Here is a 56,649-nt window from a genome sequence, read left to right as displayed (position 1 = left end):
TGTCAGCGTGCCCAGAACCTCAACGAGCTGTTCCCGAAGCAGCGTAAAGGATGCCGCTTCCGCCGGTACCGGAACGTTGTCGTCCTGAATGAAGTCGCCCAGATGGCTGTCTTCCTCTTCGCCGATGGGAGTTTCCAGAGATACCGGCTCCTGAGAAATCTTTAAGATCTCTCTGACACGATCCACCGGCATGCCCATCTCCTCGGAAATTTCTTCCGGAGTAGGTTCGCGGCCTAACTCCTGAAGCAGCTGACGGCTCACGCGGATCAGCTTGTTGATGGTCTCTACCATATGGACAGGGATACGGATCGTTCTCGCCTGATCCGCAATCGCTCTCGTAATCGCCTGACGAATCCACCAGGTCGCGTAGGTAGAAAACTTGTAGCCCTTGCGGTAATCGAACTTTTCAACCGCTTTGATCAGACCCAGGTTGCCTTCCTGAATCAGATCCAGGAACAGCATACCACGTCCCACATAACGCTTTGCAATGCTGACAACCAGACGCAGGTTGGCCTCCGCCAGACGCTTTTTGGCTTCCTGATCGCCGTTTTCCATTCTTTTTGCAAGCTCGATTTCCTCTTCTGCAGACAGAAGCGGGACCTTACCGATTTCCTTTAAGTACATGCGCACCGGATCCTCTATGCTGATGCCGTCCGGAATACTTAAATCAAGGTTTTCCATGTCCACTTCGTCTTCATCCGACAAAAGCAGTTCTTCATCCGGGATATCATCATCATCGGTAATGCGCAGCACGTCGATACCGCTCTTTTCCAGCGCATCCAGAATCTCATCCATCTGTTCTTCTTCCAGATGTAAATCTGCGAAATGGTCGCTGATCTCCTGGTATTCCAGCACATTCTTTTTCTTTTTTGCCATAGCGAGAAGCGTTTTTATTTTCTCCTCATACTTTGCCCGTGTGTTTTCATCCATTGTCATGTCTGTCTACATCCTTCCTGTATCTGTATTACCTGTTGTTGCCTTATTCGAGGGAAATATGCGTTTTTGCAAGCTCTTCCAGCTGTTTTTTGCCCGCGATCACGCGGTTTAGTGCAGCTACGTCCGTCCCGAGCTGCGCGCTGTCTCTTTCATAACTGTTTCGCTTGACCGCACAGACGATGTCGTGCAGCGCCTTTTCCTGTTCTGCGGTGCTTTCCAGACGCTCCAGCTTCGTATGGAACAAAGAAGCCGCCTCGCGCTGATCCTCTTCCTCCTCAAACATGCTGATAATGGAAGCCGGATTGATGTTGCCCTGCTCCAGCTCCTCAAACAGCCTGTCCGCCACCTTTTCATATAAGCCTTCCGTAAAATCCTTCGGAGAAATATATTTTGAAATCTGGTGATAAAGCTGCGGCTGTTCGACCAGCCAGGTCAATAATAATTTCTGGCTGTTTTTGATACCCTCCGCCGCTGTGTTCTTTTTCTGAACACCGGATTTGGGGCGGATCACAGGCTGTGCAAGCCCGGTCTGGGCGGCATAGGTTCCCACCAGCCTGCGGAGGTTTTCAAAGCTGATGTGGTACTTCTGCGCCACCGCTTCGATGTAATTTTCCCGCTCCACCTCTTCCGAAAAAGTGCAGAGCTTTCTGGCGATTTCCCGATGAAATGCAGTTTTCTGTTCCGGGTCTGATAAATCATAATTTTTCTGCAGCTGGCGCAGCTCAAAGAAAAAGCTGTTCTCCGCATGATCCAGCCGTTTCTGGAACTCTTCTCCGCCCAGCGCCTTAATGAATTCATCCGGGTCCTTGTAAGGCTCCAGGTTGATGACCCGTCCGGTCATTCCCGCTTCCTTCAAAATTCCGATCGCCCGAAGTGCCGCGTTGACGCCTGCGCCGTCGCTGTCATAGGACAGCAGGATTTCATTTGCGTAACGCCGAAGCAGACTCGCCTGCCCCGATGTAAACGCAGTTCCCAGTGACGCAACCGCCTGGGTAAAGCCCGCCTGGTGCATCGCGATAACGTCCATATATCCTTCACAGAGAATCACATTTCCTTTCCGGCTCGTCCGGGCAAAATTTAACCCGTACAGGTTCCGGCTCTTATCAAAAATCTCTGTTTCCGGTGAGTTTAAGTACTTGGGCTTCCCATCGCCCATCACGCGTCCGCCAAACCCGATGACGCGGTGGTTGATATCCTGGATCGGAAACATGACGCGGTTCCAGAACTTGTCATACATACCATGTTTTTCATCCACGTTGCAAAGTCCTGCATCCCGGATCAGGTCTTCGGAATAGCCTTTTGATTTCAGATACTGAATCAGGTCGTTGCTGTATTTGTTCGCATAACCCAGCCCGAAATGATTCATCGTCTCGTCGCTTAATTCTCTTTTGCGCAGATATTCCATCCCGACACTGCCCCGTTCGGTGCGCAGCTGGTAATAGAAATATTTCGCCGCTTCCTTATTGATTTCCAAAAGCTTTGCGCGGCGGCTGTCCGCCTGCCTCGCTTCTTTGGAGTCGTCTGCCTCCGGCAGGGCGATTCCGGCACGCTGCGCCAGCGTCCTGACCGCTTCCGGGAACGTCTGGTTTTCGTACTCCATCAAAAAGGTGATCACATTGCCGCCCGCACCGCAGCCGAAGCAATAATACATCTGCTTTCCGGGGGATACGGAAAAGGAAGGCGACTTTTCGTTATGGAACGGACACAGCCCGAAATAGTTGCTTCCTTTTTTCTGCAGCCGCACATAACCGGAGATCACCTCTACTATATCGTTTCTGGTTCTGACCTCTTCGATCAGCTCTTCCGGATAATACATGCTTTTTGCTCCTTTGGTTCTGCTCTTTTGCAGTCCTACTTTTTATTTATTCTGTAAAAATTTCGGATTTCCTTTTTTTATCGGCAAATATCGAAAATAAATTCGGCAATTTTGTTCATCGCGTCATAGGCGTTCTTGAGGGGCGACATCTGGAACACATGCCACATGCCCTTATAAATGTCGATTCGGGCAGAAACATCTGCCTTGACGAGATTTTTGTGCAGCTGCGTCGAATCCGAAAGCAAAAGCTCGTTATCCCCGACCTGAATGTATACAGGCGGCAGCCCTTCCAGCTTTCCAAACAGCGGCGAAATATACGGATTCGTCAACTCCATTCCGCCCGCATAATTTTGGATCATCCGATCCAGGTATTCCTGATCCAGAACCGGATCTACGCTGCTTCTTGTCTGATAACTTTTCCCTGATTTGGTCAGGTCTGTCCACGGAGACATCAGTGCAAGTCCTCTTGGCAGCATTCTTCCTTCGTCTTTTAATTTCAGCGTCAGCGACAACGCAAGATTTCCGCCTGCGGAATCTCCCGCCACAATCACGTCCCGCGCGCCGTATCCCAAATACATCAGATAGTTCCAGGCCTTCATGGCATCTTCCGCAGCCGCCGGGAATTTACATTCCGGCGCGAGCCGGTAATTAAAGCAAAACACATCCATCCCTGTGGATTCTGCCAGCTTTGTCGTCAGCGTCCTGGCATATACCGTACTGCCGGTTGAATAGCCACCGCCATGACAATACAAAATCACATATCGCTTTAGATGCGCGCGTTCCACCTTCACCCATTCGCAGCTCATGCCGTCTACCTCTGTCTCTTCATAGGCAATTCCCTTTTCCGTACCGAGGATCGCGCCGATTCTGTCCTGGGACTGCCTGTGTTTCGTCAGATCCGGGCGCTCCACCAGCCCGTGCACCTTCCGGATCAGATTCATCATATTCTGGTTCTGCCTGCTGCTTACCGCCATATCTCCTCCGTATCTGCCGCAGCCGCGGCATGCTTTGTAAAAATAGGTTTTTCCGCCATTTCCGTTCTTTTTTACAGCTTCTATTTCTTCCTCACAAAAAAGAAGATATCATTTTAATTATAGCATATTTTCCTCTATTCTTACAAGATTTAACTTTTTCCTGTTCCTTTTGCCCGTGCTGGTGTATACTGTTCTTACAGTTCACTCATGCGTTTCTGGAAGCAGATTTGTGCTCGCACAAAAATCTGCTTCCAGAAATGCACGAAGGGAGCACCACTCCATGCGCAAAAATGAGCTGCGAAGCAGCGGAAAGCAGCGTTTTTGCAAATGGCGCGGTGAACTGCAATATGCTGTGTGTTGACGAACTCATGCCAACAGCAGCGAAAGGATGAACCCGATATGTCAAAATCAAACTCAAAACATGCTCCGAAAACCTGGTATCGGCTGGATCTGTCCGCGATTGTATATCCGACGTTGCAGCGCCGGGACTTTTCCTCCGTGTACAGGCTTTCCGTCCTGTTAAAAGACCCGGTGCAGCCGGATATTTTGCAGCAGGCTGTCGATATTGCCATGAAACGCTTTCCTACCTATCATTCCGCAATGCGGAAAGGATTTTTCTGGCGCTATCTCGAGCCGAATACCCGTCCCGGTCCGTTTGTAAAACCCGATATCCGCAATTTCTGCATGCCGATGCCGTTTAAATCCAACAACCGCTATCTTGTACGTTTTTACTGGTATGACCGGCGGATTTCCCTGGAAGCCCATCACAGCCTCGGGGACGGTACCGGCGGCATGTATCTGCTCCAGACAGTTACTGCCGTTTATCTGCGGCTCCTGGGACACGAAATTTCCAACGGCGGCTTCGTTTTAGATGTCAACGAAACACCGGATCCGGAAGAATTTGAAGACGCCTATATGCGCTATGCAAACGCCCGCGTCTGCCCGCCCAGACCCGCCGAAAAAACTTACCGTGTGCGCGGCACGAAAGAACCTTTCTATACCCTCAACGTGATTGACGGCATCATGAGCGTCAGCGCTGTCCAGAAGGTTGCCAAACAATATCAGGCTTCGATTACGGAATACCTAAACGCCGTGCTTTTATATTCTCTTTTGCAAAAGCAGGAGCACGATTTTCATCTGCGTCTGCGCCCTGTGCGGATCGCCATGCCCGTCAACCTGCGCCGTTTTTTTCCATCCAAAACTCTGCGCAACTTTATCACGATGGTTTATCCGTCTATCGATCCAAGACTTGGTGACTACACCTTTGAAGAAATTGTCACTCAGGTGCACCACTATATGCGCTACTATATCAACAGCAAGTTCCTGCGCGGCGACATCACAACGAATGCCTCCACACAGCGTAATCCCCTGATCCGTATTGTCCCGCTGTTTTTAAAGGATTTTGTCGTCCGGCAGTTTTACCAGCGGGTACAGGACAAAAATTCCTCTGCCGGCCTAACCAACATGGGTGCAATCCGCGTTCCGGACGATATGAAGCCCTATCTGGAGCGCTTCGATATTTATATGGGAATCCCATATTCCCAGCGCACCAACTGCGCCATTGTCAGCTTTGAGGACACGCTGACCGTCAATTTTGCCAGCTGTATCATCGAAGCGGATGTGGAACGGCGATTTTTTCAAAAGCTCGTCGAGGACGGCATCCCCGTCACGATCGAAAGTAACCGGGAACTGTAATAGAACGCGCGCCCATTTTATTGTCATGAATCAAAAAGGAGTGAAATCATATGTCATACTGTGTCAACTGTGGGGTAAAGCTGGACCCGTCCTTAAAATACTGTCCGCTCTGCAATACCCCTGTTATCAATCCACATGATCTTTCCAAAATGCAGCCTGTCTCCCCGTTTCCGAAAGAAAAGGGACAGGTTGAGGTTGTACGCCGAAAAGACCTCGCCATTTTGCTTTCCGTCTCTCTCACTGCGGCCGGTCTGTGCAGTCTTTTGTTAAATCTGCTGGTATTCAGGCAGCATCTTTGGTCGCTTTACGTAATTGGAGCCTGTGTCCTGATCTGGGTAATGTCAATCCCTGCAGTGATATATACCAAGCTTCCTATCTACCTTTCCCTGCTCTTCGATGGTCTTGCCGTAATGTTATATCAGTTTCTGATCGGCTTTAATACCACGGATCACAGCTGGTTCTTCGGACTGTCCCTGCCGATCACCGCGCTCTGCACGCTGGCCACGATCCTCTTTGCTTTCTGTCTGCGCAAAATTTCTTCTGCCTTTTTGATGAAAGCGCTTTATTTTTTCGCGGAAGCCGCTCTGCTGTGCGCCGGTATCGAGCTGCTCATCCGCCGATACCTTTTACTTCCGCTGCGACTGACCTGGTCGGCGGTCGTATGCTCCGTCTGTGGCGTTATTGTAATCTCGCTGATCACGATTCTCTCCCGTGCAAGGCTCAGGAACGCAGTACGAAGGCGCATGCATTTTTAAGTCTATTTCTTCTTTTCTGTATAGTCGCCGCCACCCCTTCAAGGGGTGGCTCGGCTCGCTGGGTATAACCCCTTGACACCGGACAGCGTCTCAAGGCGCCCAGACTTTCTCTTCGTTCAAGTCACTATTGCACTTGACGCGTTGCTTATGCCCCTTGAAGGGGCGTTTGTACTACTTCGACTTAACCCTTAAAAGGGTTTTCATATTCTTTTACACCTAATTTATCTTGCATGATATCGTTCTTTTCCTGATCTTGGATATACTTTTTGATCGTCGCTTCATTTAACCCTACTGTGCTGACATAATATCCTTCTGACCAAAAATGTCGATTTCCAAACTTGTACTTTAGATTTGCATGTCTATCGAATATCATAAGTGCGGACTTGCCCTTCAAATATCCCATAAAACTTGACACACTCATCTTCGGCGGAATGCTTACCAGCATATGAATGTGATCTGGCATTAAATGCCCTTCGATGATTTCTACTCCTTTGTATGAACATAACTGTTTCAAAATATCTCTTATATCAACTTTTAATTGATTATAAATAACTTTTCGTCTATACTTTGGAGTGAATACGATGTGATACTTACACATCCATTTTGTGTGAGCTAAATCATAATTCTTATTCGCCATAAAATCACCTTTCCTTTCTTACAATAGTGCCTGAACAACTCTATTGTAACGGAAAGGTGATTTTTTTGTACAACGCTTTGTCTCCACCCGCAAAGCAGGTGGTTTTTTGTTTCGGGCATCTCCATTTTTCGGAACACGAAAAACTCCAATACCCTCAACAGGATAAATCCCATAATAAAAAAGAATGTGCCTTGGCACATTCTCGCGCACTCGGCGCGGAGCGTTTATTATCGTATGGAAACGAAGTTTCCATACGATAATAAAGCCTGAGACTTTTTCCATCATCTCAGGCTTTTTTCATATTTCTGTCTGATTTTTATTCTTCGAACATCTTTTTCACATTGAAGTGATTCACAACTTCCTTTGCATTATAATAAATTCTGTCATCCCCGACCAGTTTTGCATTTCCGTCTTTGACCTCTACGACACTGACCGCGCAGTTGACCGGTACAAATCCATGCCAGAAATCCGCTTTATCTTCATAAATATTGTGCAGAATTGCTCTCAGCGCACAGCCGTGCGTTGCAATCAGAATCGTTTTATCTTCATATTCCGGCTTTGCCGTTACTTCATCCCAGAACTCTTTTGTACGCATACAGAGCTGCAGAATCGTCTCCCCGCCTTCTCCCGGCACAAACGCAAACGGCTCGGTATAAAACTTCTGAAATTCCTCAATCGGCGTCGGAACCGCATAATTTTCCGGACGGCATCCGATTCCTTCCCAGTTTCCAAAAGACAATTCTTCAATTCTGGCATCCTCAATTATCGGAACCTTTCTGCCGCCAAGCACGATCTCTGCCGTCTGTCTCGCCCGTGAAAGCGGACTCGTGATACATAAATCAAAGGGAATCTCTTTCATTCCTTCCGCTGTTTCTTCTGCCAGCCGGATTCCATTTTCATTTAATGGAATATCGGTCTGTCCCTGCATTTTCCCTTCTACGTTCCATGACGTCTCACCATGTCTGATAAAATATAAAACCATGTGCTGTAATCCTCTCTGCCTATACGGCTTATCTGCACTGTTGCGCATCCTGACAGAAAAAGCGCTTCGATTTCTCGAAGCGCTTTTTGTTCCTGCAGGAAAAGAGACTTGAACTCTCATGGTATTGCTACCATACGGACCTGAACCGTACGCGTCTGCCAATTCCGCCATTCCTGCATTTGTCTTTCAGTGTTCAGCACTGTATCAGTGTTGTTCGCTGCTGACAAAGGATATATTATCACAACTTTGACAGCAGCGCAAGTCTTTTTTTTATTTTTTTACAGTTCTCTCGTGGCTGCTTCTTTGCAACTGGCGCGGACGGACTGTAACCCTTACTGAATCTTCTGTACCAGATCTTCTACCAGACGCGCAGAATGCTTTGCCGCCTCATGTTCGAAGGCCGTGTAATCCATTTCTGCAGAGCCATCTGCCTTATCGGAAATCGCCCGGATTACGATAAACGGAATTTTATTTAAGTATGCGCCATGTGCGATAGACGCGCCTTCCATTTCCGCGCAATCGCCGTGGAACACTTCGATCAGGCGTTTTTTCACATCATCAGAGGAAATAAACTGATCGCCGCTCACAACGCGTCCGGTGCGGACTGTCAGGTCGGGATTGACTTTTTTACAGGATTCCACTGCCAGATTTACCAGCTTTTCATCTGCGATAAATTCCCGGATTCCCATCTGCGGAAGCTCTCCCAGAGGATACCCGAATACGGTAGCATCCACATCATGATGAATCGCATCTTTGGAAATCAGGATATCCCCAATATCCAGATCTGCATTCAGGGAACCTGCCACACCGGTGTTAATCACATGGGTGATCTGAAATAAATCCACCAGAATCTGTACACAGAGCGCAGCATTTACCTTTCCGATTCCGGAGCGCACAACAACGACGTCAGCGCCGTTTAAAGTTCCCTCTTTAAACTCCATTCCTGCTCTTGTTACGGTGTTTTTTACCTCCATGGCTGCCTTTAACGCATCAACTTCCAGCTCCATGGCGCCGATAATACCAATTTTTGCCATTTTCTTTTTCCTTTCTTATCTTACTCCGGATAAACCAGACGGTCTTCTTTAATATTGTATAAAACCTGCTCCAGATATCTCTTTCCAAGATAATTTGCCATCGGCAGGTTCATATCCAGATAGTTTCCGCAGTCTTTTGCAGCAGCCCCGGGGACTTCTCCTTTAAAGTCGCGTACGAACTCAAACAGCTCGGTTACCAGCCCTACGACATCCTTCGATGTATAATCACCTGCCAACAGCATATAAAAGCCGGTTCTGCAGCCCATCGGTCCAAAATAGATCGTCTTATCCTTATACACCGGATGATTTCTTAAAAAGGTCGCGCCAAGATGCTCGATCGTGTGCATTTCCGCTGTATTCATGACAGGCTCCTCGTTCGGACTTGTCATCCGCAGATCGAAGGTCGTGATCACTTCCTGTCCTACGGTATCTTTTCTGGAAACATAAATTCCAGGCTGTAATTTAATATGATCAACGGTAAAGCTTGCTATTTTTTCCATCTGTCTTACCCATCCTTTCCTGATGAATTATACAATATCGTTTTTTAAGATGCAACCGAAACCACCTTTTCATAGGCAATCCGTTCCGAACCGTCCGCGATATGGATGATTCCGCACTGTTCGAACCCGTTTTTCAGGATCAGATGCTGCATAATGTGATTGTCCGCGTGTGTATCAATCCGCAGATGTCCAATTTTTTCTTCTGAAAAAAGGACGATTCTCCGAAACAGACCATGCACCGTTCCGTCGCCTGCAACCCGATGCAGTGTTCCATATTCACTCTCTGAAATCCAAGCGCCCTGCTCAATTTGCGCATAGGTCGGATCTTTTCCCATCACAAGGGCGAATACGCCAGTCATTCGATTTTTCTGTCGGACGACATATAGCTGTCCTGCCCGGATATCCGCTTCCAGCACCTCTTTTTGCGGCGCGTTCTCTTTCCACTGATTCGGATTTCCCGTTCGCTTCATAAATTCCCGCGCGTAAGCATAGATTTCCAGAATCCGCGGCAAGTCGCCTGCCTGCGCCTTTTTGATCACTACTTCCGATATCTGACTATCCTGCAGCTCTTCTGCACTGGTTCCCTGCCCATGACAGCTTCGCAGCTGTTCCATTCCGACTTTCTGCACGCTTTTTTTTCATCCTTCCGATTCCCGTTTTCTATCTGCTTCTGTTCTTTACCAGGACTGTGACAGCAGTGGAATCACCTCCTGCAGATCCTGTATTTGGGCATCTATCCGATATGTGCTGTCCGCCTTCTGTCCGTTCGGATTATACCAACACGTCACAATTTGCGCAAGGTTGCCGCCGCGAATATCGCTCGTCAAAGAATCCCCGACAATCAAAATCTTTTTCCGGTCGGTTTCTTCAATTGCTTCAAATACCTGGTCAAAAAACGCTGCATTCGGCTTTTCCGCACCAAGCTCTTCGGACAGAAAAATCCCGTCCATCAGCTCCCCCAGTCCGGAAAGGCGGAGCTTTTTCGTCTGTGCCAGCACTGTTCCGTTGGAAACGACATACTGTTTTACCCTGCCGCGCAAAGATTTTACGATTTCATAGCTGTCATCCCGAAACACGATCGTATCCCCAAGGCACACCTGATAACGCTCATTAAATGCCGGTGCCGCCGTTACGTCCAGCCCTTCCGTTTCAAAAAATTCCCGGAATCTGCCGACCAGGATTTCCGGCTTTGTCAGCTCGCCGTTTTCCAGCTTTTCCCAGTATCTGCGGTTGATTTTGGAATACCGGGCGATCGCCTCATCCGTGCATTCCCCGAACCCGAATTCTGCAAAAAGTGTCCGGATCGCCGCTTTTTCCGCCGCCAGAAAATCTAACAGCGTGCCATCCACATCCCAAAGAATTGTTGTAATCACACTTTCTCCTCCAGCTTTAATACCTCTCCAAGTGTGAGCACGGCATTGCGTACACATTCCGGGCAGGAACAGAGCACCCGTCCGGTCTCGATGCCTTTCAAATCCTTACAGATTGTCGCACCGCATTTTTCCTGAAAACCTGCCACCAGCTGTCTGGAAACCGCCGGCGTCCCTTTTCCGTCCGTCAAAATACCGGCAGCCATGACTGCGCCGATCAATGCGCCGCAGGTGCTTTCCATACAGCCCATGCCCGCCGCATAACCCGCGCCAAGCTTTTTTAGCGTCTCAGCCTCCACCGGAATCTGATCTGCAAATGCCTGCGTTACCGCCTGCGCGCAGTTGTAAATCCCCGTTGCTTTCCATTGTGCCGCCTGATTTGCACGTTCTTCTATCGTCATTCATGTATCCTCGCTTTTTTGTTTTTTTCCAACAGACACACCGCTTCTACCGCCCCCGACCAGGGGAACATGTCCACCGGCCATACTTCTTTTGCACGATAGCCCTGTTTTTCCAGATAGGTACAGTCGCGCTCCAGCGTCGTCGGATTGCAGGATACATATACGACGCGCTTTGGACCGATTTTTGCAACCGCATCCAGAAATTCTTCACTGCTTCCGGCGCGCGGCGGGTCCATCAAAACAACATCGACTGGCATGTTGTCAGCTGCACAGCTCTGCAAAAAATGCCCTGCATCCTCTCTGTAAAACCGGATGTTTTTCACATCGTTTGCTTTCGCATTGCCGACCGCGTCCCGCACTGCATCCGGGTTGGATTCCACACCGAATACCTTTCCCGCTTTTTTTGCTGCGATCATGCCGATCGTTCCGGTTCCGCAGTATGCGTCCACAACCGTCTCCTTTCCGGTCAGATCCGCCAGCTCGATCGCTTTTTCATAAAGCTTCTGAGCCTGAATGGGGTTGACCTGATAAAAGGAGCCGGGCGAAATCTTAAAGCTGCAGCCGCAGAGCCTGTCCACAATGTAGCCTTTGCCCCAGAGCACCTGATACTTGCTGCCCAGCACAAGGCTGTCCGTCCGGTCGTTGACATTCTGGACAACCGTTGTGATTTCCGGATGCTCTCTACGCAGGGCTTCCACAAAGTTTCTCTTGGACGGAAAAACAGGGGATGCTGTTACCAGAACAACCATGATTTCATCCGTAAATTCCGCCTTTCGGATCAGAACGTACCGCAGCAGACCATAACCGGTATCTTCATCATAAACCTTGATCTTAAACGATTTGAGCAGGCTGCGCACTGTCGCAATAATTGCATCTGCTTTCTGAGCTTCAATCAGGCAGGTCTCCACCGGCAGGATCCGATGGGTTTTTTCTTCATAAACCCCGGAAATCTGCTGCTTCTTTCGATCCAGCCCGAACACCGCCTGTACCTTATGGCGATAATGCCACGGATTTTCGTCCATTCCAATAATCGGACGCACCTTGCAGTGCTTTTCCATCAGTTCCTTTACCTGATGCTTCTTTGCAGCGAGCTGTTCCTCGTAGGACAGGTGCAGATACTGACAGCCGCCGCACTTGCCAAAGTGGGGACATTTTGCAGTTGAAGCCTGGCGGCTCGGTTTTTGCTTCGCAGCGGCATTTTCGACAGGTGCTTTCGACTTTGCGGCATTCCTGCCCGGTGCAGAATTTCTGTTTCCCGAAAAAGCTCCCGCCTCTCTCGCTTTCTTCGATCCCGGATTTTCTTTCTTCCATCCTGTTGTTTCTTTCATATTTTCCGCTCATTTCTGCGCACGCTTTTTGCGCATGTCGAGTTTGTGTCAAGTGCGCGCAGACACAAATCTCGCGATTGAAAAATTTTATTTTTCAATCTTCCTCACATCCGATCTGAAACGGGCTTATCCCTGGTCACCTTTTCTACAGGATATCCCGATATGTTCTCTCTCATTTTTTCAGTCTTTCTAACAAAAAACCTTCTGAAAGGAATGCTTTCAGAAGGTCTTCGTTTCTTTTATCAAGCCTGTAATTTACGCGATTTTGGACTTAGCCAGCTCAGCCAGGGTAGCAAAGCCTGCCGCATCGTTTACTGCCATCTCTGCCAGCATCTTTCTGTTCATATCTACGCCAGCCTGCTTTAAGCCGAACATAAATTTGGAATAGGATAAGCCGTTCAGTCTTGCAGCTGCATTGATACGAGCGATCCACAGCTGTCTCATCTGACGCTTTCTCTCCTTACGTCCAGCATAGGAAGAGGTCAGAGCTCTCATAACGGACTGTTTTGCAACTCTGTACTGTTTGCTTCTTGCGCCTCTGTATCCTTTTGCAAGCTTCAATACTTTATTATGTTTTCTTCTGGCACTCATGCCGCCTTTTACTCTTGCCATCTTACTGATTCCTCCTTACGATTTATAAATACGGTAAAATCTTCTTCATATTCTTAACATTGGTAGCATCGGTCATTGCTGCCTGACGAAGATTTCTCTTTCTCTTGGTGGACTTCTTTGTTAAGATATGGCTCTTGTAAGCTTTTGCTCTTTTCAGCTTACCGGTTCCTGTTAATTTAAAACGTTTTGCAGCAGCTCTGCTGGTTTTCATTTTAGGCATATCTGATTTCCTCCTGTTACTTCATTTTCCTAAACGTATATTTTAACTGTAGCCGTGCAATCAGCGTTTTACAGTTAAAAACATGATCATGCTTCTGCCTTCCACCTTCGGCATCTTCTCTACAACAGCGATGTCAGAAAGCATCTGTGCAAAGTCATCCAGAATATGTTTGCTGGTAGACATGTGCGCCATTTCCCGGCCGCGGAATCTCAATGTTACCTTTACGCGGTTCCCTTTTTCAAGGAACTTTCTTGCCGCGCCGACCTTGGTATTTAAGTCATTGGTATCGATGTTGGGAGACATTCTGATCTCTTTTACTTCGATGACCTTCTGTTTTCTTTTGGCATCCTTTTCCTTACGGGCAAGCTCATATCTGTACTTACCGTAATCCACGATCTTGCACACTGGTGGCTTTGCCGTAGGGGCGATCTTTACCAGATCCAAACCTGCCTCTTCAGCCAGCTTCAGGGCTTCTCTGGAAGACATGATGCCGAGCTGTTCTCCGCTCTCCCCAATCAGACGGATCTCTTTGTCTCTGATCTGTTCGTTGATAAATAATTCGCTAATGGCTGGTTCCCTCCATAAGAAATAAAATAAAAAAAGTGGATAGCTTCTATCCACTCACAACCTCTGCTCTTCCTCTGAGAAGCAAAGGAAACTGTAAACGCCTATGAGCCCGATCGCTATAGGGTGAGAGTGGATACTCTGCTTGTTTGTTCCTTACGCATCTGCGTACTAATAGAGATTAGCACGACGAACATCATTTGTCAATGCCCGTCGTGCAAATTTTTTAATTTTTTTAATCACAGTTCCCTCGTACTTTTCGTGAGCGGCTTTTGTGCTTGCACAAAAATCTGCTTGCGAAAATGTACGAAGGGAGCGCCGCTCTATGAGCAAAAATGAGCTGCGAAGCAGCGGAGAGCGTCGAAGACGCGGTATTGCGAATGGCGCGGGTGAACTTCCATCACCGTTCCTCAAATGTCGCGCAGGCGGTTTCCCTGCGGTCTCCGGCACGACTTCCGCGCATGTCCACATGCTCTGCCTGACATTTATAATTGGTATTGTAGCGGCATTTTACCGCTTCGCAGTCGATCTGCGTCATCCGGTCAGGATATCCGTCTGCGTTTCTTGTGCTGCCCTCCTTCTGCTGTTCAAAATTCTCACAGCAGGTTTCATCACAGCTGCAGGCCTTTGCGCCGCCTACCATAATGTCGTTTCTGCAGCAGCAGTCTCCGTCATGAAAGCTGCAGGTTTCCACACTACACTTTAAATCTGTCATCGTCCATACCTCCTTTTCTGGAAGAGCTGCGCGATGCGTCCGCATTTTCTCTGCGCACAGGACAGGCTGATCTGTGATGCGCCACCTTACAGCCACATAGCGTAGTGCGTTGCGCATTCTGCGCAGCTCCTGGCAGTCAGTATGCCCGATGACAGGTTATTTTATGCAGTTTTTTTGCCGGATCAGTCTTTCTTTACGCGATTTTCCTTGGTTTCGATCTCTTTTAAGATATCTGCGATGAACGTATCCAGGCTTCTTGCACCTTCATCACCGGCTGCACGGCTTCTGACGGAAACGGTGTTTTCTTCCTCTTCCTTCTGACCAACAACCAGCATGTAAGGGATCTTGGCAGTCTGTGCCTCTCTGATTTTGTAGCCGATCTTTTCTGCTCTGGTATCCACTTCTGCGCGGATGCCTGCTTCTGTCAGCTTGTTCAGGACGCTCTGTGCATAATCCATGTATTTATCGGAAATCGGAAGCACCTTAACCTGTACCGGAGCCAGCCAGGTCGGGAATGCGCCTGCAAAATGCTCGATCAGGATACCGATAAAACGCTCGATAGAACCAAATACTACGCGGTGGATCATGATCGGGCGATGCTTCTCGCCGTCAGCTCCAACGTACTCCAGTTCAAAACGCTGAGGCAGCTGGAAGTCGAGCTGGATCGTACCGCACTGCCAGGTACGTCCGATACAGTCTACCAGATGGAAGTCGATCTTCGGTCCGTAGAACGCACCGTCGCCTTCGTTTACTACATAAGGAAGCTGCAGTTCGTCCAGAGCGCTGCGCAGCGCGTCTGTTGCCATCTCCCAGTCTTCGTCGCTGCCCATGGAATCCTCCGGACGGGTGGACAGCTCTACATGATACTGGAAGCCGAACAGGGAATAAACTTCGTTAATCAGTCCTGCAACGCCTTTGATTTCGTCCTTGATCTGCTCAGGTGTCATGAAGATATGGGCATCATCCTGTGTGAAGCAGCGCACACGCATCAGACCATGCAGCTGACCGGATTTTTCATGACGGTGTACCAGACCAAGCTCGCCCATACGCAGCGGCAGATCTCTGTAAGAACGGGGTTCAGATGCATATACCAAAACGCCGCCGGGGCAGTTCATCGGCTTGATCGCATAATCTTCGCCGTCGATTACAGTGGTGTACATGTTATTTTTATAATGATCCCAGTGACCTGAGGTCTCCCAGAGGCTTCTGTTTAAGATCACAGGAGTGGAGATTTCCACATAACCTGCTTTTCTGTGGATTTCACGCCAGTAGTCCAGCAGGGTGTTCTTTAATACCATACCCTTAGGCAGGAAGAACGAGAAACCAGGACCTGCTTCATGCATCATAAACAGTCCCAGCTCTTTGCCCAGCTTTCTGTGGTCGCGCTTTTTCGCCTCTTCCATCATGGTAATGTAAGCTTCCAGCTCGTCCTTCTTTGCAAAAGCGGTTGCATACAGTCTGGTCAGCATCTGGTTGTGTTCGTCGCCTCTCCAGTATGCACCTGCAAGGCTCATGATCTTGAATGCCTTGCCAACTTCTTTGGTGCTCATCAGGTGAGGACCTGCGCACAGGTCTACAAATTCGCCCTGCTGATAGAAGCTGATTTCTTCGCCCTCCGGCAGATCTTCAATCAGTTCTACTTTATAAGGCTCTTCTTTCTCCTTCATAAATTCGATTGCTTTCTCTCTGGGCAGAGTAAAGCGCTCGATCTTTAAATCCTCTTTGACAATCTTCTTCATCTCTGCTTCGATCTTTTCAAAATCGTCGCTGGTCAGGGGAGTTTCGAACTCCATATCGTAATAGAAGCCGTCTGCGATAGAGGGACCGATCGCCAGCTTTGTGTTGGGATACAGGCGCTTTACAGCCTGCGCCATTACATGGCTGGTGGTGTGGCGCAGTGCAGCCAGACCTTTTTCATCCTTTGCAGTCAGAATGTTGACTGCAGCGTCGTGATCGACAACGGTACGCAGGTCTACAACCTCTCCGTCTACTTCTCCGGCACATGCCGCTCTCGCAAGTCCTTCGCTCAAATCCTTCGCAATATCAATCACAGACATTGCCTGTGCGTACTCTTTTACAGAGCCGTCTTTTAATGTAACCTTCATGGTATCTCCTTCCGGCTTTCGCCTTTTTCTATCTTAAAAATTTTGAAAATAACCTGTTTATTCGATCTTCACATAGTTTTGTGAATCTCGTCCTCTCTATAGATAAAAAAGAATGTGCCAGGGCACATTCTCGCGCCGAGGCGCGGTTGCTTCGGCAACCATCTACCCTTGCGCCGAGTGCGCATCCTCGCGGAGCGTTTTTATCGTATAGAAACGAAGTTTCCTATACGATAAAAAAGTCCCATGCACACCTTACGATGTACATGGGACGCTTCAGCGCGGTTCCACCCATTTTGCAGATCTGCAACAGCAGTCTGCCGCTCTTTTGATGATAACGGAATCACCGTGTCCGATTAAGGACCGCTCCGAGATGGTTTTCATACGAGACCTCTGTCAAAACGCTTCCAGCACAGCTCTGCAATGCAGATACCGGCGTTTCTCTCTGATACAGATTCCGGGATTACTCTTCTCTTCCACGCGTTGTCTTTTTATCAAATGCTGCCCTTATCTTAATCGATCTGTTTCGATTTGTAAAGAGCCTTTGATCATTTATTTTTGCCGCAGCACTTTTTGTACTTCTTGCCGCTGCCGCAGGGACAGGGATCATTGGGATAAATCTTTGCTTCCTTTACGATGGTGGTAGAACTCTTCTGCTCTTTGTAGAGTTTCTTTCTGGTCTCTTCATCGAAGATGTCGTTCCACTCTTCCAGCTCGTACAGCCAGTCTGCGTCTGCAGCTACCATGTTCTTATAAAGCAGTGCTTTATCAAAGCCGAGGTTTACAACGGTATCCTCCTCCATCTCCTCGATCGGGTTGGGAGCCTTTAAGCTGTCGTTGATGCCGTCCAGGAAACCGGTCATGGTCATAATATCCACGCCGAATTTCTCAGCCAGCTCTTTAACCGTGCCTCTTACCAGCTCGTCCGGGTTCTTTAACAGTTCTGCGTAAATATCCTTTTCTTTTGTAAAATAAATTGCCCAGAACTGCTGCAGCTTAGCCTTGTCAGCCTGCTGGTCGTATGCCATATCTCTCCACTGCTGTAATAATGCCATATTTCTTCACCTCAATTAAATTTCTGACGGGATTGCTCCCTTTGCATTTCGCACGCCTATTTTTGCACGGGCATCCATACTTTGCATTATTATAGCCCAGACCCCCGATTTGTGCAAGCAAAAAATCTGTGAACACTTTGCCGCTTAACAGGTCTGCGTTTCTTTTTTTGCAGGCTGATGGTCGTATTCAAAACCGCAGTGGGATAAAAATGCTTTTGCGATTACAGTTGCGCCGATCAGGTTCGGATGCACTCTGTCCCATGCAATATAGGAAGAATGACGATACTCAAAATACCGGTTGAAAACCTCCTGCAGATCAACCAGACAGCAGCCGTGCTTTGCAGCCAGCTTTTTGCAGATCGCACCGTATTCGTCCATTCTCTTGCGCATCCAGTCCTGCGGATTAGGCTCCATATAATAAGGCGTCAAAATAAAGATGCCCTTTACTTTTCCTTTTACCGACAGAATCATTTTTTCCAGATTTGCTTCGTATTCTTCGGGCATCACCTGTCCGTCCGGAATCGCCGGGCTGTCAAACTGTCTCCATACGTCGTTGATGCCGATGCAGATCGAAACCCAATCCGGATTTAAAGCAACAACGTCCGAATCAAAACGCTGCAGCAGATCTCTGCTCGTGTTGCCGGAAACACCGGAATTGGTCACACGCAGATACACTTCCGGATACCAGGTGCTCAGCATGTTTTCGATGATACGCACATAGCTCTGACCTACATTATCAAACAGACCTTCCCCCACAGGCTGTGCACTTCCCATATCTGTTACCGAATCTCCTGCAAATACAATTCTGTCCATTGGTTCAAATATCATCTTTTGTTCCCTCCTGCGCTTGCAAAGCGCTCCTCTTTGATGTATGCTATCAAGCATATTGTAGCATTATCATCGGCAATGTAAAGTACTGAATCGAATTTGTTTCAGCCGTCCTGCGACGGCAGAATGGAGACTCTTATGAAGAAGAAAAAAACGGCAAAGCAAATCGCTGCCATTGTTTGTATCGTCCTTTTAGCAGCGCTCTATCTCATCACGCTCCTCAGCGCAATTTTTGCGTTTCCCGGTTGGCAGCGGCTCTTTTCCGGCTGTCTGATCTGCACGGTTGCAGTCCCGATCCTGCTCTGGATTTTCATCTGGCTTTACGGACAGTTTGAACAAAAGCACACGATCGCATCCTTCGATATCGGACAGACCGACGCAGACCGCACGCAGAACGAGGACGAGGCAAATGCTGCGCAGAACTAAAACGCAAAAAGTGCTGTTGCACCGGCAACTATTTCCCGGGCAGCAGCACTTTTTCAGCTTTCGTACACACTTTTTTACGTATCTACAGCATCTTTCTCTTTTTCAGCACTTTCATCGTAATCACGCATGCAACTAAAATCAGCACGCAGATAATCCCGAAACCGTAAGGCGTATGGGCCAGCGGCATCCATTTTTCGGAAACGTTCATTCCGTAAATGCCGGAAATGATCGTCGGGATCGCCATGACGATCGTGATCGACGCAAGGTATTTCATCGCACTGTTTAAGCGATTATCCATCAGGGAGGAAAGCAGCTCTCTCGTTCCCTGGATAATGTCCCGATAGATCCGCGTCATTTCGATCGCCTGCTGGTTTTCGACCACAACGTCGTCCAAAAGATCCTGATCCTCCGGGTATTTCTTGATGCGGCTATAGCGCATCAGACGATCCAGTACGACCTTGTTGGCACGCAGCGACGTATCAAAGTATACGAGGTTGGATTCCAGCTCATGTAAGTCGATCAGCTCCATTTCCTCCGTATCGTCCCCAATATGCGCCTCGATCTCCTTCCGCTTGCGGTCGATAATACGCAGATAGGACTGATACAGCATGCAGGAACGCAAAAAAATCTGGTAGATAAAGCGCATCTGTTTTTTAGTGCTGAACTCCTTGACCGTATTTTCCAGAAAATTTTTCAGAACCGGCGTTGCTTCCGCACATACAGTCAGCAGCACATCGTTCACCAAGATCAGACCGAGCGGTATGGTCGTATACGCTTCCCGCTGATGACGGTATTCCACAGACGGAACGTCGAATAAAATCAGGGAATATTCGTTGCTGACGTCCACACGGGAGCTTTCCTCATCATCCAGTGCGGCGCGGACATCCGCAAGGTCAATCTGAAATTCCTGTGCAATCTGCACACATTCTTCCAGGGTCGGCGCAACCAGATTCACCCAGCAGCCGCCATCCGCCCGATTGACCTCCATCAGCAGATTTCCCTGAGTTATATATCGTTTCACCATGTTACTCTACTCCAAACGTCCGAAGCATCTGCTTTGCCTGCTCCTGATTTTCAAATACAAAGGCATTGATCCCGGCTCTGCGGGCTGCTTCCACATTTTCCAAAATGTCGTCCATAAAGACGCATTCCTCCGGTTTTAAATGATACCGGCTTAAAATCAGCGAATAAATTTCCGGCATCGGCTTGATTAGCTTATCCTGACACGAAAGGATGCCGCCATCCACATACGGCAGAAAATCCAGCTCGCTCCAGCACTCACGCAGCACCTTTCTGGAAAAATTCGACAGCACCAGGAACTGATAGCCCTTCGCCTTTAACTCTTCAATCCACGGAATCGCATAATCATATCGCTTCATGATGCCGCGGACGTTTGCCAGCGTTTTGTAGAGGTCTTCTTCCAGCTCCGGATCGTTTGCAATAAACCGGTTCAAAATTTCCTCTTCGGAAAGGACGCCGCGGTCATATTCTTTCCAGATGTCACTTTTGACCGTCGCCTTTGCCAGACGCTCCACCATTTCTTCCGAATATCCCTTGCTTTTATAAAAATCGTACCAGGTAAAACCGGATAATACGTTTCCGATATCGCTGATAATTGTTCTGATCATATCCGATCGCCTCCCGCATTTTCTTCTGCTGTTTCTGACAGCATCCGCAAAAGCTCCTGCGCCGCCAGACTGCTGCTGCCCTTTTCCTCCGTCACGACGAAAAACTCCCGCTGCGGCAGCTGCTCTTCCAATTTTAACTCTATCAGCTCTCTGCTGTCCAGCTCCTTTTTGGCAAAATCGCGCACAACGCTTCCGACACCGAGGTTTCTCAAGGCAAACTGCACGATGATATCACTCGTTGCAAGCTCGAACTCCGGGTGGACGAACACCTTTCTCTGCTCCAAAAAACGCTGGACATAACGTCTTGTGCTTGTATCCTGATCCAGCATGATAAGCGGTACTTTTTCCAGGACGGAAAGCGGTTGTTTCTGACGGGTATATTCCAGAAAGTTTCGTCCTGCCACAAAAATATCTTCAATTTTACGCACAGGCATCAAGTGGACGCCCTCCCGCTTTTCCAGAGGACCGGATACGACTCCAAAATCGATCTTTTTCTCTTTTAAAAGTCCCATCGTCGCAGGCGTCGGACCATTCGTAATCTGAAACCGCACCCCCGGATATTTTTCATGGAACCGTTCCAGATACGGTAACAGAAAAAAACGCAGCGTCATATCGGACGCCCCGATCGTAATTTCACCGCATTCCAGGTTCTGCATCTGCAACAGCCGCTTTTCCCCGGCAAGAAATGCGCTATACCCTTTTTCCACATATTCGTACAGGATTTTTCCTTCCGCCGTCAGGCTGATTCCACGCGCACTGCGCACAAACAGGCTGCTGCCGAGCGCCTTTTCCAGCTGCCGGATGCTCTGGCTGACCGCCGGCTGAGACAAGGAAAGCGCTGCCGCCGCCTTTGTCACTGAGCTGCAGCGTGCCACATAATAAAAAACACGATAATATTCCAGATTTGCTGTCATCAAAAAAATCCCCTATCACAGAGTCGATGGCTGCCGCCCGAAAATGAGACAATGAGCCATGACTCTATTATAAGGGATTTTAGAATTTCTGTCACCCGGGAAGTTCACTTGTCGCTTTCGCGCTTGCAGGCAAACCTGCCTGTGGAAAATTATCCAGGGTTCTTGCGAACTGTCTTATGCCAGCGGGCTGTTTCTGTAGATGATGTCATCTCTGCCAGGGCCGTTGGATACCATTGTAATCGGATAGCCGATCTGGTTTTCGATGAACTCAATGTACTTGCGGCAGTTTTCCGGCAGCTCTTCATAGGTCCGGATGCCACGGATATCGCATTTCCAGCCGGGCAGAACCTCGTATACAGGCTTCGCTTTTTCCAGCTTACAGGTAACCGGGAACTCCTTTGTCACCTGACCGTCGATTTCATAGCCGACGCAAACCGGGATTTCATCCAGATAACCCAGAACGTCCAGAACGGTCAGCGCAACGTCGGTCGCGCCCTGCAGTCTACATCCGTAGTGGGAAGCAACGCAGTCGTACCAGCCCATTCTTCTCGGACGACCGGTTGTCGCGCCGAATTCGCCGCCGTCGCCGCCTCTTCTTCTCAGCTCATCCGCTTCGTCACCGAAGATTTCAGAAATAAATGCGCCTGCACCGACTGCGGAGGAATATGCCTTGGTAACAGCGATAATCTTTTTGATTTCATAAGGCGGAATGCCTGCGCCGATTGCGCCGTATGCTGCCAGTGTGGAAGAAGACGTTACCATCGGGTAAATGCCGTGGTCAGGGTCTTTCATCGTACCCAGCTGACCTTCCAGCAGGATGTTTTTGCCTTCTTTGACCGCCTGATATAAGAACTCGGACACGTTGCCCACATAAGGAGCTACCATGTCGCGGTATTCATGCAGGGTATTTAACAGCTCTTTGGGATCGAGCGGTTCCTGATGATACAAATTCACGAACAGGACATTTTTGAGTGCGCATACCTTCTGCACCTTTTCTTCCAGCACCTCGTCGTCAAACAGCTCGCTGACCTGGAAACCGATCTTTGCAAACTTGTCGGAATAAAACGGCGCAATGCCGGACTTGGTGGAGCCATAGGATTTGCCTGCCAGACGTGCTTCTTCATAGGTATCCTGTAAAATATGATAGGGCATTACCACCTGTGCTCTGTCGGAAATCATCAGATGCGGTGCCGGTACGCCCCGCTCTACCAGCTGGTTGACCTCGTTAATTACTTTTGGAATATCCAGTGCAACACCGTTGCCGATAATGTTGGTAATATGGCTGTAGAACACGCCAGACGGCAGTGTATGAAGCGCAAATTTGCCGTAATCGTTGACAATCGTATGTCCGGCATTTGCACCGCCCTGAAAACGGATGACAATATCCGCTTCCTTCGCAAGCATATCTGTAATCTTGCCTTTTCCTTCATCGCCCCAGTTTGCACCTACTACTGCTTTAACCATTTTTCCTCTCATTCTGCCGCCAAAAGCGGCATCCCTTTATGTGCGCTGTTCCATCAGCGCATATGTCATCTTACTGATTTAGTATAGCAGATTTTTTATATAAGTAAAATCAATAAATTTTATATTTCTCATAAGTATAACTTATACGTTAATTTCCGCCTTCATACCAAGGTCCGCTTCATTTTCTTTTAACACCGGACGGATCACGTCGTTCAAGAAGCGCTCTACCTGATGTGCGCTGCAGCCGACATATTTGGAGGGCTCAAGGGATGCTTCCAGGGCAGCCTCGTCGAGATGGAACATTTCGTCCTGTGCGATCAGCGCCATCAGCTGGTTGTCTGCACCCTCTTCCTTTACTCTGCGTCCTGCTTCCATGGAGAGCTCGCGGATTCTCTCATGCAGCTCCTGTCTGTCACCGCCTGCCTTTACTGCGTCCATCATGATATTTTCGGTCGCCATAAACGGCAGCTCGCTGCGCAGGCGCTTCTCAATTACTTTCGGATATACAACCAGACCGTCTACGACGTTCATGCAAAGATCCAGAATGCCGTCAATCGCAAGGAAGCCTTCCGCAATGGAAATTCTCTTGTTCGCGGAATCGTCCAGCGTGCGCTCAAACCACTGGGAAGCAGATGTGATCGCAGGATTTAATGCGTCCACCATCACATATCTGGACAGAGATGCAATTCTTTCGCTGCGCATCGGGTTTCTCTTATATGCCATCGCGGAAGAGCCGATCTGATTTTTCTCGAAGGGTTCTTCCACTTCTTTCAGATGCTGTAACAGACGGATATCGTTGGACATCTTGTGTGCACTGGCTGCAATGCCGGCCAACACATTCATCACTCTGGTATCAACTTTACGGGAATAGGTCTGTCCGGATACCGGATAGCAACCGGGGAAGCCTAATTTTTCAGCGATCATGGGATCGAGGCGGTCCACCTTTTCCTGATCTCCCGCAAACAATTCCAGGAAAGATGCCTGTGTACCGGTCGTACCCTTGGAACCAAGCAGACGCAGGGAATCCTTTACATAGTCCAGATCGCACAGATCCATGTAAAACTCCTGCAGCCACAGAGAGGCGCGTTTACCGACTGTCGTAGGCTGCGCGGGCTGGAAATGGGTAAATGCCAGTGTCGGCAGGTCCTTCTGCTTGTCTGCAAAATCTGCCAGCTCGCGGATGACATTTAACAGCTTTTTGCGAACCAGCTCGAGGGCCTTTGCCATAATAATAATATCGGTATTATCCCCTACATAGCAAGAGGTTGCTCCCAGATGGATAATGCCCTTCGCCTTCGGGCACTGTACACCGTAGGCATACACATGACTCATAACGTCATGGCGCACTTCCTTCTCGCGCGCTTTTGCCACGTCGTAGTTGATATCAGTCGCATGGCTTTTCAGCTCATCGATCTGCTCCTGTGTGATCGGAAGTCCGAGTTCCTTTTCTGTCTCTGCCAGCGCAATCCAGAGTCTTCTCCAGGTCTGGAACTTCATATCCTGAGAAAAAATGAACTGCATTTCGCGGCTTGCATACCGTTCCGATAACGGGCTTGTATATCTGTCTGTGCTCATCAAAAACAACCATCCTCTCCTGTGTATTGGGTTATTGAAAACAATTTCGACACCGAAAGTATACCGTAAAACAACAGGCGGTGCAACTGTTTTATGCATACTGCAGCTTTTCGCACCGACACGCGTGGTGACGCTTTTTTGATCCACACATATGCGGCACTGCAGGGGGCAGTTCTGTCACCTTGTTCCTGCGCGTATACTTTCAGTAAGGATTCCCGGGACGTTTTTTGCCATGTATAAAAATCATCTGTTGAAGGGCGCTCTTTTGCTGACTGCCGCCGGAGTTTTCAGCCGCATCATCGGCTTTTTTTACCGGATTTTCCTCTCCCGCACCTTCGGTGCGGAGCAAATGGGCATCTATGAACTGATCAGTCCGGTGCTCGCTCTTTCCTTCGCACTGTGTACCTCTGCCATCCAGAGTTCGATCTCCAAATTTACCGCCGCAGAACCGGAAGCAGCAATCTACGCCAAACGCAGGATATTGCTTACCGGTCTGTCCGTCTCGTTCGTCCTTTCGTGCCTCTGCACGCTCTTTGTCTGGCGGGAGGCTGATTTTATTTCCGACTTTTTATTAAAAGAAACGCGCTGCGCGCCGCTTTTAAAAATCGCCGCGCTCTCCTTTCCCGCCGCCTGTATCCATTCGTGTATCAACGGCTATTATTATGGCATCCGAAAATCCTTCCTTCCTGCGTTCTGTCAGGTTTTTGAGCAGTGCTTCCGCGTCGGCAGTGTCCTGCTTTTTGGGCAGTATGCGGCGGCCCGCGGACTCTCCTGCACGATTCAGCTCGCTGCAGTCGGACTTGTCATCGGGGAATGCGCTTCCATGGCGGTTTCCGTTTTTGCCGCAAGAATCCATTTTTCCAAAAAACTCCCCGAAAGCCTTCCGCTAAAGCTTTCTCGGCCGGAGCTATTTTCCAGACTGTTTTCCTTTGCTGCACCCCTGTGCGCCACGCGGGTCTGCCTGCATCTGCTCGGAACAATCGAATCCTCCCGCATCCCGGTCAGCCTGCAGCTGTTTGGCTATTCCTCCCATCAGGCGCTTTCTGCTTATGGCGTATACACCGGCATGGCGATGACCTGCATCCTGTTTCCCGGCGCGCTGACCAATTCGATTGCTGTCCTGCTCATGCCGACCATCTCCTGCGCGGACGCTTCGAATAACCAAAGCGCCATCTACAGTGCCATTTTCCAGTGCACCTGCTTCTGTCTTTTCATCGGCGTCGGCTGTACTGCTGTCTTTTCTCTGTGCGGAAACTTCATCGGCTCTGCGCTGTTTGGAAACGTACTTGCCGGGCAGTTGATTCGGATGTTTTGTTTTCTCTGCCCGTTTCTGTACCTGAATACGACGCTGCTTTCGATTTTAAACGGGCTTGGAAAAACAGGCTGTACTTTTCTGTTCCAGATCCTATCCCTCGCCGTGCGTCTGTTCTTCGTTTTTTTCATCCTGCCGCTCTCCGGCATTCCCGGACTGTTCCAGGGCATGCTCTTGGGGCAGATACTCCTGACGATACTCTGCGCAGCAGCGCTGTTTTTTGTTTTGTCGCGGCGGCATGCGTGAATTGACTGTTTTTGCGCGTCAGTAACCAGTTTCCCTCGCCATTTACAATACAATAGAATGCACACTCCCTCTGTAGCTTTCTGTGGGCAGATTTTCATGCAAGCATGAAATCTGCCCATAAAAAGCTACATGGAAACTGGTACGAAATCATAAAATTGGCTTGCGCCTGCGTTTTTCCTATACTATAATGAAAAACGCTTCCGTTCTGCATAAATATGCAGCCGGAAAGAGAATGGTGCTTCATCAGCACCGTCTGCGAAGGAGAAAAGTCATGAGTTTCGATTATATCAGAAAACTTCCTACTCCCGATGAAATCCGGGAGCAGTATCCGGTTCCGGATTCTCTGGTTCCGATCAAGCAGAAACGCGATGCCGAGATCCGCGATGTCCTCACCGGCAAAAGCGACAAGCTGCTGGTTATCATCGGTCCCTGCTCTGCAGATAACGAAGATGCGGTCTGCGATTATATCAACCGTCTTGCAAAGGTCAACGACAAGGTATCCGACCGCCTGATCCTGATTCCGAGAATCTACACCAATAAGCCCCGCACCACCGGCGACGGCTACAAGGGTATTGTCCATCAGCCCGATCCCGAAAAAAAAGAGGATTTCCTGCACGGTCTGATCGCAATGCGCCATATGCACATCCGCGCGCTGTCCGAAACCGGCCTCAGCGCTGCCGATGAAATGCTCTATCCCGAAAACTGGGGCTATGTATCCGATATCCTGTCCTATGTGGCAATCGGTGCCCGCAGCGTAGAGGATCAGCAGCACCGTCTGACGGTTAGCGGCTTTGATCTTCCGTCTGGCATGAAGAACCCCACCAGCGGTGACTTCTCCGTTATGCTGAACTCCGTTTATGCCGCACAGCATCCGCACAGATTCATCTACCGCGGCTATGAAGTGCAGACAAACGGCAACGACCTCGCCCACACCGTCCTGCGCGGCGCGACGAGCAAGCACGGACGCAACATTCCCAACTATCATTACGAGGATCTGCAGATCCTGCTCGGTCTTTACAACGAGCGTGATTTAAAAAACCCCGCCTGCATTATCGATTCCAACCACTCCAACTCCAACAAGCAGTTTGACCAGCAGGTTCGAATCGTCAAAGAGGTGATGCACAGCCGTCATTTAAGCCCCGACATCCACAACTTCGTCAAGGGCGTTATGATCGAGAGCTATATTGAAGAAGGCAACCAGAAGGTTGGCGGCGGCGTTTATGGAAAGTCCATCACGGATGCCTGCCTCGGCTGGGAAGCTTCCGAGCGCCTCATCTACGATCTGGCGGAGCTGAATTACTAAATATCACCTGTCTTCAAAACGGCAGCTTGCAGGCTCAACAGGTATTCTGTCCGCAGAAATAAAATTACGTATTCATCTAAAAAGGCTCACCCTAACGGATGAGCCTTTTTTCTTCCCGGATTTGTTCCTGATTCACATTGATATAAATCTGCGTTGTGGAGATGTCGGCATGTCCGAGCATTTCCTGCACGCTCTGCAGGTCTGTGCCGTTTGCAACCAGATGTGCCGCAAAGCAGTGGCGCAGAGTATGCGGCGTGATCTCTTCTGTGATTCCCGCGCGCTGCACATAGCCTTTTAGCAGCTTCCAGAAGCCCTGACGGCTCATCGGCTTTCCTGCGCAGTTGACAAACAGCGCCTGCTGCGTTTCCTCTGCTACCAGAGCCTGTCTGCCATGCTGCAGATACGCTTCCAGCGCTGCTTTTGCTTTATTTCCAAACGAAACCGTACGCTGACGGTTTTGTTCCGTACAGAACAAAAAGGACAGTTTTAAATTTACATCCGAAAGCTTCAGACCGATCAGCTCCGATACCCGGATACCGGTTGCATACAAAAGCTCCAGCATCGCTTTGTCCCGAAGCTCCTTCGGACTCGTTCCCTGCACCGCATCCATCAGTCGTTCCACCTCTACCGGACTCAGCACGCCTGGCAGCTTCTTTTCCACCCGAGGGGCTTTGAGCGTCTCCGACACATCCATCATCAGCACGCCCTCCCGCACCAGATAATGGCAAAATGCCCGAATCGATGCGATATTACGGGAAATCGTCGCAGCTTTTCTCTGCTTTTTTTCCAGAAAACGGATATAACCATACAATGCCGTCGCAGTCAGATCCTCTACCCTGGTCATCTGATATTGGGCACGCAGAAAATCTGCCAGCTGATACAGATCTCGCCGATAGGAAAGCTCCGTATTCCGGGAGGTTCCTTTTACATTATGGCAATATTCAATAAATGACTCAATCTGTGCTTCCATCCCTCTGCGTTCCCTTCTTTTGACCGTATCGGTCGTGTGGAATCATTATATACAATGAAATTCAGAAAAGCAATGTTGAAACTTCCGCATTTTCAGGCGATTTTTCGGCATGTTTTCAGGTAATACCAGATAGTGGTACGGGAAATACCAGTTCCACCATATCTTGATTTGGCATTCCGCATCTTCCTATCCCCAAAACAGACGCATCACGGCTTTTAAAATAAATGGATTGACATACCCTTCTACCGCACAGCCGATTCCAATCACCGCCAGGGAAATCCACACGCCCGACGCAGCTTTTTTGTGCAGGCACCATTCCAGCAGCATACAGTAGCCCGGAACCAGCACCGCCTGTTGTGGAACCAGCGCCGCCAGGAAAAAGAAGCTCCCCCGGATTCCATAGCGCAGCGACAGCGCCGTCAGGATCATCCCTGCCGCCAGTCCGCTCCCCGCTGCAAACACAATCAGACAGATCATCCCTGCCCCTGAAAGTGCAAGCAGCACGAGCAGCAGCGCCGTTCCAAGCCTTTTTTGCAGGCAGTATAAAAACAATCCCGTCCGGTTCATGTTCCATTCTGAAATTCCCGACAGCGTATCCGTATCCAGAAAGCCCGGATTTTGCACAAACAGCCCCGGAAAAAAGCACACGCAGGCGATTCCCGCCAGAAATCCCGCCAGAAGAAGCACCGCCCCCAATCTCTTTTCCTGCTGCCCGAACCGTTTCCAAAAAGACATCGCATTCCCCGTTTTTATATTTTTAACAGCGCCGGCATAAGCCGACAGATAACAACAGCGTCACGGCATGAACTGCTGCACCTACCGTGACGCTGTCTGCGCATCCGCTCGTTGTAATCTATGCGGCTGCTGGGGGAATTTTGCATTTTTTTCAATTGGTACTGTGAAAGGTATCACGCACCCCTTGGCGCTTCTATGCAGTACCGTGCTGCGCTATTTTTCGTATTTCGCCTTATAGCTCATGATCGCCGCGATTGTCTTGCCGTCCTCGATTTTTCCGGAATAGATCATTTCACACAGCTCATCGACCGAATACGCATAGACATCGATAAATTCATCCTCGTCCAAATGCTGATGGGTCGGCTTTAAATCCTGCGCAACATAGATTTCGATCTTTTCATTGCAGAACGCAACGGTCGTCCGCAGACTTAAAAGATGCGTCAGATTTTCAGAATGATATCCCGTCTCCTCTTCCAGCTCACGCGCGGCAGCCAGCATCGGCGGCTCGTCTGCGCCGTTTAATCCGCCCGCCGGGATTTCCAGCGTATAACGGTCGAGAGCATTGCGCCACTGACGCACCATCAGAAGCTTTCCATCCTCCCGCACCGGAACGACCGCAGCCGCACCCTTATGCCCGATAAAATCCCATTCTGCGATGTTCCCGTTCGGAACCTGAATGGTGTCCCTGTAATAATCGATGATCGTTCCGTGATAGACCAGCTTTCGATCCAGCCGTTTAAATTCCTCTGCCATGTTGACTTCTCCTCTGCATAGAAATAAGCATCCCACCCGTCCAAGGTACAAGATGCTCATTTCTTAAAATACTTTCTACCGGGGCAAATCAGCCTTTACATCTGATTTCCTGATGCTTTGATTATACGCCGTGATATTTTAGAAATCAACCTTCATAGCTTCCCGATCGTATTGTCCCAGATCGCGTCGAATACCTTATCATAGGTGGTATTTCCAACACCGCCCTTGGGTGCCAGCTTACGCTTTTCTGTGCTCTCCCCGTAACAGATAAAGTTTTCCAACAGACGTTTTCCCAGCATCGCCGTGACATCCCCATTCTTTGGAGCAAATGCGTAATAATAGTTGGATTTCTTTTTTCGTCCCCACAGGATTTTTCCTTCGTGCTGCCCGTTTTTCAACAGCTCCTCCACCCTGTCATACTGACCAGCCGACGTCTCGCAGTCCCTGTCGCACGGGGCAAGCTCCGGGGTAGAAAACTGTACATAGTACGAATACTCGCTCTTACCTTCGTCATCGTCGGAACGGTCAAATTCTTCCTCATATACCGCGTCAAAATGAATATCTGCGATAAAAAGATCCCCGTTTATGATCATTTCCTTTACGGTGTACAAAGGATTCCCGAACAGCTGTTTTTTCTGCTCCCCGAGGGCGTCTGCCACTTCCATCGGCACCTTCTGCCAGTTCAGAGAAGAAAGTGAAACCACCTCTTTTGCTTCCCGCCCACAGGCTGTGCATTTTCCATCCGACAGCTCCTTTCCACAAAACACGCAATACCCTTTTTTGTTGTCCATGTTTGAAAAAATTCCCATGATAGCTCCTCCTTTTTATTTTTTACTGTTTATTCTTTTAGCATGCAATCTGCTTTCTCATGCAATCTGACCTGCCGTTTCCAAACTCTGCCCAGGACTGATCGCTTCCCCATTCGTCCCAGCTGTCATCCTCCCAATAGTCGTCATCCTCAAAGAACAGCCAGTCGATCCAATCCCAGTCGTCTTCATAGTCGTCCCAGCCTTCCCAGTCGTCCTCATACCAGGATTCATAATCATAGTAATCGTTATAGCCCTCGGCATAAACGAATTTTTCCAGCCAACCGACATAGTCGGCGTCCATCCCCACGCCGGTAAAAACCGGATAGAGATATCCATAAAACTCAGAATCCCCATAAGGCAGCGTGACGGACAGTCCTGTCATTCCAACCTCGTCGTCCGTACAATTAAAATAGCGGATGGAAAGGTTTACCGCAGCCGCCAATGCCTCTGTCTCTTTGGATTCGATATTCTGCGCCACTGCCATGATATCCGTTATATAATAGTCTGACATGGAATAATCTCCATCCTCGTCAAACAGAAAATCAAACAGCCCTTTTTCCCGCAAAATAGGATGAGTGCGCCTGCCGCCCCGGACGTGCATACTGTAATTTTCCCCCAGCAGCGCAGGCTCGTTTGCATAGGCAAAATCAGCCCACGCGGTATAGAGCACCTTCATGTAGGATTCGTCGATCAGCGCCAGCGTGGAAGCCCCCTCGCCGTTTTCTTCATTATCTGCGATCATGTCATCCACGATGATTTTCCCAAGCTCCTCAGAGGAAATGCTGGTGTTGTCCGACAGGGCGTTCAGCCATCCCGTGTACGACCAGCCGTAGCCGGATTCAAAATCCTCCGACAGAATCATGTAATCGCAATAATTGTACATGGCACAGCAAAGCTCTAACGAAGACATAATGCAGCTGTCCATGCCGATGATATCAAAGTAAATCCCGCTCTGGCGGATTGCCGTCTGGATCTCATCGATCGTAAGCACCGAATCCTCCGACTGGTGTTCGTCATATCCAAAGCCGTATACCGGTCCTGCACCGTGATCCCAGAAAATCAGGATATAACGGTTTGCCGGATAATTTTCTGCGCCCCAGGAAATAAAATCAGCAAGCGTATCCGGCGATGTACAATCCAGCTGTCCGAGGCTGTCATCCACAAGCACCAGGTTCCCGGCTTCCGCCTTATAACGCTGCGTGTGATCGGAGGCAATTCCAAGCCTTTTTGACCAGCTTTTTGTGCCGATCGTCTCCACGAGGACATTGACCTGGCTGCTGATGTTCGCCGCAAGCATCTCACAAAGATCCTCCGTTGCCTCTCCGTCCTCCGATTCCAGATCCGAACCATTCATATAGACAAATACGGTCGCTTGGTCCTTTCCATCGCCTTTTATCTCTGTCTGTTTCTCCTTTACCATATCTTCCGGAAAGGAATTTTCCGCTGCACCCGCCGCATGCTCTGCACCTGCCGCCGTCTCTACGCTCGTCTGTTCCTGATCTGCAGGCATTTCTTCTTCATCCGGCAAAAACAGAGCAATGATAAACAGCACGCCGCAGATAATCAATAGATTACGGAGAAGCTTTCCCAGTTTTTTCATAATACATCACCCTTTTTTATCCTATGAGGTCGGGGCTTTTGCCCCTGGCATCCTCCTATATCAATATAATAAAAAAAACGCGAAGCCTTGTAAATAATATATTTACATAGGTTTCGCGCCTTTTAGCGTTACTTATTTTGCGTAGTCCGTTACGCGGCTCTCTCTGATCACATTGACCTTGATCTGTCCCGGATATTCCAGCTCTGCTTCGATCTGCTTGGAAATATCCCGTGCCAGGAGTACCATATCCGCATCGGAAATCTGCTCAGGAACTACCATAACCCGAACCTCTCTGCCCGCCTGAATGGCAAAGGATTTATCTACACCTTTGAAATTGTTGGAAATGTCTTCTAATTGTTTCAGTCTGCTGGTATAGGTTTCCAGCGTCTCTCTTCTTGCACCCGGACGAGCTGCAGAAATTGTATCAGCAGCCTGTACGATACAGGCAATCAGAGAGGTCGGCTCTACATCGCCGTGGTGGGATTCCACCGCATTGATGACTGTCGCGGACTCTTTGTATTTCCGACAGAGCTCAGCGCCCAGCTGAATATGAGAGCCTTCCATTTCGTGATCCACTGCCTTACCGATATCATGCAGCAGACCTGCACGTTTTGCAAGACGGACATCCAGTCCCAGTTCTGCAGCAAGCAGACCGGACAGATGTGCTACCTCGATCGAATGCTTCAATGCGTTCTGACCGTAGCTCGTCCTGAATTTCATCTTACCTAACAGTCTGACAAGTTCCGGATGAATACCGTGTACGCCGACTTCCAGTACAGCGGCTTCGCCCTCTTCTTTAATCATTGTCTCTACTTCACGCTGTGCCTTTTCTACCATCTCTTCAATTCTGGCAGGATGGATCCGTCCATCTACAATCAGCTTCTCCAGTGCAATCCGCGCAACCTCTCTGCGGATCGGATCGAAGCCGGAAAGCACAACTGCTTCCGGTGTGTCGTCGATAATCAGATCAACGCCGGTCAGGGTTTCAAGGGTACGGATATTACGTCCTTCCCGTCCGATGATACGCCCCTTCATTTCATCGCTTGGAAGCTGTACGACAGAAATCGTCGCTTCGGATACATGATCTGCAGCACATTTCTGAATCGCATTGACCACATATTCTTTCGCTTTCTTGTCAGCTTCCTCTTTGGCCCGATGTTCCATTTCCTTGATCATCTTGGCCGATTCATGCTTCACATCATCTTCAACAATTTTCAGCAAATATTCCTTTGCCTGGTCGGAGGTCAAACCAGAGATTCTTTCCAGTTCCTGGACACGCTGCTCGTTCAATCGGGAAATCTCTTCCTTCTGCTTCCGCATCTCCTCTTCCCGCTTCGCCAGATAAGCTTCTTTCTTCTCGATCGCATCGGTCTTCTTGTCGATGTTCTCTTCCTTCTGCTGCACGCGGCGTTCGTACCGGGTAACCTCGGCTCTGCGTTCCTTGATCTCGCGATCCAGTTCGTTCTTGGTACGAATGGATTCCTCCTTCACCTCCAGCAGTCCTTCCCGTTTCTTCGCTTCTGCAGTCTTTAACGCTTCATCAATGATTTCTCTGGCTTTGTCATCCGCATTGCCGATCTTCTGCTCAATTCCCTTTTTACATTGCGCAGAGGCGATCAGTGCGGTAACCGGAACAGCAATCAGCAGGGTAACAATTGCTGTTATAACGATTGGCACCATCATTCCAGGAGCACCTCCTTATTTAATTTTCATTGTGCAATATCAGTTATAGAATGTTCATTCCCATTCTTATAAACAATTTTACAACATCTCAATTTTATACAATTCCACTACAGATGTCAAGTAATTCCGTGCCATTCTGCACAAATCGGTGCCCCGGTAGTTACAGTTCATCCGCCAGCTCCATGGCTTTTCTGACGGTTTCCGCACTGATGCCCTTGCGATACAGAAAAGCCGCCGCCTTTCGTTTCTCTGCAAAGTCTGCCTGCGCAGGATCGTAACGCTTTTTGGCAAGCCACATCCGCGCGAGCGCAAGTTCGTCCGGTCCATCCCCCTTTTCTGCCGCTTCTGCAAATGCTGCTTCTATTTCATCCCTCGAAACGCCTCTTGCGATCAAATCCTGTTCCAGCACGCGTCTGCTCTTTTTCCCCGCCTGATTAACGATGTAATCCTTTGCAAACTGCAGATCATCCACATAATGATAGGATTTTACATAAGCGATCGCGCTGTCGATGCTTTCCTGCGGATAACCGCCCTCTTTTAATTTGCTGCGCAGTTTGCTCTCCGTATACGCTCTGCTCTGCAAAAGATTCATACAGCGCAGCGTCGCCCGTTTGGGCAGCACCTCCTGCATAATCTCCCGATAGGATTCTTCTGAAAGCTCTTCCTGTTCCCGCACCCCGTATAAACGAAGTTCGCCTTTGTATAATACAAAGGCGAAACTGTCCTCTAAATATATTTTGCAGCGGGACCGGGACAATTCTTCTATCCGGGTCACTGTCATGTACGTCTTACTCCTTTTCTGTCAGGCTCTGTTCTTTTGCGTCTGCACCAGACTTCTCTACTTTGCCTGTCGCAGCTTTCTCAGACTTTGCTGCTGCGTCTGCAGGTGTTTTTCTCTTCAGGCCGTAATGCTCGCGTACCTTCTCCTCGATCTCCTCGCAGATGTCCGGATGGTCCTTTAAGTAGCTTTTGGCATTCTCACGTCCCTGACCGATCTTATTGCCCTCGTAAGCATACCATGCGCCGCTCTTGTTCACGACGTTGATGTTCGCTGCCAGATCCAGGATATCCCCGACAACGGAAATACCTTCTCCGAACATGATATCGAATTCCGCTTCCTTGAACGGAGGCGCAATCTTGTTTTTAACGACTTTGACACGGGTACGGTTGCCGACCACTTCACCGCCCTGCTTTAAGGATTCGATTCTGCGCACATCCATACGGATCGAAGCGTAGAATTTCAACGCACGTCCGCCAGTCGTTGTCTCAGGGTTACCGAACATAACGCCGACCTTCTCACGCAGCTGGTTGATAAATACCACGGTACAGTTGGATTTGCTGATGACACCGGTCAGCTTTCTCAGTGCCTGGGACATCAAGCGCGCCTGCAAGCCTACATGGCTGTCGCCCATGTCGCCCTCGATCTCCGCCTTAGGTACCAGAGCCGCAACAGAGTCCACAACAACGATATCGATCGCGCCGGAGCGAACCATCGTCTCCGCGATTTCCAGTGCCTGTTCACCATTGTCCGGCTGGGAAATATAAAGGTTATCGATATCTACACCGATATTCTTCGCATAAACAGGGTCGAGCGCATGCTCTGCGTCGATAAATCCGGCGATTCCGCCGTTTTTCTGTACTTCTGCGATCATATGCAGGGTAACTGTCGTCTTACCACTGGATTCCGGTCCGTAGATCTCGATAACACGTCCCTTAGGGATTCCGCCCAGTCCCAGTGCAATATCCAGGCTCAGGGAACCGGTCGGGATCGTCTCCACATTCATCTGAGAGGCAGGGTCACCGAGCTTCATCACTGCTCCCTTGCCATATTCTTTTTCAAGCTTTGCAATCGCTGCGTCGAGCGCTTTTAATTTTTCTTCTCTTTCCATGCTGTCTCCTTCTACACAAGAACGGATGTTCTGGTATTATCATAAAACATTTGTTCGATTTTGTCAATAACAGAAGTTACGGTTCATGCGCGGCATGCATTTCCCCAGAAATTCTTCGTATGAATAGCAGTCTGTTTTTTCAGCATATCATAAAAACACCGGTCTGAACAGCCTTTCCCCGGTATCTTTTGCGGTACAGTTCAGGATTGCCTCCCCTGTCTGAAAATAGTATAATAAAATTATCAAACAGACAAGGAGGGTACTGTATGGATCGTTTGAAAGGAAAAGTAGCTGTCATCACCGGCGGAAATTCCGGTGTCGGGGAAGCGACCGCCAAATTGTTTGCAAAAGAGGGGGCTGTTGTTGTCATCACCGCCCGCAGGGAGGCCGCCCTGACGAAGGTTGCCGAGGAAATTAAAGCCGCCGGCGGCGAAGCTTTTGCTGTTTCCACCGATATTTCCAAACCGGAGGATCCCGAACGGCTCATGGAGCTGGTCCTGAAAAAATACGGTAAAATTGATATTCTCATCAACAATGCCGGAATTCTGGAAACCGGCTTAAAACCAATCGACCGCTTTTTGGATGAAGATCTCGACCGCATTGTTGAGACAAACCAGAAAGGAACCATGCGCTGTATGCGTGCTGCTGCCAGACGAATGCAGTCGGGCGCTTCGATCGTCAACGTCGCTTCCGTAGCAGGCGTAAAAGGCTGCGGTGGGGCCGCTTATGTCGCTTCCAAGGCTGCCGTGATCGGTGTGACCAAGCACACTGCGCTCCGTTTCCAGCAGACCGGCATCCGCTGCAATGCGATCTGCCCCGGGAATATCATCACACCGATGACGACCGGAACTGATCCTGCCGTGCTCGACCCGGATATGATCGGCGCAATGGCTGCTCACAGCAATTTAAAGACACCGTCCTGCACCGCAGAGGATGTTGCCAACGTGATCCTTTTCTTCGCAAGTGACGAATCCCGCGCCATCACGGGACAGGTGATCGTGACCGATTTCGGCGCAATGCTATAAATCTTCAACGCAGGGGATCGCCCACGCTCCATAACGGAATCGGCGCTCCCCTGCTGTTTTACATTTTTTTCAGATATTCCTCGTAGTCCTTTATCGTCGCCGTCATCCATCCAAACTGATTGTTCACGCCATTATAGTTAAACCCGATTTCCAGGCCGACCGGCGTATAGAAGAAAATACCTCCATCCGAGGAAAGAAGCTTCCGGAGCATCTCCGTCGGCCACTCGTTTTCTGACAGTTCCAGACCGTTCTGTTTTTGGCACTGTTTGCGGAATCGTTCTGCCAGTCGCGTCGAATAGTTAAACTGTTGTTCTTTTTTCAGGATTGTCCCTGTCTCCACATCGATATTGATCGCAGACAGTCCCGGCATGCTCTGGTTATTCAGATAAAACTTCTGATCGAACACAACACTCAGATGCTCGCTGTCCATGTTCGTGACATAGCCAAAGCACTGGATGTGACAGGAATCAAAGCCCGCCTGTTCGACGTACATCTGACAGTAATTTTTATAAAGAAGCGCCTGCTTTTCGATGATTTCATTCAAATAATCCCGATTCCTGATCTCACCGGTCAGCTTCGGATACAACGCATAAAACGACGCATCCTCCTGCTTGCGGCTCAAATCACACTCCTGCCACTCCACGCCGTAAGGGAGGTCATCGCGAATCGCATCCGTGATTTTTTCATAATACTCATCGTCCGCAGACGGAACATAGGTTTCATCCGTGGATTTGCCGGAGGCAGAGTCCGCCGGACCAGGCTGTATGCCTGACGAAGCATCTGGCATCCCCGGCATCGAATTTTCAAAATTGTCCTGTGCATCTGCAAGAGCGCTCTGCCTTGCAGAGTCCGCCGCCTGCTCCATCTGTTCCAGAAAGACTGCCGCCTGTGCCTCCACACGTTCAAGCTCCGAGCGGTCACCCGTTACAATCAGGAACAGGGCGAGGCATAGCAGAACTGCAAAGATTGCCGAGGCGATGCAGACAGCCGTAAAATAACGGTGATTCTGGTGCTTCTTCATCCTCGATCACTCCTTTTTCGAACAATTCTCCAAAATACAGCGCCGCGTCAGCGTCAGCGCTGCGGATACCGCATTGTCGCGAATTTTTTCACGGTTTCCGGAAAATCGATATTCCTGCGCGATCGTATGTCCCTGCACGCTGCAGCTGATATAAACCAGTCCGACTGGCTTGCGTGCCGTTCCTCCGTCTGGCCCTGCGATTCCGGTGATCGATACCGCGACGTCTGCCTTCGCCGCCGCAAGCGCGCCGGAGGCCATCTCCTTTGCCGTCTGCGTGCTGACCGCACCGAATTCCCTTAACGTGCTCTTTTTTACGCCAAGGAGCCGTCGTTTCGCCTGATTCGCGTAGGTCACATAACCGGTCTGGAACACGGAGGATGCTCCCGCCACATTGACAATTCTGCCAGCCAGAAGGCCTCCGGTGCAGGATTCCGCACAGGTAATGCTCATCTTATTTTTCTTTAGCAGCTTCACAACCGCTTCTTCCAGCGTCCGCTCTTCCTTTGTCGTGTAAACCATTTCACCGAAGCGTTTTTTCAGCTCGCGTATAACTGGCTTCACCAGCTTTTTGCCCTCCTGCTCATCTTTTGCACGGGCAGTCACACGCAGATGTACCTCGCCGGTTTTGGCATAGGGCGCGATCGTCGGATTCGTCTGCGCATCGATCATATCCTGAATCATCGCTGCAGCCTTGCTCTCGCCGATTCCACACAGCTTTACTGTGCGGGAATAGAAAATTTCCGGACTGAGCTTCTGTAAATACGGTTTTACCTGCTGCTCAAACAGCGGATGCAACTCGTTCGGAGGACCGGGCAATAAAATCATACGCTTTCCGTTTTCTTCCAGAATCAGTCCCGGTGCTGTACCGTTATCGTTGTCGAGCACCATCGCTCCCTCCGGGCAGAGCGCCTGTTTTTTGTTATTTTCGGTCATTTCGATCCTGCGCGCCTTAAAATATGCCTCGACGCGTTCCAGGCTGTGCATATCCATCACCAGACCTTTCCCCATCAGCTGCGCTGCAGTCTCTTTGGTCAGGTCATCCGTCGTAGGTCCCAGTCCGCCTGTCAAAATAACGATATCCGAACGGTTCAGCGCCTGCTGTATCTGCTCCTTTAAGCGCACCGCGTTGTCGCCGACTACACTCTGATAATAGCAGGAAAGCCCCAGCCGCGCACACTGCTCCGACAGCCACGCCGCGTTCGTATTTACGATATTTCCCAGTAAAATCTCTGTTCCGACTGAAATCAATTCTACTGTCATAATTTTCCTCATTTCTGCGCACGTTTTTTGCTCATGTCGAGTTTGTGTCAAGTGCGCGCAGACACAAATCTCGTGATTGAAAAATTTTATTTTTCAATCTTCCTCCTGTCTGCGTTTTCGGAAATCCTGCGCTGTATTTTCCGTTTTTCCATATAACAGCTCAGGCGCGCGGCACATGCGCAAACAATGAATGCACGCTCTGCGAGCATTCTATTGTCATAAAAAAGCGTCATGCGCAGCGCGCCTGTCTTTTCCTAAAATTCATAAAAGTACTCTGCAAAAGCCACATTACGGCAAAGCAGAACTTTTATCCTGATCAGTGCTGGTCTTTGAGCACGTCTTTGTTTTTCATCAGATAATCTACCAGAGATACCACTGTCAGCACCAGCGCCACCCACATTACAATCGTGGTCAATACGGACAGCGCTTCGATATTGGCAATCATCAGACAGATCATAACCATCTGGAACGTCGTTTTGAACTTGCCCCAGTAGCTTGCTGCAATCACGCGTCCGTTGTCAGAAGCGATCAGGCGGAAGCCGCTGATGATAAATTCACGGCTGATGATCACGATAACGATCCATGCGGGAATCCGTCCCATTTCCACCAGACAGATCATTGCAGAACACACCAGCAGCTTATCTGCCAGCGGATCCATAAATTTACCGAAGTTGGTAACCAGGTTATGCTTCCTTGCGATGTGACCGTCCAGCAGATCCGTCAGACTTGCCACAATAAAAATTGCAAGGCTGATCCATTTAGAGGCCTCTCCACCCCATCCAGTCAGCATAAAAATAACAAAAAACGGAATCATGATGACTCTCGCCATCGTCAGTTTATTTGGTAAATTCATCTTCCAATTCTCCTATCAGATCGTATTCATAAGCGCCTGTAACTCTTGCCTGTACAAAATCTCCCGTCATCAGTTCTCTGGAAGTGTTGATAAACAGATATCCGTCCACATTGGGCGCATCGCGGTAGGTTCTCGCCACATAAGCGTTTTCGTCCGCCACCTTGCCCTCGATCATCGCAAGCAGCGAGCGTCCGATCATGGATTCGTCCTTGTCAAACGCGATATCCTGCTGCAGCTCCATGATTTCCGCCTGACGCTCCAGCTTCACGGATTCCTCCACCTGATCCGGCATCTCTGCGGCGGGCGTATTTTCTTCCTGAGAATATGGGAAAACACCAAGGCGGTCGAATTCCATCCGATTGACAAAATCCAACAGCTCTTCATGGTCTTTTTCCGTTTCTCCGGGGAAACCTGAAATCAATGTTGTACGCAGACAGATGTCCGGGATTTCTTCCCGAAGCTTTGCAATAATCCCTTCCAGCTCTTCTTTTCGGGTTTTGCGTCCCATTTTCGCAAGAATTTTATCGGATGCATGCTGAATCGGCATATCCAGGTAGTGACAGACTTTCGGCTGCTCCTTCATGACCTGAATCAGCTCTTTTGTAATTTCTTCCGGATAACAGTAAAGCAGGCGAATCCAGACAAGCCCTTCGATCGTGCAAAGCTTGCGCAGGAGCTCCGGCAGCATCTTTTCCCCGTAAAGGTCGATGCCGTAAACGGTCGTCTCCTGTGCGACTAAAATCAGCTCCTTCGCACCGTTTTCCACCAGCTTTTTTGCCTCGCGCACGAGGGACTCCATCGGAATCGATCGGTAATTACCGCGCACAGAGGGAATAACGCAGTAGGTGCATCTCTTATTACAGCCCTCTGCGATTTTCAGATACGCAAAATGTCCGCCTGTCGTAACACTTCTCGGAACCCCGTAAACGCAGGCGCGGTCGATATCTTCGAGATGATTCTCGCTTTTTCCTGCCAGGACGGAATCGACAGTTTCTACGATCATATCAATCGCCGTCGTGCCGATGATCGCATCCACCTCCGGAATTTCCGTCTGAATTTCATCTTTGTAACGCTGTGCCAGACAGCCGCAGACGATCAGCGCCTTTAACTGTCCTTCCGTTTTCAATTCTGCAAGCTGCAGAATCGTGTTGATGCTCTCTTCCTTGGCGTCGCCGATAAAACAGCAGCTGTTGACAACCGCAATGTCCGCTTCCGCCTCATCATCGGTAAAGGTATAGCCCTTTTCCGCCAGCTGACCGAGCATCATTTCCGTGTCCACCAGGTTCTTATCACAACCCAGGGATACAAATAAAATCTGCATATGTTGTTCCTTTCCAGGAGATTTAATCTTCTTCCTCTTCCTCGCCGAGGATCTTGATCTTGCCCTGATTGAGCTCATCTACAGCGATGGAAAGCGGCTTCTCGCCGGGCTTTACCTTTACCATCGGCTCATGTCCGCCTATGATCTGTCTTGCTCTTTTTGCTGTTGCCATTACGATGGAATAACGGCTGTTTACAATCTTCTCTTCGCCGGGTTCTACCTCGCTGTTTACGACTTTCATCAGATCAGAATAAGAAGGATGTAACATGTTAATTTTCTCCTTTCACGAGAGCGTTCAGCTCTTCCTTTAAGTTTGTAATATGCTCCAAATTCAGATTCGGGCGCTGATGCTCTGCACGGACAATCCCGTTGACCGCCTCCATGCACGCTCCCAGATCGTCATTGACTACAATATAATCATACTGCTCTACAAACGCAGATTCTTCCTCTGCGCGGGAAAGACGCTTTAAAACCACGTCCTGTGTTTCCGTTCCGCGGCCCTCCAGTCGGCGCTTTAGCTCCTTTGCAGACGGGGGCAGCACAAAAATCAGCACTGCGTCCGGAAACTTTTCCTTTACTTTCAGTGCGCCCTGCACTTCGATTTCGAGCACAACGTCCTTGCCGCTGTTGCGCTGCTCTTCGACCCATGCCTTCGGCGTGCCATAATAATTGCCCACATAGCTTGCGTATTCCACAAGTCCATCCTGTGCAATCGTCTGTTCAAACGTATCGTGATCCACGAAAAAATAAGAAACGCCGTCGATTTCTCCCTCTCTCGGCTTTCTTGTCGTCATGGATACGGAAAGTGCATAATTGTCACATTCTGTCACGAGCTTTTTGACCAGCGTACCCTTTCCGACGCCGGAAAAGCCGGACACTACGACCAGCAATCCTCTATGATTCATCCTGTTTTTCCTCCTCTGCAGACGGCTGCGTATCCTGCGGCAGCTGAGCCCTCGCCGCAATCGTCTCCGGCAGCAGCGCCGACAAAATCAACTGACTGTTTTCCATCACAAGAACCGCCTTCGTTCGTCTGCCCTGGGTGGCATCCACTGCATTTCCGGTCTCCCTCGCCTTTTGTACGAGACGCTTGACCGGTGCCGAATCCGGGCTGACCACTGCAATGATTTTATCCGTATTGACAATATTGCCAAAACCGATATGTATAAACTGGCTCAATCCTGTTTCCGCCTTTACTCGATATTCTGAATCTGCTCGCGTACCTTTTCGATCAGCGTCTTTAACTCGATTCCGCAGTTGGACAGCTCCAGATCGGTCGTTTTGGACAGGATCGTGTTTGCTTCGCGGTTCATTTCCTGTGCCAGAAAATCCAGCTTTCTGCCGATGCTTCCACCATCTGTCAGAGATTTTTTCATTGCAGAAATATGACTCTGCAGGCGCACAATCTCTTCATCCACACAGATTTTGTCTGCATAAACCGTAACTTCTGTCAGCAGGCGGCTCTCGTCTGCCTTGACGTCGCCGAGCAGCTCCTGTACCCGCTGGGTCAGTTTCTGACGGTATTCCGAAACAATCTGCGGAGAACGCTCTTCGATAAAATCCACATAGCCTTTCATCTCGTCGAGCTTTGCGCACAGATCGGTCTTTAACGCCTCCCCCTCGCGCACTCTCGCAGTGACAAAGCCCTCTGCCGCCGAGCGCAGCGCCTTTTCTAACGTCTTCCAGATTCCCTCTTCGTCCGGTTCTTCCTCTTCCATCGAAAATACTTCCGGAAACCGCGCAAGGGAAGACAGCTTCGTGTCGTCTTCCAGTCCGAAATCCGCCGACATCTGTCTTAAATAATCCAGATACTTCGCAGCCACATCCTTATTATAACGAATGCTGACCTTCTCCTGCCCGAGATCCTCGTAGGTGATAAAAACATCCACCTTGCCTCGCTGGATGTACTCTTTCAAAAGATTGCGGATCGCAGCTTCGAAGAAATTCAGCTTCTTTGGCATCTTTAAATTCACGTCCAGATACCGGTGATTGACCGATTTCATCTCCACTGTAAATTTGCGGTTATCCTCGCAGATCTCACATCTGCCAAATCCCGTCATACTCTTTATCATCTGTTCTCCCATCCGACCGGCGCATTTTGCCGGCAACATTGGAATTCCCATAATCCATTTTATTATAATCGCCGACCTGGATTCCGTCAAGGATTTCTGTTGGGGTGAACGCTTTGACGGCTTTATGTCTGTAACTTTTCCAGCCATACAATAGAATGTACAATCATCCTATTACTAAAAAAAGAGAACGAACCGCCCGATTCGTCCCCTTTCGTTTTTCTTTTTATTCACAAACCTTATTTTGCCATCGACAGCAGATATTCCCCCGTCGTCTTCATATACTTCCAGTACGCATCCTTGATGTGCTCCGGCACGTCCGCCGCAAGACGTTTTACCTCAAAGCTGAAATTGCCCTCATAGCCACAGTGCGCCAGTGCGGGCATAATTTTGTCCCATTTGACATTTCCCAGAAACGGAGCGCGATGCTCATCCTCCAGTCCCATGTTGTCATGTACATGCGTCACTTTGATTCGACTTCCGAGATAGTTCAGGCACGGAACCTGATTGGAATAGACCAGATTGGCATGTCCGAAATCCCAGCAGATTCCGACATTATCATAGGTTTTGTGCAGCGTATCCACAAGGTCTGCCAGCTCTTCCACCGTCGCGCAGTAGCTCCGCTTAAAGCCCTGTCCCGGAAAATCTGCCATGTTCTCAATGCAAATTCCGACGTCATTCTTCTTTGCAAATTCCAGATTTCTGGAAAAATATTCCAGATTCTGCTTTTTCGAGCCGTCTACGATCAAACTGTCCGCATATGCCGTTCCGGGATGCGATACCGTCCAGTGCGCACCGAGAATATTCGTACAGACAATGGAACGGCGTACAATTTCTTCTGTATTCTCGTTCACGCCCTTTTTCGGATCGCAGAAATTGTAAAACGGTACATGTGTCTGTACAAAGGTGATTCCCAGTTCGTCCGCCTTTTTCCGGATTTTATACGCCCAGTCCTCGTAGTGATTGGTCCAAAGTGGTGAAAAAGGTGCGTCCGCTGAGCAAAAAATTGAGTCCAGATAGGAAAATCCCAGCTTCGCATAGTGTTCAAGATCATAATAATAGGCAGAATAGCTGCCGTCATCCTCATAGGTAAAAAAGTTGATCGTCGTCGATAATTTCATGATCTGTATCCTCCATTGACACTCCCTTGAGTGTCCTGCCATATCACTTTATCATCCGTGATACTTCCCGCCAATTCTAACAGTTTTAACGATAGATTCGATACTGCTCTGTCGCTTCCGCAAATACCTTGCTCTGAGCGTCCCATTCCGTCAGAAGGCTGTCCAGATCCTTTTTGCCCTCCAAGACGCGTTCCATCTCATGGCTTCCGGTCACACGGCTGATATGCATCTGACCGTCCGCCGCTTTTACAAGTTCAAAATCGTTAGGATACAGGTCAGCTGCAGCTTTTAATATTCGCATCGACAGCGGAATAAAATCATAGGTATCGCACAATGGCATCAACTCAATTCCGTAACAGATTTCTCCGATATATTTGCGTTCCGACGGCGTGAATGCCTTTTTGCGGATCAGCAGCTTCTCGCGATCCACCCACGGTAAAAGCGCTTCGTAAAATTCATCCATATCGATATAAGGTGCGCCATAAGTCAGAAACGGATGCGGCGTTCCCCTGCCCTCGCTGATATTGGATGCGCCGACCGCACATCCGCCGGAATAGCAGATCGTGCAGGTAAAATCCGGGAGCGCTGGAGACGGTACATTCCACGGCTGTCTGGTTTGGGGAAACAGCATGTCCCTGCCGTATTCCTTCAGTTTAATTACCATATAATCCAGCGACAGATTTCGATATGCGATAAAATAATTTCCAACCTCCCCCGGTGTCATCCCGTAACGCATCGGCAGTCCGTAATCCCCGATAAAGGAGGCGCAGTCCGGTTCAATCACACCACCCGCTATAATCCGGTTGCCGAGCGGGTTAGGACGATCTAGCACGATAAATTGGATTCCAAGCTCTGCTGCCGCTTCCATACAATAGGTCATCGTATAAATATAGGTATAATACCGAAGCCCGACGTCCTGAATGTCATATATCAGAAGGTCGATACCTTCCAGTTCTTCCTTTGACGGACGCTGCTTATCCTTTTCCCCAAAAAGAGAGATAATCGGGATATTGCTGCCGGGGAAGGCGGCATTTGCTACCGCCTCCCCAGCTCCACTGCCGAACAGTCCGTGCTCCGGGGTAAAAAGCTTCACCAGCTGATATCCTTTTTTCAGGAACAGATCGATATTTAAGTTCCAGCTACTGTCCACACCGGAATAATTCGTAATTAGTCCGATCCGTTTTCCAGTAAACAGCCGATCATATTCCCCGATTCTGTCAAGTCCCAATACTGTCCGCATAAGCACCTCTTTTATGTATCTTTACTGTGCGCTAATTTTCTGATAAGCTTCCTTACTCTGTTCGATCACATTGTTTAATCCACCCTGTTTGAGTTTTTCATAACCGCTGTTATAATCGTCCTTGCTAATCTGCCCCATGATGTATTTGTCGCGTAGCGCTACCTGCTGCTCTAAAAGATCGAAATGATCCGCATAGGCTTCCGTCTGAATTACAGGGGGCTCGTCATAATAATAAGGCTCGTTGATTGTCATACCGTCGATAAAGGTCTGACCGGAATCTTCCAGTTCGTCATAGGTCACGCCGCCCATCAGAATCTGCATGTAAACATCTTCTGTAAAGCAGAATGGGATCGTACTCGGTATCAGACCGTTTTCTCTTGCAACTGCAAAGCTCTCGTTGTAAGGAGGAACCAGAGTAGGCTTGTTATCAACCATTTCAAAGTTTGTGCCCTCAATACCATAATTGGTCAGCTCAATGCCCTCGTCGCTGTATACATAATCGAAGAACTGTAAAATCCGTTCCAACTTGCCTTCCTGCAGCGCCTTTACGGTGATATAGGTCGTGGAAGAAACCTTTGCACGCGCCGGGATATTCTGCGCGCCGTCCGGTCCAGGAATTGGAATCACGCACTGATAAAATGCGTCTTCATCCAGCTCGCGGCAGGAAATAGTGTAGTTTTTCGAATATTCCGCATATCCTACATAGGAACCGAGCGTGTTGCTTGCGCCCAAAGTATTAAAGTCCGCGCCTTCCAGCGTTACAAATTCTTTCGGTAAAATTCCTTCCGCATACAGCTCTCTCATGCTGTCTAGGAATTTTTCATAATTTGGATTTTCCGGATCGTACAAATACTCTCCGTCTACCACGGAGAACTCACCGTTTGACTGCATGCCAAACATATTCAGCACGAATTTAAAGAACTGATGGGAAACTGCAAACGGCACTTCATCGTTTGGGTCACCGTTGCCGTTTGCATCCTCTTTTGCAAAGGCTTTCCATACCGTTACCCAATCCTCCCAAGTCTTCGGCATTTCCAGATTCAGTTTTTCCAACCAGTCTGTACGGATTGCAGTACTGAATGCGGGCGGAACATCCATGACAAGACCGAAGCCATAAATTTCGCCGTCTTCATAGTTGGTCAGCGTCAGATAATCGTTACCCTCCAGGAAGCGCACATAATTGGGCATATCCTTTTCCAAATAATCCGTGATCGGTACAATAACGCCCTGTTTGATCAGATCCTGTATGCCGGGTGCTGCAGAAGTACCGCCGCTGATGACGTCGGGCAGATCGCCGGATGCAACCTTGGACGCAAGCTGTGTCTCTAACGCATCGTTGCTGACCCATTCGAAGTCGATCGTCGTATTCGTGCGTTTCATCAGCTCGTCAAAAATCGGTGTAGATTCCTGATACGGCTTCCAGATCGGACCGTAATAGGAAAATTCCAACGGTTCCGTATTTGTAGTTTCTTCAGTCGTTTCGGCTTCTGTCGAAGCTGCAACACTTTCTACCGGTGCGCTTTCTGCTGTCGGTGCAGAACTGCTGCCGCAGGCTGCCAGAGAAATTATCATGCTGCCTGTTATAACCGCGCTCATCATTCTTGCCACTGTCTTTTTCCTCATACTCATCCTCCTGTCATAGAAAATTGTGTGTTTATCCTTTGACTGCGCCCAGCGTAACACCTTTTACAAAATATTTCTGGACGAATGGATAAATAACCATCATCGGTACCATAGAAACGATCAAAACACCGTACCGGATCTGATCTGCGATATTGACAGAAACCTGTCCGCCTCTCGCTGTTCCGAGATCCATCTGCGCCGCATTTGCTTCCAGTACGATTTCCCTCAGTACCTGCTGTAGCGTAAAGCGTTCTGATTTAGTGATATATAATAACGGGCCAAAGTACGCGTTCCAGTGTCCCGCAATTACCCACAGACCGATCGTCGCAAACGACGCCTTTGCCAGAGGTGCAACTACCTGCAACATGACTCGAAACTCCCCGGCTCCGTCCATCCTCGCCGATTCCAACAGTTCTCTCGGAATGCCCCGAAGAAAACTCGTCAAGATCAGCACATGATAGGAAGAAATCAACGCCGTCAGTATCAGTGCCCAGTAGCTGTTGATTAGTCCCAGCTTCTGCACACACAGATAGGAAGGAACCATGCCGCCCTGAAACCACATCGGAATCAGGACAAAAACATTATAAATTTTCTTTCCCGGAAATTCGCAGCAGGCGATCGGATACGCTGCAAGATAAGTAGCCGCAAGGCTGCAGACCACGCCTACACCTGTGATAAAAATGGAATTTCCAAATGCCCGCAAAATACTCTCATTCTTCAGAATATCTTTATAGGCTTTTAGCGTAAATCCCTGCGGAATCAGCCTGACATCATGCCGCAGCACCGGTCCGTCCGCGCTGATGGAAATCGCCAGAATATTCAGGATCGGGTACAGAATGCAGATACAGACAATTGCGCCGATGACGATCAGAACAGCTTCTATTACGTAATCCATTTTTGTCATTTTGCTGTGCAGCATCTTACATCCTCCTTTACCAGATTCCCGCCGAATCGGAATAGCGTTTGCTCAACCGGTTCGCCATCACGACAAGGATCAGTGCAACAATTCCGTTAAACAACCCTGCCGTCGTTCCCATGCTGTAATCATATTTCACCATGCCCCGTTTATAAACCCAAGTCTGGATGACCTCGGAAACCTCCAGGTTTGCCGAATTCTGGAACAGATAAATTTTCTCGAAATTGGCATTGATCAGGGAACCGATTCGTAAAATGAACATCACCACAATTGTCGGCATAATACATGGAATCGTGATATGAATCAGCCGGTTCCAACGGTTCGCTCCGTCCACCATCGCCGCCTCATACAGATTCACATCCACAGCCGTCAACGCCGACAGATATACAATTGCGCTGTACCCCATCGTCTGCCAGATGCCGGAAAATACCATGATTGTCCGGAAATATTTCGCATCTCCCAAGAAATAAATCGGTTCTTTTCCGAAGAATTTCAGAATATCCGCCGAAAGTCCGGTGGACGGGGACAAAAATTCCGTCACCAACGACACAAACGCGACCATCGAGATAAAATACGGCAGGAAGCTGACTGTCTGGATGACTTTTTTCACCTTTGCCGACCGCATTTCATTCAGAAACAGTGCGAAAATAATTGGTGCCGGGAAGCCTACCAGCAATGCGTAAAAGTTCAGCAACAGTACATTTCGCATCAGTCTCCAGAAATCCATCCCTGTGAAAAACTTGATAAAGTTCTGAAATCCGACAAATTTACTCCCTACAAACCCGAGATATAAATTGTAATCAAAAAAGGAAATGGACAGCCACGTCATCGGCCAGTACTGAAACAGCAGAAACCACACAACGACCGGCAAAATCATCAGATAGATCGCTCTTGCCCGGTAGATGTCTTTTTTCAGCTGTTTCCACGATCTCTTTTTCTTCATTCGCATTCCCTCTCTTTATGGATCGCCTGCAGCGCCTTTCCCAGGAAGCCGTTACAGCCATCCAGCGCGCTCTGTGCAGCCTGTCTGTCATAACCCGACACCGCCATCAAAATCGCCAGCTTGGTATCGCCCTCAGCCAGATCGAGAAACCGTTCCGCTTCCGTTTCGTTTTCTCCGGTCACCGCACAGAAGATCCGTCTTGCCCTCGCCCGAAGCTTACGATTGGTCGCTTTTAAATCGACCATCAGGTTTCCGTATACCTTGCCCATCTTGATCATGGATGCGGTTGACAGCATATTTAGCACCAGTTTCTGCGCTGTTCCGGCTTTCATTCTCGTCGAACCGCTGATAACCTCCGGTCCTGTAATCACTTCGATCGACACATCCGCTTCCGCGGCCAACGGGCTGTTACTCGCATTGACCACCGCCACCGTCGCGGCGTTTCTGTCTTTGGCTTCCTGAAGGGCTTCGATCACAAATCTGGCACTTCCGCTCGCGCTGATCCCGACGACGGTATCGTTTGCGCCGATCTGATGTTCTATGATAATCCTCCTGCCGAGAGAACCGTCATCCTCGCAGCCCTCCACAGGTGTCCGCAGCGCTCGGTCACCGCCTGCGATATAGCCCTGTACGATCTCCGGCGAAACCCCAAAGGTCGGAATACATTCTGCTGCATCCAAAATGCCCAGCCGTCCGGAGGTTCCCGCCCCGATGTAAATCAGATGTCCTCCCTTTTCGAAGCGGCTGCAAATCACCTCTACGGCGTCCACAATCTGCGGCAGCGCTTTTTCTACTGCTTTGGCAACTTTTCCGTCCTCTACATTGATCAGTTCCAGAATTTCCAAGGTTGTGCATTCATCAATGTGTTCCGTCCGCTCATTTCTTTTTTCAGTTTCAAGCTGTTCATAACGCTGCTCCATTCGTCCTCCCTTCTAGCTTTCCGGCGATTCCTGCTTTCGGATATGTGTCCGCTTCAACTGCTGCATGTTTTCTTCGAAGTTATGCCGGATGTATGCGGTATATAAAATATCAATCATATTCAACTGTGAAATTCTCGATGACATCGCGCCGTGTCGAATCAAAACTTCCGTAGAAGCGACACATAGATTATAATCCGCCAGCCTTGTAAGTGGGGAATCATCCAGCCTGGAAATCAGGATAATCGGCAGTCCCTTGTCCCGGATGATTTCCGCACAGGTGATCATTTCCTGCGTCATACCAGAATAACTGATAATCATCGCCACGCTGCCCTTTTTCATGTTCATCGCCTGTAAATACTGCGCATGCACATCATCGCAGATGAAACATTCTTTATTGATTCGAAGCCATTTTAAATACGCATCCCGCGCTACCAACAGCGATGACCCAAGACCATATAAGTAAACTGCGCTGCTTTCGATCAAGAGATTCACACATTTTTCCAGCACCTGCATATCGATCAGCTTTCGCGTATTTTCCAGAGAGCTGATCGTTTTATAGGTCACCTTATCCACAATTTCTTCCAGACTGTCCTCTTCTTTGATATCTTCAAAACGTTTCCGGTCGGTTTCCTTGCGGATCGCCAGTTCATATAACAGCGATTTCTGAAATTCCTTAAATCCTTTAAACCCCATCTTGTGACAGAACCGAATGATCGTCGCAGGCGAAGAAAAGGTCTCCTGTGCCAACCCCTGGATACTACATTCGCTCGCCTCCTGCGGATGCTCTGTAATCCATGCGATAATCCCTTTTTCCGTCTCACTCGCGGTTCCCTTATATTCCTGAATCCGGATCAGTACATTCTTCATGTAGTTCCCCACTTCCGTGCGCTTTTCTTTTTGTTTTCTCTCCTTATAGCTTCATTATACTTTGTCAAACATTTTTGTCAATTTATCTGCTTCATTATGAAATTTTGTTTCATTTTTTGACATTTTATCTGCATTCCTAAGAAAGTTATTGCAAATTTTATGTAAAATATACAATTTTTTATCCGTTCATTCATGACTTTCTGGTTTGACAGCCGCCCCTTTTCATTCGCTGCCCGTTCTGTTATACTGATAACAGTGTCTGTGCAGATATTGTCAGCTCTCCCTGCGCAGACTTGACGCATTACCGGTCCCGGACCGAAAGAAAAGAGGAATTTTCATGGCATTTGATGGCATTACCATTGCAAATATTGTAAAAGATTTACAGGACAATCTCATAGACGGTCGGCTGTCCAAAATCGCCCAGCCTGAACCTGACGAGCTGCTCTGCACGATTAAAGGCAAAAACGGTCAGCAGCGTCTCTGTCTCTCTGCAAGCGCTTCCCTGCCGCTCATCTATCTGACGCGCGACAATAAACCAAGCCCCATGACCGCGCCGAATTTCTGTATGCTGCTTCGAAAGCATGTCCAGAATGCGCGTATCGTCTCCATTTCCCAGCCTGGTCTGGAACGAATCGTCATTTTTGAACTGGAACACCTGGATGAGCTGGGTGATCTGCGCCGCAAAAAGCTGATCGTCGAAATCATGGGAAAGCACAGCAACATCATCTTCTGCGATGAGGACAACAAAATACTGGATAGTATCAAGCACATTTCCGGTCTGGTCAGCTCTGTCCGCGAGGTTCTGCCCGGCAAGCCGTGGTTCATCCCTCACACACAGGAAAAATTCGACCCGCTCACTGCAGACCGCGCCCTTTTTATGGAACAGGTCTTTTTAAAGCCCTGCGACTGTTTCAAGGCGCTTTATACGACTTTCACCGGACTCTCTCCCGCAATTTCACACGAAATCTGCTTCCGTGCCGGCGGGCATGCCGCACTTTCTACCGCTGCATGTACAGATGCCGATAAAGAATCTCTCTGGAACGCATTTTCTGAGATCATCACCCAGGTGAAAAACGGACAGTTTTCTCCCTGTATCGTCTATGAAAACGACGTGCCTGCAGAATATGCCGCGCTGAAGCTGACCTCCTATCCGGAATCCAACCGCAAAGACTATGCGGAAATTTCGTCGCTTCTGGAAGATTATTATGCGGAGAAAAACAAAATCACCCGCATCCGTCAGCGTTCTTCTGACCTGCGCAGAATCGTATCCACCGCCCTCGAGCGCAATGTCAAAAAATACGACCTCCAGTTAAAGCAGCTTAAAGACACCGAAAAACGCGACAAATACTGCATCTGGGGCGAGTTATTAAATACCTACGGTTACAGTGCACAGCCCGGTGACAAATCCCTCGAGGCGGTCAATTACTACAACGGCGAACCTGTCACAATCCCCCTCGATCCGCAGCTGACTGCCGGAGAAAATGCGAAGAAATATTTTGAAAAATATAATAAACTGAAACGTACCAATGAGGCGTTGAGTGCCCTGACCAAAGAGGTGCATGATGAAATCGAGCATCTGGAATCCGTTGCGAACGCCCTCGACATCGCACGTGCTGAGGAAGACCTTGTTCAGATCAAGGAAGAGCTGATCGAAAGCGGCTATATCCGCCGAAAAGGCGGTTCCAAAAAGGTAAAAATCACAAGCCGTCCGTTCCACTATATCAGCAGCGATGGTTTTTCCATGTATGTCGGTAAGAACAACCTGCAGAATGAGGAACTGACCTTTAAGTTTGCTGTCGGCAACGACTGGTGGTTCCATGCAAAGGGCAGACCGGGTTCTCATGTCATCGTAAAAACCGGCGGAAAAGAGCTTCCGGACGCAACCTTTGAAGAAGCCGCACGTCTTGCCGCCCACTACTCCACCGGACGCGATCAGGAAAAAATCGAAGTCGATTATGTAGAGAAAAAACAGGTCAAAAAGGTGGCCGGTGCAAAGCCTGGATTCGTTATTTACCACACGAACTACTCTATGGTGATTTCGACGGATATTTCCGGCATCCGGATGGTGGAGGACTAAAAACAATAGAATGCACGCTCTACGAGCATTTTTCTCGTATGGAAACGAAGTTTCCTATACGAGAACAAAAAACAGCGGCGGATTATCCCGCCGCTGCTTCTGCCTACAGGCTGCTTTTGGAAAACAGGTTCCGCACATGCTCGATCTCCTTCTGCGTTGCCTCAGCTGCAGGAACATAATAGGATTTTTCCCGTGCGATCTGATACAGCTCTTCCTGAGACTGCTCGCACGCAGCCCGAAACTGTTTCAGGGTTGTTTTTAACTCTTTATTTTCTGTCTGCGGAATCATCTCGCCAAACCGCATCAGCTCTCCGTTGATTCCTGCCAGCGTGTCCGCTACCATCGTCTTATCCTCAAACATATTCCTCTCCTTGCCCCTGCTCAGCGCAGGAAATCCATCAACGCCTGCTTGTTCTCCATCGCAGACTTCGCGCCTTTTTCGAAAAACTGTTTCACTTTCGCATCCTGTGCGCACTCCGCATATTCCTGCATCTTGCAGTGCGTCGTATCGTATCCGCCGATCAGGTGACGTAAATTCTGCAGTTCCAGTTCCGATAAGTTCATATTTTCCTCTCATTTCTGCGCACGCTTTTTGCGCATGTCGAGTTTGTGCCAAGTGCGCGCAGACACAAATCTCGCGATTGAAAAATTTTATTTTTCAATCTTCTGCCTCCGTTTCTACAGACATTTTTGCTTGAAAACCACACGGTTTTCCTGATGAGTATTTCCGAACCACAGAATTTTATTCACGATCATCCTCGATCGGCAGCTCTGCCTCCACATAGCCCTCTTCCGGCAGGGCAATTGTGTACGGCTCCAGATAGCAGACGATCGCTGTTTCCGTAAAATACCAGCCAATTTTCTCCGGATTCAACGCTGCAATTTTTTCTTCCGCATCCGCATAATAAACGCCCGGATTTTCGCGCAGTTTGTCCCGATACGCCTCCTGCAGCAGCTGATAACATTCCTCTCTGGATTTTCCCAACAATTTTTCCAGCGTCACCTGCTGCCCGCTTTCGAGATCAAGCACATAGCTTTCCCGGTGCGGGATTTTTTTCAAGTTTCCTTCCTTTAAATCAGAATCCAGCAAAACGCTCACATACTGCCCTTTCGTGCACACCCGACTGACGCGATAGCGCTCTGTCCAACTGCCCGTCCATCCGCTGTCTTTGCTCTCCCGATAGATTTCCAACGCGGCTTGTCGGATGGAATCCCCATCCGCTTCATAAATGCGCAGCTTTTCATTTTTCCAGTCCTCGAAAAAACGATTGACCTGCAGGACTCCGCCCGCCTTCCCGGCAAAATACGGCCACGACAGCTGCAGCTGATACAGCACCGTCCCATCTTCCGCATGAAAATTTTCCTGCACCGTTTTTACCTGATACGTTACGCTGCCGCTTCCACCCCCAAGCAGGCTTCCCGACCGCCCGGATTCTGTCGCGCGCACATTTTCTGTCACACGCCCGGATTCTGCCACGCTCCCGCTTCCAATCCATGTCGATGCACGCTGCCATTCAGACGTTTGCAGCTGTCCATTTCTGCCCTGTCCGCCGTTTTGCAAATTCTGATCTGATGCGTGCACCTGTTCCGATGTGCGTGCCCATTCTCCCGTTTCAGAATTGCCCAAATTTCCATGAAACTGTTTTGCATTGTCTGTATTTTGTTCTACGCCCTGCTGCACCTCTCCCATCTGGCTTTCCACAGAGTTTTCTTCTTTTTCACTCAGATCGCCTTTTTGACCGCAGCCATTCAGTCCGATTCCAAGCCCGAGGAGCAGACACAGACACGCAGTCGCGGACAAAATCGCCCTTTGCCGTTTTATCATCGCATTCTGCCTTTCCTTTTTTCACAGAATGCCCGCACCGCGAAAGTTTTATACAAAAAAACTGCAGACCTTTCAGCCTGCAGCTTTCCTATTTCATTCTAATTTTATTCAACGTCCGATCAGCCAGTCATACATCTCCTGATATTTCTGTGCGGAAACATTCCAGGAGAAGTCCGCTGCCATCGCACGGTCGATGATCTTATTCCACTCGCGCTTCTTATCATAGTAGATCTGTTCTGCATAACGAATCGTTGCGAGCATTTCATGGGCGTTATAATTCGTAAAGGAGAATCCGGTTCCGGTTCCTTCGAATTCGTTGTAAGGCCATACGGTATCTTTTAAACCGCCGGTCTCGCGGACAATCGGAACAGTTCCGTAACGCAAGCTCATCAGCTGGCTTAAACCGCAGGGCTCAAACAGCGATGGCATCAAAAATGCATCGCTTGCCGCATAAATCCGATGGGACAGCTCTTCGGAATAATAAATCTGTGCGGAAACCTTGCCGTTATATTTCCATGCAAAATGGCGAAACATGTTTTCATAACGTTCTTCACCGGTACCGAGTACAATAATCTGGACATTATCCTGACACAGCTCATCCATCATGTATGCAATCAGATCGAAGCCCTTCTGGTCAGTCAGTCTGGATACGATACCGATTAGCATCGTCTTGTCATTCTGCTCCAGCCCCATATCCGCCTGCAGGGCACGTTTATTCTTAATCTTCTCTTTTCGGAAGTTCACTGCATTATAACGGTTCGTGATGTAAGGATCCGTCTCCGGATTGAACGCATCATAGTCGATACCATTCAAAATACCACGCAGGTCATTCGAACGTGCACGGAGCAATCCGTCCAAGCCTTCGCCATAAAACGGTGTCTTGATCTCTTCTGCATAGGTCGGGCTTACGGTTGTAATCGCATCCGCATATACCAGACCGCCTTTTAACAGGTTTGCATCCTTGTATGCTTCCAGCTTATCCGGTGCAAAATAGTAATCCGGCAATCCGGTAATGCTCTGAACCTCCTTGATACTCCACTTGCCCTGGAATTTCAGGTTATGGATCGTCATAACTGTCTTGATACCCCGATAAAACTCACCGCCTGCAAAGCGTTCATGCAGATATACCGGAATCAGACCAGTTTGCCAGTCATGACAGTGAATCAAATCCGGTCTGAAACCGATCACCGGCAGAATCGACAGCGCAGCTTTTGAGAAAAATGCAAACTTTTCAATTTCAAATAAAGCGTTGTCACAGTACGGCTTAAAACCGTTAAAATAATATTCGTTATCAATAAAATAATATTTAATCCCATCGTATTCTGCTTCCAGAATGCCGACATATTCGTTTTTCCAGTTAAATTCCATGTAGAAGTGATCTCTGTAATGGAGCATATCCTTCTTATCCTGATGCATGCAGTTATACTTGGGCAGGATAACCCTCACATCATAATATTCCTTATCAATGCCCTTCGGCAGTGATCCAACCACATCTGCCAGTCCGCCTGTCTTGATAAATGGCACACCTTCTGATGCGATGAACAAAATGTTTTTCATGATACATCCTCCCACTTGATTATAATCCTCGGAATAAACCCCGTTTATTATATTCATTATACATCATTCCTGCCTTTTGTTAAAGGGGCATTTGTGGGAAATGTAAAGAACCTATACGGTAAAATAGAATGTGCCTTGGCACATTCTCGCGCCGAGGCGCGGTTGCTTCGGCAACCATCT

58 protein-coding genes and 1 tRNA gene (1 of these 59 only partly in view) are annotated in these 56,649 nt (G+C 48.9%); 7 read left to right on the top strand and 52 right to left on the bottom strand.

Annotated features, from left to right (window positions below):
• The 3 genes from rpoD to ACLTOQ_RS09295 form a co-directional block, all read right to left on the bottom strand.
• Positions 1-930, bottom strand: partial view of an RNA polymerase sigma factor RpoD gene (gene rpoD / locus ACLTOQ_RS09305; RefSeq protein ID WP_117959666.1) — the 5' portion only. Its footprint begins 183 nt before the window's first position; 930 of the gene's 1,113 nt are visible here — the first part of the coding sequence; the start codon lies at positions 928-930; its stop codon lies beyond the left edge, outside the window.
• Positions 931-979: 49 nt separating this feature from the next.
• Positions 980-2,752, bottom strand: coding sequence for a DNA primase (gene dnaG / locus ACLTOQ_RS09300; RefSeq protein ID WP_412319312.1), 1,773 nt, complete (start codon positions 2,750-2,752; stop codon positions 980-982).
• Positions 2,753-2,829: 77 nt separating this feature from the next.
• Positions 2,830-3,726, bottom strand: coding sequence for an alpha/beta hydrolase (locus tag ACLTOQ_RS09295; RefSeq protein ID WP_412270047.1), 897 nt, complete (start codon positions 3,724-3,726; stop codon positions 2,830-2,832).
• Positions 3,727-4,125: 399 nt separating this feature from the next.
• On the opposite strand from ACLTOQ_RS09295, the gene ACLTOQ_RS09290 reads away from it, so the two are divergent.
• Both ACLTOQ_RS09290 and ACLTOQ_RS09285 read left to right on the top strand, forming a co-directional pair.
• On the top strand, positions 4,126-5,421 hold the full coding sequence (locus ACLTOQ_RS09290) for an alcohol acetyltransferase (protein WP_308728123.1): 1,296 nt from the start codon (positions 4,126-4,128) through the stop codon (positions 5,419-5,421).
• 50 nt (positions 5,422-5,471) lie between these two features.
• Positions 5,472-6,176 (top strand): DUF6320 domain-containing protein, encoded by a 705-nt coding sequence (locus tag ACLTOQ_RS09285; RefSeq protein WP_021914122.1) that lies wholly within the window; start codon positions 5,472-5,474, stop codon positions 6,174-6,176.
• A 181-nt stretch (positions 6,177-6,357) separates the two neighbouring features.
• On the opposite strand, the gene tnpA is transcribed toward ACLTOQ_RS09285, so the two are convergent.
• The 17 genes from tnpA to ACLTOQ_RS09200 form a co-directional block, all read right to left on the bottom strand.
• Positions 6,358-6,813, bottom strand: a complete 456-nt coding sequence (gene tnpA, locus ACLTOQ_RS09280; RefSeq protein WP_337622377.1) for an IS200/IS605 family transposase — start codon at positions 6,811-6,813, stop codon at positions 6,358-6,360.
• Between the two features lie 18 nt (positions 6,814-6,831).
• Positions 6,832-7,098 carry a hypothetical protein gene (locus ACLTOQ_RS09275; RefSeq protein WP_412319311.1) on the bottom strand — a complete coding sequence of 89 codons (267 nt, stop codon included), beginning with the start codon at positions 7,096-7,098 and terminating at the stop codon, positions 6,832-6,834.
• A 31-nt stretch (positions 7,099-7,129) separates the two neighbouring features.
• The gene (locus tag ACLTOQ_RS09270; RefSeq protein WP_412319310.1) at positions 7,130-7,795 is read right to left on the bottom strand and encodes a histidine phosphatase family protein; all 666 of its coding nucleotides are present in this window, start codon (positions 7,793-7,795) and stop codon (positions 7,130-7,132) included.
• A 93-nt stretch (positions 7,796-7,888) separates the two neighbouring features.
• A tRNA-Leu gene (locus ACLTOQ_RS09265) sits at positions 7,889-7,972 on the bottom strand.
• 155 nt (positions 7,973-8,127) lie between these two features.
• Positions 8,128-8,829, bottom strand: a complete 702-nt coding sequence (locus ACLTOQ_RS09260; protein ID WP_308729165.1) for a 5'-methylthioadenosine/adenosylhomocysteine nucleosidase — start codon at positions 8,827-8,829, stop codon at positions 8,128-8,130.
• 20 nt (positions 8,830-8,849) lie between these two features.
• Positions 8,850-9,329 carry an S-ribosylhomocysteine lyase gene (locus ACLTOQ_RS09255; RefSeq protein WP_021914717.1) on the bottom strand — a complete coding sequence of 160 codons (480 nt, stop codon included), beginning with the start codon at positions 9,327-9,329 and terminating at the stop codon, positions 8,850-8,852.
• A gap of 44 nt (positions 9,330-9,373) precedes the next feature.
• On the bottom strand, positions 9,374-9,958 hold the full coding sequence (locus ACLTOQ_RS09250) for an N-acetyltransferase (RefSeq protein WP_412319309.1): 585 nt from the start codon (positions 9,956-9,958) through the stop codon (positions 9,374-9,376).
• Positions 9,959-10,006: 48 nt separating this feature from the next.
• On the bottom strand, positions 10,007-10,702 hold the full coding sequence (locus ACLTOQ_RS09245; RefSeq protein ID WP_412319308.1) for a YjjG family noncanonical pyrimidine nucleotidase: 696 nt from the start codon (positions 10,700-10,702) through the stop codon (positions 10,007-10,009).
• On the bottom strand, positions 10,699-11,100 hold the full coding sequence (locus tag ACLTOQ_RS09240) for a C-GCAxxG-C-C family protein (RefSeq protein WP_021914720.1): 402 nt from the start codon (positions 11,098-11,100) through the stop codon (positions 10,699-10,701). The genes ACLTOQ_RS09245 and ACLTOQ_RS09240 overlap by 4 nt, the downstream gene beginning before the upstream one ends.
• Positions 11,097-12,428, bottom strand: a complete 1,332-nt coding sequence (rlmD, locus tag ACLTOQ_RS09235; protein WP_412319307.1) for a 23S rRNA (uracil(1939)-C(5))-methyltransferase RlmD — start codon at positions 12,426-12,428, stop codon at positions 11,097-11,099. Before rlmD ends, ACLTOQ_RS09240 begins: the two co-directional genes overlap by 4 nt.
• Before the next feature lie 255 nt (positions 12,429-12,683).
• On the bottom strand, positions 12,684-13,040 hold the full coding sequence (gene rplT / locus ACLTOQ_RS09230; RefSeq protein WP_021914722.1) for a 50S ribosomal protein L20: 357 nt from the start codon (positions 13,038-13,040) through the stop codon (positions 12,684-12,686).
• Positions 13,041-13,062: 22 nt separating this feature from the next.
• The gene (gene rpmI, locus ACLTOQ_RS09225) at positions 13,063-13,260 is read right to left on the bottom strand and encodes a 50S ribosomal protein L35 (RefSeq protein WP_021914723.1); all 198 of its coding nucleotides are present in this window, start codon (positions 13,258-13,260) and stop codon (positions 13,063-13,065) included.
• 60 nt (positions 13,261-13,320) lie between these two features.
• Positions 13,321-13,827 carry a translation initiation factor IF-3 gene (gene infC / locus ACLTOQ_RS09220; RefSeq protein WP_412270054.1) on the bottom strand — a complete coding sequence of 169 codons (507 nt, stop codon included), beginning with the start codon at positions 13,825-13,827 and terminating at the stop codon, positions 13,321-13,323.
• A gap of 397 nt (positions 13,828-14,224) precedes the next feature.
• Positions 14,225-14,539 (bottom strand): DUF1540 domain-containing protein, encoded by a 315-nt coding sequence (locus tag ACLTOQ_RS09215; RefSeq protein ID WP_412319306.1) that lies wholly within the window; start codon positions 14,537-14,539, stop codon positions 14,225-14,227.
• A 182-nt stretch (positions 14,540-14,721) separates the two neighbouring features.
• Entirely contained in the window at positions 14,722-16,644 is a 1,923-nt protein-coding gene (thrS, locus tag ACLTOQ_RS09210) for a threonine--tRNA ligase (RefSeq protein WP_412319305.1), read from the bottom strand.
• A gap of 545 nt (positions 16,645-17,189) precedes the next feature.
• Positions 17,190-17,696, bottom strand: coding sequence for an SEC-C metal-binding domain-containing protein (locus ACLTOQ_RS09205; RefSeq protein WP_117959500.1), 507 nt, complete (start codon positions 17,694-17,696; stop codon positions 17,190-17,192).
• Between the two features lie 144 nt (positions 17,697-17,840).
• Positions 17,841-18,524 (bottom strand): SGNH/GDSL hydrolase family protein, encoded by a 684-nt coding sequence (locus ACLTOQ_RS09200; RefSeq protein WP_118762493.1) that lies wholly within the window; start codon positions 18,522-18,524, stop codon positions 17,841-17,843.
• 138 nt (positions 18,525-18,662) lie between these two features.
• On the opposite strand from ACLTOQ_RS09200, the gene ACLTOQ_RS09195 reads away from it, so the two are divergent.
• Positions 18,663-18,950 (top strand): hypothetical protein, encoded by a 288-nt coding sequence (locus ACLTOQ_RS09195; protein ID WP_337425723.1) that lies wholly within the window; start codon positions 18,663-18,665, stop codon positions 18,948-18,950.
• 82 nt (positions 18,951-19,032) lie between these two features.
• Here ACLTOQ_RS09195 and ACLTOQ_RS09190 read toward each other — a convergent pair whose 3' ends face one another.
• The 5 genes from ACLTOQ_RS09190 to purB all read right to left on the bottom strand — a co-directional run bounded on the left by ACLTOQ_RS09190 (position 19,033) and on the right by purB (position 24,531).
• Positions 19,033-19,974: a magnesium transporter CorA family protein gene (locus ACLTOQ_RS09190; protein ID WP_021914729.1), complete on the bottom strand. Its 942-nt coding sequence runs from the start codon at positions 19,972-19,974 to the stop codon at positions 19,033-19,035.
• A gap of 1 nt (position 19,975) precedes the next feature.
• Positions 19,976-20,578 (bottom strand): HAD family hydrolase, encoded by a 603-nt coding sequence (locus ACLTOQ_RS09185; RefSeq protein WP_337425724.1) that lies wholly within the window; start codon positions 20,576-20,578, stop codon positions 19,976-19,978.
• Entirely contained in the window at positions 20,575-21,492 is a 918-nt protein-coding gene (locus tag ACLTOQ_RS09180) for a LysR family transcriptional regulator (RefSeq protein ID WP_337425725.1), read from the bottom strand. The genes ACLTOQ_RS09185 and ACLTOQ_RS09180 overlap by 4 nt, the downstream gene beginning before the upstream one ends.
• A gap of 174 nt (positions 21,493-21,666) precedes the next feature.
• Positions 21,667-22,956, bottom strand: coding sequence for an adenylosuccinate synthase (locus ACLTOQ_RS09175; protein WP_412319304.1), 1,290 nt, complete (start codon positions 22,954-22,956; stop codon positions 21,667-21,669).
• A gap of 141 nt (positions 22,957-23,097) precedes the next feature.
• Positions 23,098-24,531: an adenylosuccinate lyase gene (gene purB, locus ACLTOQ_RS09170; protein ID WP_117959495.1), complete on the bottom strand. Its 1,434-nt coding sequence runs from the start codon at positions 24,529-24,531 to the stop codon at positions 23,098-23,100.
• A gap of 232 nt (positions 24,532-24,763) precedes the next feature.
• On the opposite strand from purB, the gene ACLTOQ_RS09165 reads away from it, so the two are divergent.
• Positions 24,764-26,089, top strand: a complete 1,326-nt coding sequence (locus ACLTOQ_RS09165; RefSeq protein WP_412319303.1) for an oligosaccharide flippase family protein — start codon at positions 24,764-24,766, stop codon at positions 26,087-26,089.
• 271 nt (positions 26,090-26,360) lie between these two features.
• Positions 26,361-27,392 (top strand): 3-deoxy-7-phosphoheptulonate synthase, encoded by a 1,032-nt coding sequence (locus ACLTOQ_RS09160; RefSeq protein ID WP_021914735.1) that lies wholly within the window; start codon positions 26,361-26,363, stop codon positions 27,390-27,392.
• 91 nt (positions 27,393-27,483) lie between these two features.
• Here ACLTOQ_RS09160 and ACLTOQ_RS09155 read toward each other — a convergent pair whose 3' ends face one another.
• From ACLTOQ_RS09155 to recA, 8 genes are all read right to left on the bottom strand, one after another.
• Positions 27,484-28,362 (bottom strand): tyrosine recombinase, encoded by an 879-nt coding sequence (locus ACLTOQ_RS09155; protein ID WP_412319302.1) that lies wholly within the window; start codon positions 28,360-28,362, stop codon positions 27,484-27,486.
• Between the two features lie 186 nt (positions 28,363-28,548).
• Entirely contained in the window at positions 28,549-29,097 is a 549-nt protein-coding gene (locus ACLTOQ_RS09150; protein WP_308728384.1) for a hypothetical protein, read from the bottom strand.
• A 213-nt stretch (positions 29,098-29,310) separates the two neighbouring features.
• Positions 29,311-29,850, bottom strand: coding sequence for an NUDIX hydrolase (locus tag ACLTOQ_RS09145; protein WP_021914738.1), 540 nt, complete (start codon positions 29,848-29,850; stop codon positions 29,311-29,313).
• Between the two features lie 152 nt (positions 29,851-30,002).
• Positions 30,003-30,659 (bottom strand): hypothetical protein, encoded by a 657-nt coding sequence (locus tag ACLTOQ_RS09140; protein ID WP_412319301.1) that lies wholly within the window; start codon positions 30,657-30,659, stop codon positions 30,003-30,005.
• Between the two features lie 37 nt (positions 30,660-30,696).
• A complete protein-coding gene (locus tag ACLTOQ_RS09135; protein WP_412319300.1) occupies positions 30,697-32,259 on the bottom strand; it encodes a clostripain-related cysteine peptidase in 1,563 nt (520 codons plus the stop codon).
• A 132-nt stretch (positions 32,260-32,391) separates the two neighbouring features.
• Positions 32,392-33,939 carry a ribonuclease Y gene (rny, locus tag ACLTOQ_RS09130; RefSeq protein WP_117959660.1) on the bottom strand — a complete coding sequence of 516 codons (1,548 nt, stop codon included), beginning with the start codon at positions 33,937-33,939 and terminating at the stop codon, positions 32,392-32,394.
• Between the two features lie 163 nt (positions 33,940-34,102).
• Positions 34,103-34,723 carry a regulatory protein RecX gene (locus ACLTOQ_RS09125; RefSeq protein WP_412319299.1) on the bottom strand — a complete coding sequence of 207 codons (621 nt, stop codon included), beginning with the start codon at positions 34,721-34,723 and terminating at the stop codon, positions 34,103-34,105.
• A 7-nt stretch (positions 34,724-34,730) separates the two neighbouring features.
• The gene (gene recA, locus ACLTOQ_RS09120; RefSeq protein WP_021914743.1) at positions 34,731-35,831 is read right to left on the bottom strand and encodes a recombinase RecA; all 1,101 of its coding nucleotides are present in this window, start codon (positions 35,829-35,831) and stop codon (positions 34,731-34,733) included.
• A 266-nt stretch (positions 35,832-36,097) separates the two neighbouring features.
• Between recA and ACLTOQ_RS09115 the strand changes: the two genes are divergently transcribed.
• The gene (locus tag ACLTOQ_RS09115; protein ID WP_349173652.1) at positions 36,098-36,856 is read left to right on the top strand and encodes an SDR family oxidoreductase; all 759 of its coding nucleotides are present in this window, start codon (positions 36,098-36,100) and stop codon (positions 36,854-36,856) included.
• Between the two features lie 58 nt (positions 36,857-36,914).
• Here ACLTOQ_RS09115 and ACLTOQ_RS09110 read toward each other — a convergent pair whose 3' ends face one another.
• From ACLTOQ_RS09110 to ACLTOQ_RS09040, 15 genes are all read right to left on the bottom strand, one after another.
• Positions 36,915-37,877, bottom strand: coding sequence for a hypothetical protein (locus ACLTOQ_RS09110; RefSeq protein WP_412319298.1), 963 nt, complete (start codon positions 37,875-37,877; stop codon positions 36,915-36,917).
• Between the two features lie 6 nt (positions 37,878-37,883).
• Positions 37,884-39,137: a competence/damage-inducible protein A gene (locus ACLTOQ_RS09105; RefSeq protein WP_412319297.1), complete on the bottom strand. Its 1,254-nt coding sequence runs from the start codon at positions 39,135-39,137 to the stop codon at positions 37,884-37,886.
• 316 nt (positions 39,138-39,453) lie between these two features.
• The gene (gene pgsA / locus ACLTOQ_RS09100; protein WP_021914747.1) at positions 39,454-39,990 is read right to left on the bottom strand and encodes a CDP-diacylglycerol--glycerol-3-phosphate 3-phosphatidyltransferase; all 537 of its coding nucleotides are present in this window, start codon (positions 39,988-39,990) and stop codon (positions 39,454-39,456) included.
• Complete coding sequence (gene rimO / locus ACLTOQ_RS09095) at positions 39,974-41,311, bottom strand: 30S ribosomal protein S12 methylthiotransferase RimO (RefSeq protein WP_412319296.1); 1,338 nt, start codon at positions 41,309-41,311, stop codon at positions 39,974-39,976. Before rimO ends, pgsA begins: the two co-directional genes overlap by 17 nt.
• Before the next feature lie 22 nt (positions 41,312-41,333).
• Positions 41,334-41,579, bottom strand: a complete 246-nt coding sequence (gene rpoZ, locus ACLTOQ_RS09090) for a DNA-directed RNA polymerase subunit omega (protein ID WP_021914749.1) — start codon at positions 41,577-41,579, stop codon at positions 41,334-41,336.
• Position 41,580: 1 nt separating this feature from the next.
• Entirely contained in the window at positions 41,581-42,216 is a 636-nt protein-coding gene (gene gmk, locus ACLTOQ_RS09085; protein WP_308728392.1) for a guanylate kinase, read from the bottom strand.
• Positions 42,206-42,490: a DUF370 domain-containing protein gene (locus tag ACLTOQ_RS09080; protein ID WP_021914751.1), complete on the bottom strand. Its 285-nt coding sequence runs from the start codon at positions 42,488-42,490 to the stop codon at positions 42,206-42,208. The genes gmk and ACLTOQ_RS09080 overlap by 11 nt, the downstream gene beginning before the upstream one ends.
• A 14-nt stretch (positions 42,491-42,504) precedes the next feature.
• Complete coding sequence (locus ACLTOQ_RS09075) at positions 42,505-43,383, bottom strand: YicC/YloC family endoribonuclease (RefSeq protein ID WP_117959483.1); 879 nt, start codon at positions 43,381-43,383, stop codon at positions 42,505-42,507.
• A gap of 236 nt (positions 43,384-43,619) precedes the next feature.
• A complete protein-coding gene (locus ACLTOQ_RS09070) occupies positions 43,620-44,501 on the bottom strand; it encodes a sugar phosphate isomerase/epimerase family protein (protein ID WP_308728394.1) in 882 nt (293 codons plus the stop codon).
• A gap of 85 nt (positions 44,502-44,586) precedes the next feature.
• Positions 44,587-45,741: a DUF1343 domain-containing protein gene (locus ACLTOQ_RS09065; protein WP_308728395.1), complete on the bottom strand. Its 1,155-nt coding sequence runs from the start codon at positions 45,739-45,741 to the stop codon at positions 44,587-44,589.
• 21 nt (positions 45,742-45,762) lie between these two features.
• The gene (locus ACLTOQ_RS09060) at positions 45,763-47,364 is read right to left on the bottom strand and encodes an extracellular solute-binding protein (RefSeq protein WP_308728396.1); all 1,602 of its coding nucleotides are present in this window, start codon (positions 47,362-47,364) and stop codon (positions 45,763-45,765) included.
• A 31-nt stretch (positions 47,365-47,395) separates the two neighbouring features.
• Positions 47,396-48,283: a carbohydrate ABC transporter permease gene (locus ACLTOQ_RS09055; protein WP_308728397.1), complete on the bottom strand. Its 888-nt coding sequence runs from the start codon at positions 48,281-48,283 to the stop codon at positions 47,396-47,398.
• A gap of 13 nt (positions 48,284-48,296) precedes the next feature.
• On the bottom strand, positions 48,297-49,223 hold the full coding sequence (locus ACLTOQ_RS09050; protein WP_308728398.1) for an ABC transporter permease: 927 nt from the start codon (positions 49,221-49,223) through the stop codon (positions 48,297-48,299).
• Entirely contained in the window at positions 49,220-50,143 is a 924-nt protein-coding gene (gene murQ / locus ACLTOQ_RS09045) for an N-acetylmuramic acid 6-phosphate etherase (RefSeq protein ID WP_337561371.1), read from the bottom strand. Before murQ ends, ACLTOQ_RS09050 begins: the two co-directional genes overlap by 4 nt.
• A 12-nt stretch (positions 50,144-50,155) precedes the next feature.
• A complete protein-coding gene (locus ACLTOQ_RS09040) occupies positions 50,156-51,010 on the bottom strand; it encodes a MurR/RpiR family transcriptional regulator (RefSeq protein WP_337561373.1) in 855 nt (284 codons plus the stop codon).
• Between the two features lie 337 nt (positions 51,011-51,347).
• Here ACLTOQ_RS09040 and ACLTOQ_RS09035 point away from each other — a divergent pair, with 337 nt between their 5' ends.
• Positions 51,348-53,087, top strand: coding sequence for an NFACT family protein (locus ACLTOQ_RS09035; RefSeq protein ID WP_412319295.1), 1,740 nt, complete (start codon positions 51,348-51,350; stop codon positions 53,085-53,087).
• Between the two features lie 103 nt (positions 53,088-53,190).
• On the opposite strand, the gene ACLTOQ_RS09030 is transcribed toward ACLTOQ_RS09035, so the two are convergent.
• From ACLTOQ_RS09030 to glgA, 4 genes are all read right to left on the bottom strand, one after another.
• Positions 53,191-53,448, bottom strand: coding sequence for a spore coat protein (locus ACLTOQ_RS09030; protein WP_021914754.1), 258 nt, complete (start codon positions 53,446-53,448; stop codon positions 53,191-53,193).
• A gap of 20 nt (positions 53,449-53,468) precedes the next feature.
• Positions 53,469-53,651, bottom strand: coding sequence for a hypothetical protein (locus tag ACLTOQ_RS09025; RefSeq protein WP_021914755.1), 183 nt, complete (start codon positions 53,649-53,651; stop codon positions 53,469-53,471).
• 178 nt (positions 53,652-53,829) lie between these two features.
• Positions 53,830-54,912, bottom strand: coding sequence for an RsiV family protein (locus ACLTOQ_RS09020; RefSeq protein WP_412319294.1), 1,083 nt, complete (start codon positions 54,910-54,912; stop codon positions 53,830-53,832).
• A 108-nt stretch (positions 54,913-55,020) separates the two neighbouring features.
• Entirely contained in the window at positions 55,021-56,469 is a 1,449-nt protein-coding gene (gene glgA / locus ACLTOQ_RS09015; protein ID WP_021914757.1) for a glycogen synthase GlgA, read from the bottom strand.
• Between the last annotated feature and the right edge of the window lie 180 nt (positions 56,470-56,649).

Source organism: Gallintestinimicrobium sp., from assembly GCF_046968865.1.
Taxonomy (GTDB): Bacteria; Bacillota; Clostridia; order Lachnospirales; family Lachnospiraceae; genus Gallintestinimicrobium; species Gallintestinimicrobium propionicum.
The sequence above is the reverse complement of the archived record's forward strand: the minus strand, read 5'-3'. Positions and strand labels throughout refer to the sequence as shown.

What these genes read in the sequence shown, in the direction of transcription:
- dnaG (WP_412319312.1), bottom strand. Translation starts at nt 2,752, where the DNA reads ATGTATTATCCGGAAGAGCTGATCGAAGAGGTCAGAACCAGAAACGAT.
- ACLTOQ_RS09295 (WP_412270047.1), bottom strand. Translation starts at nt 3,726, where the DNA reads ATGGCGGTAAGCAGCAGGCAGAACCAGAATATGATGAATCTGATCCGG.
- ACLTOQ_RS09290 (WP_308728123.1), top strand. Translation starts at nt 4,126, where the DNA reads ATGTCAAAATCAAACTCAAAACATGCTCCGAAAACCTGGTATCGGCTG.
- ACLTOQ_RS09285 (WP_021914122.1), top strand. Translation starts at nt 5,472, where the DNA reads ATGTCATACTGTGTCAACTGTGGGGTAAAGCTGGACCCGTCCTTAAAA.
- tnpA (WP_337622377.1), bottom strand. Translation starts at nt 6,813, where the DNA reads ATGGCGAATAAGAATTATGATTTAGCTCACACAAAATGGATGTGTAAG.
- ACLTOQ_RS09275 (WP_412319311.1), bottom strand. Translation starts at nt 7,098, where the DNA reads ATGATGGAAAAAGTCTCAGGCTTTATTATCGTATGGAAACTTCGTTTC.
- ACLTOQ_RS09270 (WP_412319310.1), bottom strand. Translation starts at nt 7,795, where the DNA reads ATGGTTTTATATTTTATCAGACATGGTGAGACGTCATGGAACGTAGAA.
- ACLTOQ_RS09260 (WP_308729165.1), bottom strand. Translation starts at nt 8,829, where the DNA reads ATGGCAAAAATTGGTATTATCGGCGCCATGGAGCTGGAAGTTGATGCG.
- ACLTOQ_RS09255 (WP_021914717.1), bottom strand. Translation starts at nt 9,329, where the DNA reads ATGGAAAAAATAGCAAGCTTTACCGTTGATCATATTAAATTACAGCCT.
- ACLTOQ_RS09240 (WP_021914720.1), bottom strand. Translation starts at nt 11,100, where the DNA reads ATGACGATAGAAGAACGTGCAAATCAGGCGGCACAATGGAAAGCAACG.
- rlmD (WP_412319307.1), bottom strand. Translation starts at nt 12,428, where the DNA reads ATGAAAGAAACAACAGGATGGAAGAAAGAAAATCCGGGATCGAAGAAA.
- rplT (WP_021914722.1), bottom strand. Translation starts at nt 13,040, where the DNA reads ATGGCAAGAGTAAAAGGCGGCATGAGTGCCAGAAGAAAACATAATAAA.
- rpmI (WP_021914723.1), bottom strand. Translation starts at nt 13,260, where the DNA reads ATGCCTAAAATGAAAACCAGCAGAGCTGCTGCAAAACGTTTTAAATTA.
- ACLTOQ_RS09215 (WP_412319306.1), bottom strand. Translation starts at nt 14,539, where the DNA reads ATGACAGATTTAAAGTGTAGTGTGGAAACCTGCAGCTTTCATGACGGA.
- thrS (WP_412319305.1), bottom strand. Translation starts at nt 16,644, where the DNA reads ATGAAGGTTACATTAAAAGACGGCTCTGTAAAAGAGTACGCACAGGCA.
- ACLTOQ_RS09205 (WP_117959500.1), bottom strand. Translation starts at nt 17,696, where the DNA reads ATGGCATTATTACAGCAGTGGAGAGATATGGCATACGACCAGCAGGCT.
- ACLTOQ_RS09200 (WP_118762493.1), bottom strand. Translation starts at nt 18,524, where the DNA reads ATGATATTTGAACCAATGGACAGAATTGTATTTGCAGGAGATTCGGTA.
- ACLTOQ_RS09195 (WP_337425723.1), top strand. Translation starts at nt 18,663, where the DNA reads ATGAAGAAGAAAAAAACGGCAAAGCAAATCGCTGCCATTGTTTGTATC.
- ACLTOQ_RS09190 (WP_021914729.1), bottom strand. Translation starts at nt 19,974, where the DNA reads ATGGTGAAACGATATATAACTCAGGGAAATCTGCTGATGGAGGTCAAT.
- ACLTOQ_RS09185 (WP_337425724.1), bottom strand. Translation starts at nt 20,578, where the DNA reads ATGATCAGAACAATTATCAGCGATATCGGAAACGTATTATCCGGTTTT.
- ACLTOQ_RS09180 (WP_337425725.1), bottom strand. Translation starts at nt 21,492, where the DNA reads ATGACAGCAAATCTGGAATATTATCGTGTTTTTTATTATGTGGCACGC.
- ACLTOQ_RS09175 (WP_412319304.1), bottom strand. Translation starts at nt 22,956, where the DNA reads ATGGTTAAAGCAGTAGTAGGTGCAAACTGGGGCGATGAAGGAAAAGGC.
- purB (WP_117959495.1), bottom strand. Translation starts at nt 24,531, where the DNA reads ATGAGCACAGACAGATATACAAGCCCGTTATCGGAACGGTATGCAAGC.
- ACLTOQ_RS09165 (WP_412319303.1), top strand. Translation starts at nt 24,764, where the DNA reads ATGTATAAAAATCATCTGTTGAAGGGCGCTCTTTTGCTGACTGCCGCC.
- ACLTOQ_RS09160 (WP_021914735.1), top strand. Translation starts at nt 26,361, where the DNA reads ATGAGTTTCGATTATATCAGAAAACTTCCTACTCCCGATGAAATCCGG.
- ACLTOQ_RS09155 (WP_412319302.1), bottom strand. Translation starts at nt 28,362, where the DNA reads ATGGAAGCACAGATTGAGTCATTTATTGAATATTGCCATAATGTAAAA.
- ACLTOQ_RS09150 (WP_308728384.1), bottom strand. Translation starts at nt 29,097, where the DNA reads ATGTCTTTTTGGAAACGGTTCGGGCAGCAGGAAAAGAGATTGGGGGCG.
- ACLTOQ_RS09145 (WP_021914738.1), bottom strand. Translation starts at nt 29,850, where the DNA reads ATGGCAGAGGAATTTAAACGGCTGGATCGAAAGCTGGTCTATCACGGA.
- ACLTOQ_RS09140 (WP_412319301.1), bottom strand. Translation starts at nt 30,659, where the DNA reads ATGGGAATTTTTTCAAACATGGACAACAAAAAAGGGTATTGCGTGTTT.
- ACLTOQ_RS09135 (WP_412319300.1), bottom strand. Translation starts at nt 32,259, where the DNA reads ATGAAAAAACTGGGAAAGCTTCTCCGTAATCTATTGATTATCTGCGGC.
- rny (WP_117959660.1), bottom strand. Translation starts at nt 33,939, where the DNA reads ATGGTGCCAATCGTTATAACAGCAATTGTTACCCTGCTGATTGCTGTT.
- ACLTOQ_RS09125 (WP_412319299.1), bottom strand. Translation starts at nt 34,723, where the DNA reads ATGACAGTGACCCGGATAGAAGAATTGTCCCGGTCCCGCTGCAAAATA.
- recA (WP_021914743.1), bottom strand. Translation starts at nt 35,831, where the DNA reads ATGGAAAGAGAAGAAAAATTAAAAGCGCTCGACGCAGCGATTGCAAAG.
- ACLTOQ_RS09115 (WP_349173652.1), top strand. Translation starts at nt 36,098, where the DNA reads ATGGATCGTTTGAAAGGAAAAGTAGCTGTCATCACCGGCGGAAATTCC.
- ACLTOQ_RS09110 (WP_412319298.1), bottom strand. Translation starts at nt 37,877, where the DNA reads ATGAAGAAGCACCAGAATCACCGTTATTTTACGGCTGTCTGCATCGCC.
- ACLTOQ_RS09105 (WP_412319297.1), bottom strand. Translation starts at nt 39,137, where the DNA reads ATGACAGTAGAATTGATTTCAGTCGGAACAGAGATTTTACTGGGAAAT.
- pgsA (WP_021914747.1), bottom strand. Translation starts at nt 39,990, where the DNA reads ATGAATTTACCAAATAAACTGACGATGGCGAGAGTCATCATGATTCCG.
- rimO (WP_412319296.1), bottom strand. Translation starts at nt 41,311, where the DNA reads ATGCAGATTTTATTTGTATCCCTGGGTTGTGATAAGAACCTGGTGGAC.
- rpoZ (WP_021914749.1), bottom strand. Translation starts at nt 41,579, where the DNA reads ATGTTACATCCTTCTTATTCTGATCTGATGAAAGTCGTAAACAGCGAG.
- gmk (WP_308728392.1), bottom strand. Translation starts at nt 42,216, where the DNA reads ATGAATCATAGAGGATTGCTGGTCGTAGTGTCCGGCTTTTCCGGCGTC.
- ACLTOQ_RS09075 (WP_117959483.1), bottom strand. Translation starts at nt 43,383, where the DNA reads ATGATAAAGAGTATGACGGGATTTGGCAGATGTGAGATCTGCGAGGAT.
- ACLTOQ_RS09070 (WP_308728394.1), bottom strand. Translation starts at nt 44,501, where the DNA reads ATGAAATTATCGACGACGATCAACTTTTTTACCTATGAGGATGACGGC.
- ACLTOQ_RS09065 (WP_308728395.1), bottom strand. Translation starts at nt 45,741, where the DNA reads ATGCGGACAGTATTGGGACTTGACAGAATCGGGGAATATGATCGGCTG.
- ACLTOQ_RS09060 (WP_308728396.1), bottom strand. Translation starts at nt 47,364, where the DNA reads ATGAGGAAAAAGACAGTGGCAAGAATGATGAGCGCGGTTATAACAGGC.
- ACLTOQ_RS09055 (WP_308728397.1), bottom strand. Translation starts at nt 48,283, where the DNA reads ATGCTGCACAGCAAAATGACAAAAATGGATTACGTAATAGAAGCTGTT.
- ACLTOQ_RS09050 (WP_308728398.1), bottom strand. Translation starts at nt 49,223, where the DNA reads ATGAAGAAAAAGAGATCGTGGAAACAGCTGAAAAAAGACATCTACCGG.
- murQ (WP_337561371.1), bottom strand. Translation starts at nt 50,143, where the DNA reads ATGGAGCAGCGTTATGAACAGCTTGAAACTGAAAAAAGAAATGAGCGG.
- ACLTOQ_RS09040 (WP_337561373.1), bottom strand. Translation starts at nt 51,010, where the DNA reads ATGAAGAATGTACTGATCCGGATTCAGGAATATAAGGGAACCGCGAGT.
- ACLTOQ_RS09035 (WP_412319295.1), top strand. Translation starts at nt 51,348, where the DNA reads ATGGCATTTGATGGCATTACCATTGCAAATATTGTAAAAGATTTACAG.
- ACLTOQ_RS09030 (WP_021914754.1), bottom strand. Translation starts at nt 53,448, where the DNA reads ATGTTTGAGGATAAGACGATGGTAGCGGACACGCTGGCAGGAATCAAC.
- ACLTOQ_RS09025 (WP_021914755.1), bottom strand. Translation starts at nt 53,651, where the DNA reads ATGAACTTATCGGAACTGGAACTGCAGAATTTACGTCACCTGATCGGC.
- ACLTOQ_RS09020 (WP_412319294.1), bottom strand. Translation starts at nt 54,912, where the DNA reads ATGATAAAACGGCAAAGGGCGATTTTGTCCGCGACTGCGTGTCTGTGT.
- glgA (WP_021914757.1), bottom strand. Translation starts at nt 56,469, where the DNA reads ATGAAAAACATTTTGTTCATCGCATCAGAAGGTGTGCCATTTATCAAG.